Genomic DNA, 57,671 nt, shown 5'->3' on the forward strand with positions numbered 1-57,671 from the left:
CGGCGTGCCTGCCCAATTCGTGGCCGCCTGCCCCGCCGCCATCGCAGGCAAGCCAGCTCCCACACTGATTTTTCAGGGCCGAAAAATCCGCGTCCGAGCTCAAACCCGCTTCACTCACTCACACCCGCCACCACCCATCAAAAATTTGTATCAAAACTTGACGACATTGGATCCATCCACCATATTGATAGTTAGCAAACTAACTGTATGCGAACTATTCAGTGTCTCAAAACCTCGAACAACTCCAGATGAACCTCAGCAGCAGCATGGTGGTGGGTGCGCGTAACTGGCGCAAAATCTGCCAGACCACGCTGGTGAGCTACGGTATTTCCGAAGCCTGCGCCGTGCCGTTGTTGATGATCGGCCGCTTGGGCGATGGTGTGCATCAGGTAAAAGTGGCTCAGGCGTCGGGGATGGAAAGCCCGTCGCTGGTGCGCCTGCTCGACCAACTGTGCGCGGGCGGTTACGTGTGCCGCACCGAAGACGTCCACGATCGCCGCGCCAAGGCCTTGAGCCTTACCGAGCGCGGCCGCGAGCTGGTGCAAGCGGTGGAATCGCAACTGGTGCGTCTGCGCCAGGAAGTGCTGGCCGACATCGCCCGCAGCGACCTTGAAGCCGCGCTGCGCGTACTGCGTGCCTTTGAAGCGGCCGAGGTGATGCCCTCTTGAACGGCTTTTTTACCGGCATGCCCCCTGCGAAAGACTGGTTCTACGGCGTGCGCACCTTCGCAGCGTCGATGATCGCCTTGTACATCGCCATGCTCATGCAAATGCCGCGTCCGTATTGGGCGATGGCCACGGTGTATATCGTCTCCAGCCCGTTTGTCGGCCCCACCAGTTCCAAAGCGCTGTACCGCGCCGTCGGCACCTTCATGGGCGCGGCGGCGGCGGTGATTTTTGTGCCGATGTTTGTGCAGGCGCCGTATGTGCTGGTGGTGGTGATTGCGTTGTGGACGGGCATTTTGCTGTTCCTCTCGATGCACCTGCGCACGGCGAATAACTACGCACTGATGCTGGCGGGTTACACCTTGCCGCTGATTGCGCTGCCGGTTGTGGATAACCCGCTGGCCGTGTGGGATGTGGCAGAGGCGCGCACCGAAGAAATCTTCCTCGGCATCGCGGTAGCCGCTGTGGTCGGCGCAATGTTCTGGCCGCGTCGGCTGATGCCCGTGTTCGACGGCTCGGTGGCCAAGTGGTTTGCCGACGCGCAGGTCTACAGTCAGCGTTTTCTGACCCGCAACGTCGACACTGGAGAAATCAGCACCTTGCGCGGCGGCATGGTTGCCACCTTCAACACCCTCGAATTGATGATCGGCCAGTTGCCCCACGAAGGCGCGCGGCCGCAGACGGTGCGTAATACCAAGGAACTGCGCGGGCGCATGATTCACCTGCTGCCGGTGGTGGATGCGCTCGACGATGCGCTGTACGCCATCGAACACCGCGCGCCGGAGTTTCTTGAACGAATAGAGCCGGTGTTGGAGGCCGCCGCGCAGTGGCTGGAAAACACCAAAGACAGCGCGCCGCTGCAAAGCTGGCGCGTCCTGCGCGATCAAGTCGATGCCCTGCAACCCCAGGGCGAAGCGCTGGATGACCGCCACACGCTGCTGTTCTCCAACGCGCTGTATCGCCTCGGCGAGTGGATCGATTTGTGGCAGGACTGTCGCAGCCTGCAAGCCGCCATCCAGGGCGAAAGCCAGGACACCTGGCGCGCCGTGTACCGCCACTGGCGCCTGGGCCGACTCACGCCGTTTCTCGACCGTGGCCTGATGTTCTACTCGGCGTTTTCCACGGTCAGCGCGATCATCGTCGCGTCGGTGCTGTGGATACTGCTGGGCTGGACCGACGGCGGCAGCGCAGTGATTCTGGCCGCAGTGGCCTGCAGTTTTTTCGCCACGATGGACGACCCGGCGCCGCAGATTTTCCGGTTCTTTTTCTGGACCGCCATGTCGGTGCTGTTCGCCAGCCTGTATTTGTTTTTGGTGCTGCCCAACCTGCACGATTTTCCGATGCTGGTGCTGGCGTTCGCCGTGCCGTTTATCTGCATTGGCACGCTCACCGTGCAGCCGCGTTTTTACCTGGGCATGCTGCTGACGCTGGTGAACACCTCGTCGTTTATCAGCATCCAGGGCGCCTACGACGCCGACTTCCTCAACTTCGCCAACGTCAACCTGGCCGGGCCTGTGGGCTTGCTGTTTGCCTTCGTGTGGACGCTGATCGCGCGGCCCTTCGGCGCTGAATTGGCGGCCAAGCGCCTGACCCGTTTCAGCTGGCGCGACATTGTCAGCCTCACCGAGCCCGCAACCTTGGCCGAGCACCGGCACATGGCCGCGCAAATGCTCGACCGCTTGATGCAGCATTTGCCGCGCCTGGCGCTGATCAACCAGGACACCGGCACCGCCCTGCGCGATTTGCGCGTGGCGCTGAACCTGCTCGACCTGCTGGCTTATTCGCCACGTATCTACGGCGTGCCGCGCGTGTTGCTCAACCAAGTGGTGGAAGGCGTCGGCGGTTACTTCAAGGCGTGCCTGAAAGCGGGTGAACGCTTGCCCGCGCCGAGCGGTCTGCTGATGACCCTGGACCGCACGCGCCGCGCCCTCAACGGGCAGGGCCTGCAGAACGAAGATGACACCCGCCTGCATCTGCTGCACGCGCTGGCCGGTTTGCGCCTGTCATTGCTGCCCGGCGTGGAATTTATTGGCGGCACCGAGATGGACGCGCCGCTGCCTGATGGAGCGCCTTTATGATCGGTGATCTGGACATCAGCGGGGTGTTCCTGCCCACGTTGCTGGTGCTGATGGGCATTACGTATGTGTTGTTTCTGGTGGTGCACGGGCTGTTGACGCGCATTCACTTCTATCGCCTGGTCTGGCACCGGGCATTGTTCAATGTGGGGCTCTACGCGCTGTTGCTGGGCGCGGTGGACTCACTCAGTCGATACCTGATGACATGAAAAAACCTTTTTTGACCATCGGCCGTGTCGTCCTCACGTTGTTGATCGTGACGTTTGCGGTCGTCGTTGTGTGGCGCATGGTCATGTACTACATGTTTGCGCCCTGGACCCGTGACGGGCACATCCGTGCCGACATCGTGCAGATCGCTCCGGACGTGTCCGGGCTGATCCAGCAAGTCGACGTGCGCGACAACCAATTGGTAGCCAAGGGCCAAGTGCTGTTTGCGGTTGACCAGGACCGCTTCAAGCTGGCCCTGCGCCAAGCCCAGGCTGCGCTGGCTGACCGCCAGGAAACCCTGGCGCAAGCCAGCCGCGAGTACAAGCGTAACCGTGGCCTGGGCAACCTGGTGCCGAGTGAGCAACTGGAAGAAAGCCAGTCCCGCGTGGCCCGCGCTCAATCGGCCCTCGCCGAAGCGCAAGTGGCGGTGGACGCTGCGCAGCTCAACCTCGACCGCTCGGTGATCCGCAGCCCGGTGGACGGCTACGTCAACGACCGAGCGCCGCGTGCTCAGGAATTCGTCACCGCCGGCCGGCCAGTGTTGTCGGTGGTGGACAGCAATTCCTTCCACATCGACGGCTATTTCGAAGAAACCAAGCTGGACGGCATTCACGTGGGCATGGCCGTGGATATCCGCGTGATCGGCGACAACGCGCGCCTGCGTGGCCATGTGCAGAGCATCGTCGCCGGTATCGAAGACCGCGACCGCAGCAGCGGCTCCAACCTGCTGCCCAACGTCAACCCGGCGTTCAGCTGGGTGCGCTTGGCCCAGCGGATTCCGGTGCGGATTGCCTTTGATGATGTGCCGGCGGACTTCCGCATGATCGCCGGGCGTACGGCGACGGTGTCGATCATCGGCGATAAGGTCAAAGACGGAGACACACAATGAAGCAGCTGCTGGCAACCGCTGCGCTGGGGTTGTTGCTGTCGGCCTGCCAAGTGGTGGGCCCCGATTACAAGCTGCCGGAAAAGTCCGCCGTGAACCGTGGCGACCTGCAAGGCCCAATCGCGGGCGAGGGCAGCAACGTGGTGTCGGCGCCGGTGCCGGCGGACTGGTGGAAGCTCTACAAAGACCCGCGCCTGGATGAGCTGGTGCGCCAGGCTATGGCCTCCAACACCGACCTGCGCGTGGCCGCCGCCAACTTGCAACGTGCGCGTTACCAGACCGAACAAGCTGAATCCGCAGGCGGCTGGAGCCTTGGCGCCAAGGCCGAAGCCCAACGCTTGCAGGAGTCGGGCGAAGCGTTTTTGCTGACGGAAAAAGTCCCGGTGGGCAATATCGGCAGTGTCGGTATCACCACCTCGTATCAATTCGATCTGTTCGGCACCTTGCAGCGCGGCATTGAAAGCGCCCAGGCAAGTGCGGACGCGGCCCAGGCAGCGGCCGATATTGCGCGCATCACACTGGTCGCGGATGTCGTGCGTTCTTATACCCAAGTGTGCGCGGCCAACGAAGAGCTGGCGATTGCCAACGAGTCGCTTAGCCTGCAAGCCCAGAGCACCAAACTGACCCAGCGCTTGCGTGACGCCGGGCGCGGCGATGAAACCCAGGTGACCCGCTCGCAAACCCAATACAAATCCTTGCGCGCCGACATGCCGCGCTACGAAGCGGCACGCCAGTCAGGGTTGTTCCGCTTGTCGATGCTGCTGGCCAAGCCGCTGGACCAATTGCCGGCGGGCACCGCCAGTTGCGCCGAGTTGCCGCACATCGCTCAGTTGCTGCCGGTCGGCGATGGCGCGACGCTGCTCAAGCGCCGCCCTGACGTGCGCCAGGCTGAACGCCAACTGGCCGCCGCGACCGCGCGGATCGGCGTCGCCACCGGTGCCTTGTACCCGGACATCAGCATCGGCGCCACGGTTGGGACCGTGGGTCTGCTGGATGACCTGGGCACGGCGCCGACCAACCGCTGGGGTTTTGGCCCGCTGATCAGCTGGACCGTGCCGACCAACGGCGCCCGCGCGCGTATCCATGAAGCCGAAGCCGCCACCCAGGGCGCTCTCGCGCACTTCGACGGCGTGGTGCTAAACGCCATCCGCGAAACCCAGACCGGCCTCGCGCAGTACACCGCGCAACTGCAACGCCGGGACGCGCTGGCCGATGCTGGTGAGTCGGCCAAGGAAGCGTCGGAGCAAACGCACCGCTTCTTCCTGGCTGGCCGCGCGTCGTTCCTGGCCGACCTGCAAGCCACCCGCACCTACACGGATGTGCGCGCGCAACTGGCGGCGGCGAACACCCAGGTCGCCATGAGCCAGATCAATCTGTTCCTCGCCTTGGGCGGCGGCTGGGAAAGCGGACGAACGCAAGCGTCACAGCCCGGCAAACCCTGAGCGAAACGCTATGCTTTGTCAGGCGGGCCCCGTGATGGCTCGCCTGACACTGCTCGCGTTTGCTCATGGGGATTCGAATAATGAAAAACCCTTATGCTCCCGCTTTCTGGTGCGTGTTCTTCGCACTGGTGTTGTTATCGGCTGCCTATTTTTACGGCGTCATGCTCGCTCACCAAATCGACACCGCCATGGTGTTTCTCGACAGCGCCTGCCTGGTAATCGGCACCCTGTCCATTGGCGTGGTCGCCTGGGCGTCCTATCAAAATCAACAGGTGAAGCGGCGCTTGCTCGAACAAGGCAAGACCCGCGTGGTGATCTGGGACACCAAGGTCGCGCTGCGCCGTGTTGAAACCGTGTTCGACCGCTACTTCTGGGGCAGCTATTGGCAACCTGGGCGAACGTTTCAGGAAGTGATGGGCGAACTCACCGGCACGCCGCTTGAAAAAAGCCTCGAAGCCCTGAAAAAACAATGTGTGCTGCTCGACAAACAGGTAGCCGACGGCAGGCATTGGCTGAATAACGCGCGGGAATTGTCTGACGTAGCCAACCAAATGGCCCGCGAACGCTACCAACTGGACTTCTGTGACCCCAAGGTCGATACCCCAGGCAATGCGGTGATACACCGCGAGTTTGAGGTGTTGGTGTACACCTGGACGGCACGCCTGAAGAGTTTTGATCACCAGCTTGATGAGATCGAAACCGAGTATTCCTGAGCCGCTGGGTGAACCAACCGCAGGCCAGACCCTCTGAAAAACTGCGCCGTACGCGGCCGCGAGTGCTAATCTTCCCCCGTTTTCGGCGTGCTTGAGCCAACCCCCTCGGGGTTCAAGGAAGACAGCCCACTTCTCACAGGATTTGATCAGGTCACTTCATGAATAAGCCAGCAGTTGTTTTTTTGGGTTTCGTTGTCGCCGTCGGCGCCATCAGTGCAGGCGGCGCCTGGTACACCGGTAAGCAGCTGGAGCCGGTGCTGCAAACCGCGATCCAGAACGCCAACAAAGAACTGCAGACCTCCATGGCCGGCGTCGATGGCTCCGCGAGCCTGGAGTTGGTGTCCCTGGACCGTGGCCTTTTCAGCAGCACCGCTCACTACCGTCTGAAAGGGCATGGCAGTGTGTTCGGTGAAGACAACCCGAACCCGGAGTTGCTGTTCGTCGACCACATCGAACACGGCCCGCTGCCGTTCTCGCGCCTGGTATCGCTGAAATGGTTGCCGGTCATGGCCACCAGTCACTATGAGCTGGAAAAAAACGCCACCACCGAAAAATGGTTCGCTGCCAGCAAAGACGTGTCGCCACTCAAAGGCGTGGCCAACATCGGCTACAACCGTTCGGTCAACGGCAACGTCGAACTGCTGCCTTTGGAGCTCAAGGACGACAAGTCCTCGGTCAGCTTCAGCGGCGCCAACATGGACTTCGACAGCACCGCCGAAGGCCAGAAGGTCAAGGCTGAAGGCTTCATGAACAGCCTCAAAGTCTCGGTCATCGATGCCAACGGTGCACCGTTCGACGCCGAACTGTCCGGCCTGACCGTGGCCAGCAACCTGGAAAAATCCAGCTTTGGTTTCTACACCGGGCAAAACACCGTCGAGCTGACCGATTCCAAGGTCACCTACGGCCCGCAGAAAACCGTGCTGACCTTCAAGGGCTTTGAGCAGAAAGACACCAGCGAAACCAAAGACAACAACCTGGCCGGCCGCGTCGACTACAAGATCGACGAGATTGGTTTCCAGGGTAAGCCCGTCGGCTCGGCCGCCATGGCCCTGAGCATGAAGAACGTCGACATTCCGGCGATGCTGCTGCTGACCAAGCTCTACCAGGACAAAATGCAGCCGGTGCAAGCCGCCGCCGCTGCCGGTCAACCGGTGCCTGAGTTGCAACTGACCGAAGCCGAACAGACCCTGGTCGAAGCCAACGTCAACCAAGTGCTGGCTGCCAAGCCGCAAGTGGCCGTGGAAAACCTGTCGCTGAAAACCACCCACGGCGAGAGCAAGTTCAACCTGATCGTGGACCTGACCAAGCCAGCGTCCATGCAGCTGCCACCGGTTGAACTGGGCAAACAAATGGTTGCCTTGCTGGATGCCAACCTGACCCTGTCCAAGCCGATGATCGGCGACGTGGCCGGCCTGCAAGCGCAGGCGGGTGGCGTGACTGATCCTAAAGCCATCGAGCAGCAATCGCAGATGGCGGCTGAGATGGTCAGCGGCATGGCAGTGGGGACTCAACTGGCGACCCTGGTGGGTACTGATGTGGTGTCCAAGCTGCATTACGCCAACAATGAAGTGACCTTCAATGGGCAGAAGATGACCGTTGAGCAGTTTATTGGGTTTGTGATGGCTAAAGCGGGTGCGGTCAGCGGCGCTCAGTAAGTAGCCAGACGCACTGCATAACCCTGTGGGAGCGGGCTTGCTCGCGATGGCGGTTTGTCTTGGTACATATCCGTTGTTTGGGTAACGGCTGAAATCGGTTCCGCTCTTACAGCGGGTCACTTTTGGAAAAGAGCCCCAAAAGTAACCAAAAGGGCTCTTGCCCCACCACTTGGCACCTCGCTAAGGCTCGGTGTGCCCTCACTCCGGCTTGAATCCGTGGGCCGCCGTGATGGGCCATCCTTGGCCCAGCACGGCTAACCCGGCGTCCTGCCGGGTTACCCACGGCTTCAAGCCTGCGTTCGGCCATCGTGGTTAACGGGGCGTCTCAGATCAAAAGCACGGCGGCCTAGTAGCCGACCTGAGTGGTTGAATCAAAAGCGCTTTTCTTTTAAGAGCAGATTGCGGTCTCCCAGACAAAATGGAGATCCAATTGTGGGAGCGGGCTTGCTCGCGAATGCGGTGTATCAGCTACCAAATCAATCAACTGACCCGCCGCCTTCGCGAGCAAGCCCGCTCCCACAGTTTCGACCGAGTAAGAATTCAATACCTGCACAAATCTGCTCTTCTGTGGGAGCTGGCTCGCCTGCGATGCAGGCACCTCGGTACATCAAGCACACCCACCCACCCACCAATTCTGAACAATTGTTCCGAATTGCCCTTTCTCCCACTTTCCTGAGGGATAGTTCCCACAGGAAAGCTAGGCCGGGTCACTAGACGCCGGCACCCTGATGCGAATTGCTCAGGGCTACCCATCGTTACAGCTTTCCGCGTGTAAGGAAGCTCACGATATGCTGCGAAACCTACCTCTCAGTGCTTCGGGCCGGTTGCGACTGCTCATCGGGGCAGCCTTGTGCAGCCAGTTGCTGATGCCCGCTGTCGCCATGGCCGACCCGGCTTACGATGCCCTGATCATTCAGGCGCGCAACGGCAATTTCACGCCCGCCCTGAGCCAATTGCGCCAGCTTTCCGCCGAACGCCAGACGCCAGGCCAGATCAGCGATCACCTGGTGATTGCCGGGTGGGCCGGGCAAGACGCCGAAGTGCTCAAGGTCTACGAGGCCCAGGGCAAGAATCGCAACCTCACCACTCAGGCGCTCGCCACAGTGGCGCGCACCTATCGCAATCAAAAGCAGTGGCCGCAAGCCCTGGCGGTTTACCAGCAGGCGCTGCTGCGCGAGCCGAACAATATTGACCTGCAACTGGGCCAGGCCCTGACCCAGGCCGACGGCGGCCAAACCGCTGAAGCGGTGCGCCGCACGCGTGCATTGGTCGCCGCCAACCCCAATGACCCGAATCGCCGCATGGCCCTGGGTTATGCGCTCACCCGCGCCGGCCTGAATTACGACGCCCTGTTCGAGTTTGACCAAGCCTTCATCCGCGCCGGCGATAAGCCCGAAGTGGTGCGCGAGTACATCGTCGCCCTGCAAAAAGCCCGCTTGCCGGAACCGGCGCTGCGCCTGTCGGCCAAACACCCTGGGGTGCTCGACGCCGTGACCCAGCGCCGGCTGGAAGGTGACCTCGCCGCCGAGCGCGTGCGCATGGCCGAGTACGCCACGCGCACCGAGAAAGAGCGGTATGTGGTTGCCGACCGCGCCCTCAATGACTACGACAAATTGCTCACGCGCTGGACGCCGGACGCCAGTGCCCATGACGACGTGGTGCGCTGGCGCATCGACCGCCTTGGCGCGCTAAAGGCACGGGCGCGCACCGCTGAGGTGATCCGCGAGTACCAGGCCCTCAAGGGTGAAGGCGTGCAGCTGCCGACGTATGCGCTGCGCTGGGTTGCCGCGTCTTACCTCGACCAGCGTCAGCCGGAACAGGCCGAACCGCTGTATCGCCAGGTGTTGACCGCCCCGGACGCCGACGCCAGTTACCGTGTCGATGACAGCACTGCGCTGTTTTACGCGCTGCTCGAAAGCGACAAAGTCGACGAAGCGCGTACCGTCGCCAACGACCTCGCCACCAGCCAGAAGCCGCGTGTGGAACTCAAGGGCCTGGCGATCGGCAACCCGAATGACAATTGGATGGACGCCCAGCAACTGTCGGCCCAGGCCGGCACTTACGGCGGCGACCTGCAAGGCAGCGAAACCGGCCTTGAAGCCCTGGTGGCCAGGGCTCCGGGCAACGTCGGCCTGCGCCTGGCTCAAGCCGACATGTACCGTGCCCGCGACCTGCCCCGGCGCGCCGAAGGCACCCTCAAGGAAATCGAAGCTCAGGCGCCGCGTGACATTGGCCTGGAAGTGTCCCAGGCCTACACCGCCATGGACCTGCAGGAGTGGCGCCAGATGGACGCGTTGACGGACGATGTACTCGCACGCAACCCGGACAACCGCCAGGTGCAGCGCCTCAGCCGTCTGCGCGATGTACACGACATGGCCGAATTGCGCGTCGAGGCCTACACCGGCAAGAGCTTTGGCGGCGGCAACAATGGCGACGCCGGCGCAGTGGCGGGCAGTCGTGACTGGGGCATCGAAAGTGTGCTCTACAGCCCGCCGATCAACGAAGACTGGCGCGTGTTCGCCGGTGCCGGTTACGCCACCGCCGACTTCACCGAAGGCACCGGCCAGCACCGTTGGCAGCGTGTCGGCGTGGAACAGCGCACCCGCGACATGACCCTGGAGGCCGAAGTCTCCAACCATTCCTACGGTTATGGCGCCAAGCAGGGCGCAGCGGTGTCGATTACCCGTGACATCAATGACAACTGGCAGTACGGCGGCAGCCTCGGCTACCTCCTCACCACTACGCCGCTGCGTGCGCTGAATGACGACGTGACGGCCAATGGCGGCAGCGGCTTTATCCGCTGGCGCCAGAACGAAAGCCGCGAGTGGAAACTGTCGTTGAGCCCCTCGCACTTCAGTGACGGCAACAACCGCCTTGAAGCCTTGCTCACCGGGCGCCAGGGCGTCTACAGCTCGCCCAACGTGCAAGTCGACCTGGGCCTGGAAGTCGGCGCCAGCCGCAACACCAAGGACGACGCGGTCTACTTCAACCCCAAGTCTGACCTCAGTGTGTTGCCCACCGTCACGGTCAACCATGTGCTCTATCACCGCTACGAGACCCAGTGGAGCCAGCAGTTCCAGGTCGGTGCAGGTACGTATAGCCAACGGGATTACTCCACCGGTGGCGTCGGTTTGATCGGCTACGGCCAACGCGTTCGCTGGAACGACGTACTGGAAGCCGGCGCCAACCTGAGCCTGATCAGCCGCCCTTATGACGGCGATCGCGAGCGCGACCTGCGCCTGCTCATCGACCTCACTTACCGTTTCTAGAAGAGCCTGACCATGACTGTTCTCAGCCGTTGCTTATTGGTCCTGGGTGTAATGCTCGCCGGCGCTTGCGCCCAGCAGCCCGCGCCCTACACGCCCCCCGCCGAACGCCCGGTTCCCGCGCGTGAAGCGCCGTGGCCGAAAAACCACTTTCTGGGCATTGCCTACCACGACATCGAAGACCGCGACCCCGATCAGGCGGTGGTGGCGGTGCGCACCGAGCGCTTGATTGACCAGTTGGCCTGGCTGCGCGAGAACGGCTACCAGCCGGTCAGCGTCGACCAGATCCTGGCCGCGCGCAGCGGCGGGCGTGAGTTGCCGCCCAAAGCCGTGATGCTCAGCTTCGACGATGGTTATTCGAGCTTCTATACCCGTGTGCTGCCGATTCTGCGCGCCTATAACTGGCCCGCCGTTTTGGCGCCAGTGGGCTATTGGATCGACACGCCGCTGAACAAACCCGTGGACTTTGCCGGCACACCCCGCGCCCGTTCCGACTTCCTGACCTGGGAGCAGGTGCGCGAAATTTCGAAGTCGAACCTGGTGGAAATCGCCGCCCACACCGACGCCAGCCACACCGGCATCCTGGCCAACCCCCAAGGCAACCTGGAGCCCGCCGCCGCAACCCGTCGTTATGACGCCGCCACCGGCCGATATGAAACCGAAGCCCAGTTCCAGGCGCGCATGCGGGCCGACGTGACGGCAATTACCAATAAACTGCGCGCAGTCACCGGCAAGACGCCGCGCGTGTGGGTGTGGCCTTACGGCGCCGCCGATGGCACCTCACTCGCGGTGGTGGGCGAGCAGGGCTATCAGATGTCGCTGACCCTGGACGACGGCCTCGACGACCTTGCCAACCTCCAAAGCAGCCCGCGGTTCCTGGTGGCTTCCGACCCGGACGGCGAGCATTACGCCAACGCCATCGTCGGCACCCAGTCGCGGACTTCCATGCGCGTGCTGCACGTGGACCTGGACAACGTCTACGATGCCGACCCGGCCCAAGAGGCGCGCAACCTCGATCAGTTGATCCAGCGCGTGGTCGACATGGGCGCCAGCACCGTGTTCCTGCAAGCCTTCGCCGACCCCAAGGGCGACGGCCTGGTGCACTCGCTGTACTTCCCCAACCGCCACCTGCCGGTGCGCCAGGACTTGTTCAACCGCGTGACCTGGCAACTGCGCACCCGTGGCCATGTGGCGATTTACGCGTGGATGCCGGTGCTCAGTTTTGCCCTCGACCCGGCCTTGCCGCGCGTGACGCGGTGGGACCCGAAAACCGGCCAGGTCGGCATCGACCCGGACCAATACAAACGCCTGTCGCCGTTTGATCCGAAGGTGCGTCAGCAAATCGGCGAGATCTACGAAGACCTGGCTCGCAACACCTCGATTGATGGCGTGCTGTACCACGACGACGCGTTGTTCTCCGACTTTGAAGACGCCAGCCCCGCCGCGCTCAAGGCCTACGCCGCCAATGGCCTGCCCAACAGCATCGCCGCACTGCGCGCCGACCCGGCCGTGATGCAACGCTGGACCCGCTTCAAGAGCCGCTACCTGATCGACTTCACCGAGGAGCTGACCGCCAAGGTTCGCGCTGTCCGTGGGCCGCAGGTACAGACCGCGCGCAACATCTTCGCCGAGCCGATGCTCAACCCGGCCAGCGAAACCTGGTTCGCGCAGAACCTCGACGACTTCCTCCAGACCTACGACTGGACCGCGCCGATGGCCATGCCGTTGATGGAAGGCGAGACGCTGAAGAACTCCAACGCCTGGCTGGAAAAACTCGTGGCCACCGTCAAGGCAAGGCCCGGTGCATTGCAGCGCACCGTGTTTGAACTGCAAGCCAAAGACTGGCGCACGAAAGACGCGCCAAACATCGACGGGGCGCAGATGGCCGAATGGATGGGTGTACTCAAACGCCAGGGGGTCAGGAGCTTTGGCTACTACCCGGATAACTTCCTGGAAAACTCCCCGGACCTGAAGACGGTACGTCCGGCCCTTTCCAATCAATGGAACCCTTGACCATGTTCGACAGAATCCTGGCTTTATTCGTGTTGGCGCTGGTATTGGGTGTGCCCCTGGGCCTGATATTTCTGGTCACCGGGCAGTTCCTGATGGACTTCGTGTTCTTTTACCCGCTGTTCATGTCAGCGCTGTGGATCGCCGGCGGCCTGTACTTCTGGCTGCATTGGGAGCGCCACTGGCCGTGGAAGGAAGACACGCCGGCGCCGACCCTGGCCGGCGAACCGCTGATCTCGATCATCGTCCCTTGCTACAACGAGGGCGACAACGTAGCCGACACCATTCACGCGGCGCTGGGCCAGTTGTACCCCAACATCGAAGTGATCGCGGTCAACGACGGCTCCAAAGACAACACTGCCGAAGTGCTCGATGCCCTGGCCTTGCAGCACCCGCGCCTGCGCGTGTTGCACCTGGCGCAAAACCAGGGCAAAGCCGTGGCGTTGCGCATGGGTGCCGTGGCCGCGCGCAGTGAATACCTGGTGTGCATTGACGGCGATGCCTTGCTCGATAAAAACGCAGCGGCGTATATGGTCGCGCCAATGCTCGATAACCCGCGTCTGGGCGCCGTGACCGGCAACCCGCGTATCCGCACGCGTTCGACCTTGATTGGCCGCGTGCAGGTGGGCGAGTTCTCCTCGATCATCGGCCTGATCAAACGCACCCAGCGCGTGTTCGGCCGGATCTTCACGGTGTCGGGTGTGGTGGTCGCGTTTCGCAAGAAGGCGTTGGACCGCATCGACTACTGGTCCACCGACATGATCACCGAAGACATCGACGTCAGCTGGAAACTGCAACTGGACCACTGGAGCATCTTCTACGAGCCGCGCGCGCTGTGCTGGATCCTGATGCCCGAAACCGTCGGTGGCTTGTGGAAACAACGCCTGCGCTGGGCCCAGGGCGGCGCCGAAGTGCTGTTCAAAAACATCCGGGGTATCTGGCAGTGGCGCCATCGCTACCTGTGGCCGCTGCTGTTCGAGTACTGCCTGTCCACCGGCTGGGCCTTCACCTTTTTGCTGTCGGTGATCTTCTGGGGCATGGGCAAATTCATGGTGCTGCCGCAAGCGATTGCCGTGGACTCCCTGATGCCGCCGGCGTTTACCGGCCTGGTGCTGGCGATGGTTTGCCTGCTGCAATTTGCGGTGAGCATTCTGATCGATCGGCGCTACGAAAAAGACCTGTGGAAAACCCTGTTCTGGACCGTGTGGTACCCGATGGTGTTCTGGCTGGTCAGCTTGTTCACCACGCTGGTCAGCTTTCCCAAAGTGCTGTTCAACCAGCACCAGAAACGCGCGCGCTGGGTCAGCCCGGACCGCGGTATTAAACCCAGCCAAGAGGAGGCGTGATCATGAAACTGGTTAGGACTCGCCAAAACCCGGTGATGTGGATCGTTGATGTGCTGTTGACGGTACTCGCGTGGGCCGGGTTGATCTGGCTGCTGGCCCGCGGGATGAGCGCCATGCTCGAAACCCACGGCGGCCCGCGCCTGGACGCGCCGATTTTTGCCGCGCTCAATACCTTGCAGACCTACCTGTGGATTGCCGTGTTCAACGCGCTGATCCTCATCAGTTGGGCACGCTACCAGCAGCGCCGAGGGCGCAAGTTCGCCCAGCGCCGCGCCGAGGCCAATGCGCTCAGCGACAAGAGCCTTAGCAAAAGCTTCAACCTGGGCGACGGCCACCTGGAACAATTTCGCAAGCCCGGTGTGTTGGTGATCCACAACGACGATGAAGGCGGTGTGGAAGATGTTAAATCCCAGGTGTCCCGCGACGTGGAACGCCCTGGCCTGACCCTGGTGCCGGGCGCCGAAAAAGACCAGAGCGCCGGCTGAGACTGGTTTTCCCTTGTAGACAGCGCCGTTGTGGCGAGCGGGCTTGCCCCGCGTTGGGCTGCGCAGCAGCCCCAGTAAAGAAGCATGCGATGTATCTGACACACCGTGGAGGCTGGTTTTGGGGCTGCTTCGCAGCCCAGCGCGGGACAAGCCCGCTCGCCACAGGGAGTTTCGACAGCCTTTGAAGATTGTGTAGATACCCAAGGCCATCGCAGGCAAGCCAGCTCCCACACTCTGCTTGCCTTGCCTGGTATTGCGATAAATGGGATCCAATTCACAAAACGCCCGAGAACTTTTCTGCATTCCTCGGCACTAACCTATCTCGACGCGTACTTGATGGCTAAATAATGGCTCTCAATGGGCAGTTCGTCGAATCGCTATCAAAACAGTTGCCGCCTGTCGGAATAAAACTTCCAGTAACAGGTTGTAACTCTTTTTTGATAATTGGTTTTGTTTACTTATCAACGGCTTGCGCAATTTTTTAGCGCGAATGACCGCCTGGTCCAGCGTCTTGGACCCACGGAAGTTCGATGTTAGTTTGCCGCCCCTTGATTATCGATGGATCGAACATGTCTTCGTTATTACCACGGACTCGGTACTTGCTGTGCACTTTCCTGCTCGCTTACCTGAGCCTGAACAGCGCCATGGCCGCCCCCACGCCTGGGGATCAAGACTTGATCCGCGACCGGCAAAACCGCCTGCTCGAAGAGCAGCAGCGCCGTCTTGAAGAACTCAAGGACCTGCCCGGCAAAGAGGCCAAGCCTCAAGCCCCGGCTGCGCCCGTGGACGCCCGTTGCTTCCCCATCAAAGACATCGAACTCAAGGGCGCCGACAGCCTGCCCGCGTCCGACCGCGAGCGCCTGCTCAAGCCTTACGTTGGCCAGTGCCTGGGCGTGTCGCAGCTCAATGAACTGCTCAAGCAGATCACCGATTACTACATCGCCAAAGGTCGCGTTACCAGCCGCGCCTACCTGCCGCAGCAGGACCTCTCCAGCGGCCACCTGCAGGTGTTGGTGGTCGAGGGCAAACTCGAAGCCTTGAAAGGTGCCGAAGGCAGCAACGTGACCGACCGCGAACTGGCCATGGCCTTTCCCGGCAAGGTTGGCGAAGCGCTCAACCTGCGTGAAGTCGAGCAACTGGTGGACCAGTTGAACCGCCTGCCATCAAAACAGGCACAAATGGAACTCACCCCCGGCAGCCAGATTGGCGGCAGCGACGTGGTGGTCAAGAACACCCCGCAAAAGCCTTGGCGTGCCAGCCTCTCGCGCAATAACGACGGCCAGAAAAGCACCGGCGAACAGCAATGGGGCGCTGGCCTTGAGTGGGACAGCCCGCTTGGCCTGGCCGACCAACTGGTGCTGCGCGGCGGCCACGACGGTGTCAGCGACCATCAGAAAACCTCGAAAAACAGCATGCTCTACTACAACCTGCCGTGGGGCTGGTGGAACTTCAGTTACACCTACAGCGAGAGTGATTACCGCGCCGTGGGCGAAACGGACACCTTCAAGTTCAAGCAGTCGGGCGACAACGAAAACCACCAGTTTCGCGCCGAGCGGGTGATCCACCGCGACGACGTCAGCAAAACCTCGCTCAACGCCGGGGTCGCGCATTTGCGCACCAACAACTACATCAACGATGAGCGCCTCGGTACCAGCAGCAACCGCCTGAGCGAACTGCAACTGGGCATCAACCACGGCCGCCGCATCGGCACGGCCTTCGTCAACGTCGACCTCGGCATGCAAAACGGTATCGGTGCCTTCGATGCGCAGAACAGCCATCAAGGCCGTAACCAGTTTGACGATCTGAACCCCAACCCGCGCTACCGCAAATACACCGCCACCGTCAGCTACCTGCAGCCTTTTTCGTTGTGGGGCGAGTCGTTCAGCTTTTCCAGCCTGGCCACCGGCCAACGCAGCGAAGACGTGCTGTTCAGCCCGCAGCGCATGAGCCTCGGCGGCTCATCCTCGGTACGCGGTTTCAAAGACCAGCAACTCACCGGCGACAGCGGCGGCTACTGGCGCAACGACGTGCGCTGGGCCCGCCCAGTGACCTGGGACTGGATGCGCCCAGCCTTTGCCGAATACGGCGCCAGCGTCGGCTACGACCAGGGCGTGATCAGCAACGGCCGCTACAACGGCGAAGTGCACGGCCGGGTCTCGAGCAACTCCTTGGAGCTGTTCGCCCGTGGCAAATACGTCAGCACCAGCGTGACCTTTGCGCATTCTTTGGAACGCCCGGCAGTGATGAGCGAGCGCGAAGCGCCGATCTACTTCCGCATGGATTTCTTCCTGTAATTCAACGCCCCGCGGCACCGAGAATCTGAATATGGATATTCGCCACTTTGCCTTTCTGGCACGCCAACCTTCTGCTGCGCTGAAGCCGCGGGACTCGTTCTTCGGTCTGCCCAAGCGCGGCCTGGTGCTGATTCTCGCCAATGCGTTGTTCTGGCAGCCGCTGCTGGCGCAAGCCGACGGCATCGTGGTGAGTGCGCCGGGCACCACCGTCGGCCAGGCCGGCAATGGCGTGCCCGTGGTGAACATCGCCACGCCCAATGGCAGTGGCTTGTCCCACAACCAATTCAAGGACTACAACGTCGGCCCCAACGGCGTGATTCTCAACAACGCCACCGGTGCGGTGCAGAACACTCAGTTGGGCGGCTACATCGTCGGCAACCCCAACCTCAAGGGCGGCGCGGCCAGCGTCATCCTCAACGAAGTTAACGGCGGTAGCCCGAGCCAGTTGCGCGGTTATACCGAAGTGGCGGGCCAGTCGGCCAAGGTCATCGTCGCCAACCCGTACGGCGTCACGTGCAGCGGTTGCGGGTTTATCAACACCCCCAACGTGACCCTCACCACCGGCAAACCGGTGCTCGATGCCAGCGGCCAACTGCAGCGCTACCAGGTTGACGGCGGCGCGGTGACCATCGACGGCGAAGGCTTGAATGCGAGCAACGTCGACCGTTTCGAAATCATCACCCGCTCGGCCAAGATCAACGCGCAGATCAACGCCCGCGAACTGGCGGTGATCGCCGGTCGCAACGACGTCGATGCCAAAACCCTGACCGCCACCCCGCGCGCCGACGACGGCAGCGCCAAACCGGAGCTGGCGATCGACTCGTCGGCCCTGGGCGGCATGTATGCAGGTGCGATCAAACTGGTGGGCACCGAAGCCGGTGTGGGCGTGAAGCTCGACGGCACGCTGGCGGCCAGTGGTGGGGATATTCAGCTCGATGCGAATGGGCATTTGAGCATGGCGCAAGCGGCGGCCACCGGTAACGTCCGGGTGACTGCGCAGAGCGTCGACCTCACCGACAAGGTGTACGCCGGTACAACGCTGGACGTGCAAACCCAAGGTGACCTGACCAACCGCAAGAGCCTCGCCGCACGTGACCGCATTGCACTGTCCAGCGGCGGCACGCTCACCAACAGCGACATCATCGAAGCCGGCGTTAACCCCGATAACACCCGCAACGCAGCCGGTGATGTGAGCCTGCGCGCCAAGACCCTCAACAACACTGGCACCAGCGTCACCGCCAGCCGTGCATTGACCGTTGATGCCCAAACGCTCAACAACCAGGGCGGCACCCTGAGTGCCAGGCAGCACACACAGGTCACCGCCACCACGCTCAACAACCAGAACAACGGCCGCGTTCTCAGCAACGACAGCCTGAACATCACGGCTGGCAGCCTGCAGAACACGCAAGGCGGGTTGGTTACCAGCAATGGCGCGCTGACTGCGTCCTTAGGTGATGTGCAAAACCATGGCGGTGAAGTCTCCAGCCTGGACACGGCAACGCTGACCGTCGCGACCCTTGATAACGTCGCCGGCCTGGTCACAGCCGGCAAGGCGCTGAGCCTGAATACAGGCGCGCTGAACAATCAGAACGGGCTGATTACCAGCCAGGGCACCGTCGCCCTTGCCGGGAACAGCCTGGATAACCGCCAGAAAGGTCTGGTTGCCGGTATCGGTGGTGTGCAGCTGAATGTGGCCAACATCGACAACCGCAACGGCGAGCTGTCGAGCCGGGCGGGCGTGCTGGTCACCGGCACGCAACTGGATAACAGCGACGGCGGGCTGGTGATTGCCGGCAGCGGCTTGAAACTCACGGTTGACCAACTGCTCAACCGCAATCAGGGCCTGATCAGCAGCGAAGGGCTGTTGACTGTCACGACGGGTACTCTGGTCAATAGCGCCGGTACGCTGTCGAGCGCCGGACCGCTGACCATCACCAACACGGGGGCCCTGGACAATAAAGGCGGGCGCCTGGTGACTGACGGCACCTTGAACGTTTACAGCGCAAACCTGGACAACAGCCAGAACGGCACCCTGAGCGCGCGCCAAGGCGCCAACATCAGCACGTCAAACCTGAACAACACCCAAGGTGGCCAGATCACAGGCGCCAGCAGCCTGACCCTGGACCTCAACCGTGGCGAGTTCAACAACGGCGGCGGCCTGATCAACGGCCCGCTGCTGATGCTCAATAACCTCAAGGACGTGCACAACCAGGGCGGCGAAATTTCCAGTGCCCAGGCGTTCACACTCACTGCCGACAACCTCGACAACAGTGACGGCAAATTACTGAGCAATACCGCGCTGACCCTGCGCATCGGCCAGGCTTTGGCCAACGTTAAAGGCATGATTGCCGCCGCTTCGGTGGATGCCCAGGCTGCCAGTCTGGACAACCGCGGCGGTACCGTTACCAGCCGTGGCGATACCCTGCTCAACGTTGCTGGCCAACTGGTCAATCGCGATAAAGGCCTGATTAACGCCGCTGGCACCTTAACGCTCAACAGCGCGGCCCTGGACAACAGTGGCGGCTCGCTGCTGGGCAGTGCGATTGCGTTGGACTTCGGCGCGGCAACCGGCGACCTGAACAACACCGGTGGCCTGATCACCACCGCAGGCAACCTGAGCATCAATCACCTGCGCGACCTGACCAACAGCGGCGGTGAACTCTCCAGTGCGCAGACCCTGAACCTCAACGGTCGCACCCTGAACAACAGCAACGGCCAATTGATCAGCAATAACCTGCTGGTGCTCAAGGCCGACACGCTGATCAACCAGAACGGCCTGATGTCCGGCTGGCAGGGCTTGACCGTCAGCGGCGCGAACCTGGACAACCGCAACAACGGCACACTGTCGAGCCGTTACGGCGACCTCAATGCCACGCTGACCGGCAGCCTGCTCAATAGCGGCGCGGGCGCGCTGGTCAGCCAGAAAGCGCTCACTGTTAACGCTGGCGAGCTGGATAACAGCGCCAACGGCGTGCTGTCCAGCGCCGCCGGCCAGACGCTCACCGTGGGCGGTTTGCTCAACAACGCCCAAGGCGGCGTGATCGACAGCGCTGCGGCGCTCAGCCTGAACGCACAGAACCTGGATAACACCGCCGGCAGCATCAGCGGCGGCACCGCCACCACCCTCGACCTGCTCGCCACGCTGACCAACACCAACGGCAAATTGGCCAGCGGTGGCCCGCTGCTGATCAGCCGCGCGGCGCAGATCAACAACCAGGGCGGTCAACTCGCCAGCCAGGGGCTGCTGACCCTGTTGACCGGTGGCCTGGACAACCGCAACCGTGGCACGTTGGCCGCCAACGACCGCCTGAGCATCACTGCCAGCGGCCTGGTACAGAACGGCAGCGATGGTTTGATCTACAGCCAGAACGCCGACCTCACGCTCACCGCCAACCGCCTGGACAATGGCAAAGGCGCCGTGCAAAGCCAGAACGGCCTGACCCTCGACGTGGCTGACGCCATCGACAACCAGAGCGGCAAAGTGATCGCCCAGGCCGGTGACCTGAATGTCAAAGCCGTCAGCCTCGATAACCGGGGCGGCACCCTCGCCAGCCTCAAGGCCTTGCTCCAGACCCGTGTCGTCGGCGTGCTGCGCAACGGCTACGACCTCAACAACAATCGCCAGGGCGGCGTGATGCAGGGGCAAACCCTCGACCTGCAAGCCGGTGCCGTAGACAACTATGGCGGGCGCATTTCTGCGCAAGGCGGCAACGGCCTGGTCACCACCGGCAATTTCGACAACCGCAACGGCGGGCTGTACGCCAAAGGCCTGATGCGCGTGGTCGGCCACGACTTCGATAACAGCGGCGACAACGATGGCCAAATCGCCGCCCGGCAGATCGACCTCGACCTGAGCGGCGCACTGAACAACCGCCTGGGCATCATCGAAAGCGAATCCACGCTCAAGGTGAGCGCGGCCAGCCTCGACAATCAGACCGGACGCCTGCGTGCCCTGGGCGCCGATGGCGCCACGGAATTCGCCATCGGTGGCGTGTTCGACAACCGCAACGGCGTGCTGGAAACCGCCAACACCAACCTGACGCTGAACGCCGGCAGCCTGCAAAACCTCGGCGGTAACGTACTGCACGTGGGCACTGGCACCTTTGGTATTGCGCCCGTCAACCTCAACGACGTCGGCGGCAGCCTGGTGACGCGCGGTGACCTGACCATCACCCTGGGCAACTGGACCAACAGCAGCGTGATCCAGGCCGGGCAACTGACGGTCAACGTCAATACGCTCGACCAGACCAGCACCGGCCAATTGCTCGGTGCCCGGCGCTTTATCGGCAGCGGCGGCAACTGGTCCACCAACGGCCTTATCGCCAGCGACGGCGACCTTGACTTGACGTTGAGCGGCGACTTGAACAGCAGCGGGCGCATCAGCAGCTTGGGCAAATTGAACCTCACGGCGGCTCAGGCGAACTTGACTGACACCGCCAGCATCGCCGGCGGTGGCGTGACCCGCGCGACCATCAGCGGCATCCTGAACAACCATGGTCGCCTGACCTCCGCCACCGACCTGGTGGTTAACGCGGGCACGCTCAACAACTACGCCACCTTGGGCAGCGGGCAAACACTCACCGCTACCACTGGCGCGCTGCTCAACGACCACGGCCTGATCTTCAGCGGCGCCGACATGAGCCTGCGCGTTGCGTCGTTGAACAACAGCTACGGCGATATTTACAGCATGGGCAACCTGAGCGTCGATCGCGACGGCCAGGGCGGCTGGGCCGACAGCATCATCAATAGCTCGTCGAGTATGCAAAGCGACGGCAACCTGAGCCTCAGCGCCGGCACGATCAAAAATGAGCGTGCGGTGCTGACCGTCAATGACGCAGGCGTCTACACCGCTTCCGCCACTGAAGGCGCGTGCATCAAGCACGTTAACGCCGGTGACTGCCATGCCGGCGGTACGGGCCGTAACTATGTGTGGGAAGTGGTGACCCGCGACAAGCTGGAAGTAACTGCCGCGAGTGCCGGCTCGAGCATTACCTCGGGCGGCAACATGACCCTGGCCGGCGGCGACCTGCTCAACAGCAGCAGTTCAATTGCAACTGGCGGCAACTTCACCGCGCGCCTGAACAACCTGGTGAACACCGGGATCGAAACCGGCGAGACCGAAACCTACCGCAACTTTACCTCAGAGCGTACCGAGCATCCGCGCGGCTGGTTCAATGCCGCCAGCGCGCTGACCAATAAGTATTGGTATCTAAGCCCTGGCTACAACCCCAATGACCTCGGCGGCCTGGAAGCGAGCGTCGCCAACTTCATCGGCATGATGGAGAGCGAGAACACCCAGTTCGGCAAAGTCACCAAAATCGCCAGCGATGATCAACGCTACGCCGCCGTGATTCAGGCTGCTGGCGCGGTGGACGTCAAGGCGCAAGCCGGTATCGACAACAGCGTGGTGCGCCTGGGTTACAACTACATTGGCGCAGGTGCCAAAACCACGACTGGCGCCACCGGTGCCAGTGGCGCCGCCGGGTACTCCACCCGCGTCACCCTCAACCAGCAACTGCCGCCTGACTTGGCACAGCAGCAGATCAACCCGCTGAGCCTGCCCGGCTTTACCCTGCCAAGCGGGCAGGGCGGCCTGTTCCGCCTCAGTGGCCAAAGCGCCAGCGCGCCCGGCAGCACCGCGCCTCAAAGCTGGACCCTGAGTGGCGGCACCGTTGACCGTGCGCCGGCCAGTGGCCCGAGCGTACCCGTTAGCAGCACCTCCGCCGATGGCGTCGTGGTCAACCGTGTGCAAGGCCTGCCCGACAGCCAGTTTGTCTCCAACCCGCAGAAATACCTGATCGAAACCAACCCGCAGCTGACCAACCTCAGCCAGTTCCTGAGTTCCGATTACCTGCTGGCCAAACTGGGCTTTAACCCGGACCAGGCACAAAAACGCTTGGGTGACGGCCTCTACGAACAACGCCTGATCCAGCAAGCCGTGATCGCCCGCACTGGCCAGCGCTTCATCGATGGCCAGACCAGCGATATGGCGATGTTCAAGTACCTGATGGACAACGCCTACGGCAGCCAGCAGGCGCTTAACCTGTCGGTGGGCGTAAGCCTCACCGCCGAACAAGTCGCGGCCCTGACCCACGACATCGTGTGGATGGAAAACGCCACCGTCGCCGGCCAACAAGTGCTGGTGCCCGTGCTCTACCTGGCCCAGGCCAACAACCGCCTGGCGCCCAATGGTGCATTGATCACCGGCAGCGACTTGAGCCTGGTGTCCGGCACCGACCTCAACAACGTCGGCACCCTGCGCGCCACCAACAACCTCGCCGCCAGCGCCGGGCGCAACATGGTCAACAGCGGCCTCACCGAAGCCGGCAACCGCCTCGACCTGCTCGCTGGCAACAGCCTGACCAACCGCGCCGGCGGCATCATCGCCGGGCGCGACGTCAGCGTAGGCGCCATCAACGGCGACGTGCTCAACGAACGCACCGTCACCAGCCACCAGAGCAGCAGCGGCTACCGCACCGAACGCACCGACTTCGTCGACAACGCCGCGCGCATCGAAGCCGCCAACAGCCTCACCCTGCAAGCCGGGCGTGACGTCAACAGCACCGGCGGCGAGCTGAAAAGCGGCGCCGACACCCGGATCCAGGCCGGGCGCGACGTAAACCTGGCCACCGCCGAACAGCGCAACGCCAATATCGTCAGCACCTACTCACGCAGCAGCAGCGCGGCCCAGTACGGCAGCGTTGTGGAGGCCGGGCGAGACTTCCAGATTGTGGCTGCGCGGGATATCAGTGCGATTGGCAGTCAGGTTAATGCCACACGTGATCTTGCGCTGGTGGCGAAGGGGAATTTGAACCTGACGTCGGCGGCGAATGAACAGCATTCGGCGTCTAATTCCAAGAAGGTCACCAGCCAGGAAGATCACGTTCAGCAAGTGGGTACATCGCTTGTGGCCGGTGAGAACCTTTCCCTGAGTGCTGGCAACGACATCGTGGTCAGCGCCAGTCGCGCGAGTGCCGGCAAGGAAGCCTACTTGTACGCAGGCAATGACCTGGCGCTGAACGCCGCGCAAGACACCGACTACAGCTATTACCGCAAAACCAAAACCAGCAAAGGGTTGCTGTCCAGCAGCCAGAAAACGCGCATCGACAGCAGTAACCAGATCAGCCAGCAGGGCTCTTCCATCAGCGCTGACACCGTGGTCGTGCGTGCCGGTCGGGACATCGGCACTACCGCCAGCGACGTGGTTTCCACCAATGCCACCAGCCTGATTGCCGGGCGCAATGTGGTGATTGATGGGGCGACGGAAACCTTTGAACAAAGCCATTCGTCCTCGACCAAAAAATCGGGCTTGATGAGCAGCGGCGGCATCGGCGTGACGTTGGGCTCAAGCAGCAACAAGACCACCTCCACCAGCAGCACTGAAACTACCAGGGCCAGCAATATCGGCAGTGTGCTGGGCAGTGTGGACGTCCAGGCCGGTAAAGACCTGACCATCAGAGGTTCTGACGTAGTTGCCGGTAAGGACATCAGCCTGATCGGGCAAAATGTCAGCATCCTGGCTTCCGAGAACAACAACCGCAGCGAGCAGACCTCCAAGAGCAAGACCAGTGGGTTGACTCTGGCGTTGTCCGGCACCGTGGGTAGCGCGGTGGACTCCGCTTACCGAACTGCCAAGCAAGCCAAAAGCGAGGACGACGGCCGCCTCTCGGCTTTGCAAGGTGTGAAGGCGGGGTTGACCGGCGTGCAAGCGTGGCAAGCGGCTCAGCAGAATGGCGGCATGAACAGCGCAAATGCTTCGCAGTTTGTGGGGATCAGCCTCTCCCTGGGTTCTCAAAAATCCGATTCCAAACAGACCCAGGAGCAGACCCTCAGCCAGGGCAGCAGCCTGACGGCCGGCAACGACCTCACCATCGTGGCGGACGGTAACGGTACGCCTGGAGCAGCAGGCGATATCCATGTTCAAGGCAGCAAGTTGCAAGCCGGTAACGAAATGCGGCTTGCGGCGGAGCGCGATATTCTCCTGGACGCTGCGGCGAATAATCAAAAACTCGATGGCAAAAACAACAGCAGCGGCGGTGCGATTGGCATCAGCCTGGGCGTGGGTTCCGAAGAAAGTGGCCTGAGTATCTTCGCCAATGCAAACAAGGGCACTGGTAAAGAAAAGGGCACCGGCACCACTTGGACGGAAACGACCCTCGACGCGGGCAAACAGGTCAGCCTGATCAGCGGGCGAGACACCGCCCTGAAGGGCGCGCAGGTCAGCGCAGATAAAATTACCGCCGATGTGGGTCGTGACCTTACGCTGCAAAGTCTGCAAGACACGGATGACTACAAGTCCAAGCAGACGGATGTCAGCGGGGGCATCAGCTTTGCCATCATTGGCAGCGGTGGCAGTGCAAACCTGAGCATCAGCAGAAGCAAGATCGACTCCAACTATACGAGTGTGCAGGAGCAAACCGGCCTGTTCGGCGGTAAGGGCGGCTACCAGATTGATGTAGGCAACCACACCCAACTCGATGGCAGCGTGATCGCCAGCACTGCCACGCCGGACAAAAACCGCCTGAACACCGGCACACTCGGCTGGAGCGTTTTAAAGAACAAGGCTGAGTACTCAAGTCAGTTGCAGAGTGCCAGCGTCAGCAGTGGCAGCGATGGCGCCAACGGGTTCATCAGCAACATGCCCACCGGCACCTTGATCGCGTTCAATCATGGCGACAGTGACAGCGGCACCACCTCATCGGCGATTTCCAACGGCACTCTTGACATCCGCGACCCTGCCAAACAGCAGCAGGACGTGGCAACGCTGAGCCACGATGTTGAACACGCCAACGGCAGTATCAGCCCCATCTTCGATAAGGAGAAAGAGCAGAAGCGCCTGCGGCAGGTGCAGTTGATTGCGGATATTGGTGCTCAAACCGTCGACATTGTGCACACACAAGGCGAGCTCAACGCCAAAGAGGCGGGTCGCAAAGAACTGGAGAGGAAAGGCAATGATCAGCCGACGGACAAACAAATCGCTGCCAGCGATGCGTACAAAAAAGTCATGGCTGACTACGGTGTGGGCGGTGACTACCCGCGTGTAGCCCAGGCCGTAACGGCGGCATTGCAAGGGCTGGTTGGGGGCGATATCGGTTCAGCCATTGCGGGCGCATCAGCGCCGTATCTGGCGCAAGTCATCAAGAAAACGACTGGGGATAACACTGCGCTCAATACCATGGCCCATGCCGTGTTGGGAGCGGTAGTGGCTCAGGCGCAAGGCAACTCTGCACTGGCAGGCGGTGCCGGGGCTGCGACGGGCGAATTCATTGCTCACCAGCTTTATCCAGGGACGGCCACGGATGATCTGACGCAGAAGCAAAAAGAGACGGTTTCAGCGTTGTCGAGCTTGGCGGCGGGGCTGGCCGGAGGCATTGCTGGCGGTGATCTGAGCGGTGCAGTGACGGGGGCGCAGGCTGGGACTAATGCGGTTCAGAACAACTATCTGAGCGAACAACAAGAAGCTCAGAAAAATCAGGAAAAAGCGGCGTGCGCGACCGGTAAATGTAGAGCTGGCGTCGATACGAAGTGGTTTCTTGTCGACCAGGGTCAGGACATCAGTTTTAGAGCAGGAGCGCTGGTTGGGGTCCCTGAAGGGTTGGTCGATACCGTTAACGGCATCATAGATCTTGCTGGCAGCCCGATAGAAACCTATAAATCGTTGAGCTCACTGTTTAACAGTGGGGATGTACTGGGAAATGTGTCGGACGCCGTTAAACAGTCATATATTGACCGCATTAATAAGTTGAACGAGGAGTATGAAAGAGCTGGGCCAGCCGGGTCGTTTAACGCCGGACGGGAAACTGGAAAGCTGATAGTGGACGTGGCGTCGCTTGTGACGGGTGCCGGCGGCGCCGTGAAGGGCGGTGCTTTGATCGTTGAAAAAGTGACGGCGAAGTTTGTCAGGGCGGAGTTAGGTGGGGCGGCAAGAGCTACAACGGGCGCGCCTGTATGGGTTAGTTCCGAGGGGGCCTATAGCGGGAAGCTGTCAGGAGATTATGCTCCGGGAACTACTACAGTTAATGGCAACGTTGTAGATAACGCTGGAGATTTTAGCGGGGGGTTAGGTGCAAAAGGACTTGGGAAGGATTACGTTGACATTCTTTCTCCTGAAGCAAAGCAACATATTCTGTACGGTGATAATCCAGGCAGTGGTGGACATATGTGGCCGGGACAGGAAGGGAAGACAGTTTTTCCTGAAAGTTGGTCAGGTGATAAGATTGTTGACGCGGTCGGCGATATCACGACATCTCCGAGCACTAAGTGGTACGCGCAAACTGGAACCGGTGGCGCTTATACAGCTAAAGGAGATGCTGCTAAATGGGTCGCTTATGAAACTCGTGATGGCGTACGAATGCGAGTTGTATATCAGCCGGCTACAGGAAAGGTTGTTACTGCATTTCCTGATGATGCTCCAATTCCACCTTACAAACCAATCAAGTAGGATTTATGTTTGCGGATCGTATCATTAGGTTTGGGAAAAAATTTGAAGGTCGATTAAATTCCGATCTTCTCCAAGGCGCCTTGGATTATGTCGCGTATAGCGAAGAGAACCTAGCCTTTGAGATATTGTGCGATCATATTTGCGAATATGATATTTCTATAACGGACGAAGAATATAGAGAGGCTGTTCTGCTGATTCTAGATATGGGGCTTGATTTAGATGAAGGGCCATTTAAGCACCTGCTGGGGTTGAAGCAGTAAAGAGCTAGAAGTTAGTTGGTACAAAAGCGACAGGCGAAGCTGCTACTCAGATCCCAGGCCGAGTAAACTCGCGTGTAAACATTGCCAATGGCCGCACGGAAACGACCCCTCTTCGTGATAACGGCAATCCCGTATCTGCGGGTTTCGATCATGTTATAGATGGGCATTTCGATAGAGAAATCTCCAACTCGCGCTCCGTATTTACCATTGCTCCAGATGAGCTGAAAGGCATCCTACAGAGCAGTTCTGTTGTAAAGTCCCCGGTTGTAGCGCTGCCAGATGGCCAATTCGTAAGAACAGTTGATGTGGGTCGGGCTATTGGTACTGCTACATTGAAGGATGGCGGCATTCCTACGTCTGTGATAAAGGTATTCACCTATAAAGCAGGGAGTTTAATTACAAACTTCCCGGTTAAGGTGGGCAACTGATGCATACTCTACCCTTAAAAATATGGCATGAATTCCAGTCGGTAGTGGAAACTCTAAGTGACGAAACACCTTCGAGGCAAGTTCTTGAAGTAATACTATTTTGGATGAGAAGTAACCGTAAGCATCTTACCGGTGGGCCGTTTTTGGGCTATAGGTTCATATCCTTGCAAAAATAGATGAGAGGGATATTCCAGTTGAATACTGTTCCTTTAAGGTAAGTGATTTAATTAATTTCAAGAGTATTGTTTTGAAACGTCAGACTCGAGATGAAGATTCTATTGCGAGATTCTTACGCGATACGATTGAGGAGCTGGCAACTGTCGAAGTTGATGAGCAATGCCCCAGATGTGAGTCTGAGGGAATGCGCGCGTTTATAGGTAAGTACAATGGATTGCTGGCTTATCAGTGTAATGTCTGTGGGTACTCCCATTATTCAGAAGGATCTAGGGTTGAGAACGGTGGATTAGAGTTTGCGAGTGAGAGGCAGTTGCGAGAGCTTGGCCTGATTTAATGGCGCAAAAGCGACGGGCGAAGTCGTGCCTCCTGTGCCTGTTGTTACTTCTGGTACTACTCGGACAGGTGTTGTTCGTACAAATGCCGCAGACTGGAGAGCACTGCGTGATAACTGGGATGACCTTGGATATGGTCAAATCTTAAGTACTGAAAATCAGGCCGCGATAGCTAAAGGAAAACACTGAAAGTTGACGATGCATGGGTTGAGGTTTTTCCTGAAGATGCAGGGCTAAAGGGCGAGAGAATTCCTATGCACCATGTCCAGGGTTCGCCACTTACTGTGCCACTGCCTGATACACGGCATTTGGACGCGCATATGCCAGGAGGCTTTAGATATAATCCGGGCGGTCCAGGGTCAGCTCTCCCGGCATACCCTCTCAAGAAAGGAGCTGAGTAATGCATTCCATACCGCTAGAGCTTGCGAAGCAAAAGTTAATTTTTTACGTGGCTCAGGATTTGGACAAGTCGATTAGATCTAATGTGCAGCAGTTTGTGAATGAGGTTGCCGCGTCAAGAATATGGAGCGTTACTCCGCCGAAATTTATTGACGAGATAGGCGAGAGTGGCGCGGAAGTTGTAGGTGGGTTTTTAGAAATTTATTCGGCTTTGCCGCCAAACATACTTCCTATTGAGATGGACTCAAAAAACCTAGATGACGTAGAGGCGCTGGTAGGTGCCGAAAAAAAACTATCTGAAAATCAAAATCTTTCCTTTGAGTTTCAGTTAGATACTACCTTTGTTGGCGCTATTGAGGACGGTGTTATTGATCGAGTCCTGCTGGACGGTTTGCTTGTACCGTGGCGAAATCACCTCAAGGGGAAAAGTTGAGTTGGTGATGCTGTTATCTTGAAGGTTTCTCCACAGAATGGAGTAATTCCAAAGGCCATCTTACAATCTGCTAACAAGGCGGGGTTTTAATTAGAGTTACTAATGGTCTTGGTTTCGGATGAAGAAGTTTGCGATAGCGCCAATGGATGAATCTCTGGCACACTCTAGGCATCTCTCGGGTGAGTCATATACGGCTCTTATTGGGTCGGACTCTGCGCCATCTTGCTTTGTTGAATTCTCCATAGATAAAGGAATGGTGGGTGTCGGATTTTTAGATAAGAAATGTCGTGAATATCTGACCTACCAATTTCAAGTAACAGATGCGGATAATTTATTTTTGACTATGGCGGCTCATCGTGAGTTTGAAGGGGATGGAGACGAGGTCATAGGTGGGGAGTCTTACTTTTTCAATAAGGAGGGCGGCCTTGTTATTAGGCGAGAAAAGTTTAATCCTCATGAGCTTGAAGAGGCCAGATCAAGTTTTGAACCATCTCGAAATTATGAAAAAATTCCAAGATTTGGTTGTTGCTCTGATGTGACAAAAGTTGATAGATGAAACAGGGTAGGAAAAATAGGTGCCAGACGGCGCTTATATGTATTTTAGAGTTCAGCAGAGTTGCTCTTTTAAAAGTGTGATTTATTTTTTGTAATTGTACTATTTTGCTGGCCTGTTATCATGTGGCTAAGCTGTAAATTCTTATCCAGCTATGGGGTTTATATAGCTCGCTGTCCTAGAGTTTTACTGCCCGATATTGCATTGCATATTATACGGCGTGGAAATAATCGGTCTGCGTATTTTTATTCGGATGAAAACTGTGTTTTTATATAAATACGTTAGTTTTATTAATCGTGTTCTGACCCTATTTTCCTATGAGATTTAGCTGTTCAATAAATCACTCATAACCGCTTGATATGTGAGCCTAGGAGTCGTCTTGAAGATCTTTTTGCTTACCCTCTTTTCTGCGCTGTTGCTGAGTGGCTGTAGTGTCACTGGCTATGAGAAGCCCATACCTTACGATCAGGCAACCACCGCACGCATTCGTCTTTTTGGGAATAACGGTTTGCCTGTTGCCGGCAACCCCGGACAAGACTGTGCTTCGAGTAAAGAACCTCTTTTTGCCTACGGTTACACCGTTGCGGACAAGGTCAACTCCACCTTGGGGCAACACACCAAACGAAGTATCGGAATGCCCGCTTCCTGGAGGAGCGATCACCTGAGCTATGGCGAGTCTTATGCCGAGTTTGTGATCCCTGCGGGTGTGCCGTCTGTCGTAGTGATGAAGATGGTTACCGGTGAAGCGTTTTGTGTTCCAGATGCACGTGTATTTGTTCCTGAAGCGGGTAAAGATTACGAGGCGTACTTACAGAGGCAAGACGGGTATTGCGGTGGCGTGATTCGACTGCTCTCCGGGCTGGAGACGCCTGGTGCTATCGCACAGGTTCCGTCGAACCGTTGTGGGAGAAAATAAGGATAATTGGCGGTCTGGGCCAGCAGCTGTTTACGCTTTTCGTGCCGCGCAGCGCCAAGCAAAAATGGGGTCAGACCACAATTTAATACAAAGACATAGATTAGTGGTCTGACCCCTATTTTCCCGGGCTCTCCCTGGTGGCGTGTGTTGCATCCCGATACGGGGGCTGCGGGTGGATATTCCGAATGGGCAATTCCAAGAGGCGCCCCCAAAAATTAGGTGAAAGAATGAATATTGCTGAGTTGAACATCAATGTCGGGGGACGCCCCAGCGTGGGTTTCAGCGGTGATGAGTCCAGCGTTCACGCCCTTGAGGCTCGGCTGGGCCGTAGGCTTCCAGAGAGCTATCTTCAATTCATCCGATGTGCCAACGGCGGGCATCCTGAAGCCGGAAGTTTTTTCCTGGACGCCTCGTCAGATGCCAGCGTTGGTGTTGATTGGTTTTATTCATTAGGGGGCTCGGCCGCCGACAGCCTGGAAAAGGCTCTCGATGACTGGGCTCAAGTGTTGGGGCCATTCATGTTGCCCCTCGGGCGCGACGGAGGGGGGAGCCAGTTTTATATCTCTCTGAATTCGCCATCCGGTTCTGTCTGGTATTACTCACATGAAGGTTCAGAGCGCACCCAACTTGCCGATAGTTTCGAAGAGTTTCTGCAGCAATTGCAAGTTCACCCGGATTTTATTTGAGAACCGTTATGAATCGATATGAGGGGAAGCCCTTTCTCCGGCTACTGGAGTGCTACGTGCTTTCAGCCATCGATGAGCTGACAGAGGAGCAGCGCGCGGCGTTAAGTGCGCTGGCGCCCAAGTTGCACGAGTTGTATGGGAAGCAAGGCAATTGGAGTGATATCGTCGCCTCTCAGATGGATTTCCCGGAATCCCTGGTGGAGAAAATAAAAGAAGTGTGGCGCGTGAGTTCGGAAAAATTCGCGCAGGCTGGCGTACAAATAGACGCAGAAGATTTTGCTAGAAATTTCGTGGATACAAATTTTCCTTGATGACTATAAAAATAGAAAATTAGTAAGTAATCGAAATCAAACACTGAAAAATCCCCGATTTTTCTTATATAAAATCAAGAAGTTGGAATTATCGAAGAGGCTTGCATGAGGCGGCAACCTGGTTTGCACCACACAAAACGGAGATACCGAACCCATGCAGGCTATTCGATTTTTACACAGAGCGCTCGCTCAAGCACTCCCCTCAATCCATTCTCGCCGCCTGACAATCCTGATGAGGGTTCTGGCTGACTCAAGGATACGGATTGAGTGGCGCTTATTTGGGCAGTGTAATCAAGGGCGAGGAGGCGAAGTATTCGTTGCTGGGCTCTGTGCTAGGCACTGCAATAGGCTATAAATCCGGAAGTGTGATCACGGGGCAGTTGAAACTATTAATAGGAAATACGGCGAGCGAAACCTCAGGTGTGGCGACAGGTTCTGTATTGTCTGAAATTGTCAGTGGTGGTGTATCTAATATGGGAAGTAATAAGTGAAGCCAAAAACGGTAGGTTGGTACCTATTGGGTACGCTAGTTGTGTATTTTTTTCTGGTATTTTTTGTGGTGGGTATTGTCGGCAATTTACTCGTGGCGACGATTGCATATTTCAAACTGGGTCATTGGGCGCTTGAGGCTAGCGTTATCAATGCCTCTCTGAAAATCGGTGCTTACTGCGGGGTTCCAGTAGGTGCGGGTATTTGGGTGTTGTCATGGCTGAAAAGTCGTAAAGACAGAAAAAGGCACTAGTATTTTTGTTAATGATGGGGAAAAGGGGATGAAAGGAAAAGGGGGCGGATTTATTTGATTTTCAGGAGAAATAGGGGGGCAGACCCCGGTTTTCTGCGTTTTGGGCGATCAGAAGTGTACTTTATCGCAAAGGCGAACTTCTAAAGAGGGAGAGTGGTAAGTCCGACGAATTGCGTCCTAGCTGTATTAACTTTGCCGCTGAGCACGAACAGTGAGGGACAGGGTGACAGACCGGTGAATTCTATTGCTTCGATATTGTAGCAAAGAGGTTAGTGCCAGCATCGCTCGTGCAGTCCTTAGTTGAAGATGTAGTGGCAGGCGTTTTTCTCTCGTTTGATAACGACTTTTGCCTTTCATTTTTATACTTAGGTGATGAGCTTTTTGTCTATGATGGGATTCCAGAGGAAATAGTGATCAGTGAGGGAGTAAGCCCTATCTTTATGAATTAGTGATGCAAAAGTTGCAGGAGAAATACAGCCTCTCATAACTTAGACCACCTCAGGATCAAGACCAGGTCAGCCTTGGCCAACCGGTGGATGATCGCTTCCGAGCACATAGGTGCGACCTACCTCAATACCGACAAGTGGGATCCAATTCACAAAAACGTCGCGAACTTTACTGCTTTTCCCGGTACTAACGTTTCTCGGAGAGCGCTTGATGGCTAAGTAGTGGCAAATTTAAGCGCTCCGGTGAAGCGCTCTTAAGATAGGTGCCGCTTGTCGGAATAATGCTTCCAGTGTTGAGTTGGCTGTCTATCTGATGGTTTTTTGTTTTTATAAATCAATAGGTTGGGCTGAGTTTGATTGGGCTGTGCGGCTGGTTCAGTTCGTTGGGCTAGCGCAAGTTCGATGTTAATTTGCTGGCCTTGGTTTTCGACGGATCGAACATGTTTTTGTTATTGCCACGGCCCCGGTATTTTCTACTCGCTGATTCAGACCACGATGCTATGGCGTTCGCAACGCCGGGCGCGCAGGTTAACCGCAAACACTCCGTCATCCTCAGCCACCTGAATCCGTTCACGGCGTGTGGCGCTTCGTTCAAATTATCCAGCCTGGCCATCAGCCAGCGCTGTGATGAGCGAGCGCGAAGCGCCGATCTACTTCCGCATGGATTTCTTCCTGTAATTCAACGCCCCGCAGCACCGAGAATCTGAATATGGATATTCGCCACTTTGCCTTTCTGGCACGCCAACCTTCTGCTGCGCTGAAGCCGCGGGACTCGTTCTTCGGCCTGCCCAAGCGCGGGCTGGTGCTGATCCTGGTTAACGCGCTGTTCTGGCAGCCGCTGCTGGCCCAAGCCGACGGGATTGCAGTGAGCGCGCCGGGGACTACCGTCGGCCAGGCCGGCAATGGCGTGCCGGTGGTGAACATCGCCACGCCCAATGGCAGCGGCCTCTCGCACAACCAATTCAAGGACTATAACGTCGGCCCCAACGGCGTAATCCTCAACAACGCCACCGGTGCGGTCACCAACACCCAACTGGGCGGCTACATCGTCGGCAACCCCAACCTCAAGGGCGGCGCCGCCAGTGTCATTCTCAACGAAGTCAACGGCGGCAGCCCGAGCCAGTTGCGCGGTTATACCGAAGTGGCGGGCCAGTCGGCCAAGGTCATCGTTGCCAACCCGTACGGCGTCACGTGCAGCGGTTGCGGGTTTATCAACACCCCCAACGTGACCCTCACCACCGGCAAGCCGGTGCTCGACGCCAGTGGCCAGTTGCAGCGCTACCAGGTTGACGGCGGCGCGGTGACTATCGATGGCGAAGGCTTGAACGCGAGCAACGTCGACCGTTTCGAAATCATCACCCGCTCGGCCAAGATCAACGCACAGATCAACGCCCGCGAACTCGCGGTGATCGCCGGTCGCAACGACGTCGACGCCAACACCCTCACCGCCACCCCGCGCGCCGACGACGGCAGCGCCAAGCCGGAGCTGGCGATTGACTCGTCGGCCCTGGGCGGCATGTATGCAGGCGCGATCAAACTGGTGGGCACCGAGGCTGGGGTGGGCGTAAAGCTCGACGGCACGCTGGCGGCCAGTGGTGGGGATATTCAGCTCGATGCCAATGGCCACTTGAGCATGGCGCAGGCGGCGGCCACCGGTAACGTCAGGGTGAATGCGCAAAGCGTCAACCTGACGGACAAGGTTTACGCCACCGGCAACGTAAACGTCACCAGCGCCCAAGCCCTGGTCAACCAGAAGAGCGTGGCCGCCGGCCAACGCATTGAACTCAACGCGGCCAGCGTGACCAACGCTGGCATCATCGAAGCCGGCGTGGCAGCGGACAACAGCCGCAACGCCACCGGCGACCTGGTGGTGAATGCGCAAACCGTCAACACCAGCGGCAACCTGCTGGCCAGCCGCGCGTTGGCAATCACCGCCGCGCAGGCGCTGACCAATCAGGGCAGCATCATCCAGGGCAAAACCGTCAGCATCAGCACGGCCAACCTGAGCAACCAGGGCGCCACCGCGCGAATCTTCGGCGAGCAAAACCTGGCGATCAGCGCACCGGCCATCGCCAACCTTGGCGGCTTGATTCGCTTCGGTGAAGGCCAGGCCGCGACGCTCGACACGGCCTCCCTGGATAACCGCCAGGGCCGCATTGAAATGGCCGGCGGCAGCCTGGTGCTCAGCAGCGCCGCCCTGAACAACACTGGCGGGCAAATCGTCGCCAACGATCTGACGGTCAACGCGGCCAGCCTCAACAACCAGAACGGCGTGCTGGTCGCCGGTGCGCTGACGGTGAACGCCAGCGACCTCGACAACAGCCAAAAGGGCCTGATCCAGGCCGATAACGGCGCGCTGAACCTCTCCGTCGCCAATGCGTTCAACAACAGCCAGGGTTTCGCCCAGGCCAGCACCGACCTTAACCTCAACGCCGGCAGCCTCAGCAGCAACGCCAACGGCGTGCTGAGCGCCAACACCGGCAAATTGACCCTCGTTACCGCCCAACAGCTCAACAACGCTCAGGGCCGCTTGCAGGCCGGGCAGGGCAATGTGGCGCTGCACGCCGCCAACCTGAACAACCAGAGCGGCGTGATCGTCGGCAAGCAATTGCTGCTCGACGCCAGCGGCGGTGACATCGACAACCGCGCCGGGCGCGTGCTGGGTGATCAGCTCGACGTGCGTGCATTAAACCTCGACAACCGTGACGCGGGCCTGCTGGCCGGCGGCGCGCAGGGTGTGAGCCTGCTGCTCAAGGGGCCGGGCCAATTGCTCAATGCCCAAGGCCGCATTCAAAGTGAGGGCCTCCTGCAACTGCAAGGTGAGCGCCTGGACAACAGTGCGGGCATCCTGCTCGGCAACTCGGTCGACGTGACCGCGCAAACCTTCATCAACAGCAACAAGGGCGCGCTGGTCAGCGATGGCGGCGACATCACGTTCAACGTCAGCGACCTGCTGACCAACGCGGGCGGCACCCTTGATGCCGGCGAGCGCAGCATTCTGGTCAAGGCCCTCACCACCCTCGACAACGGCGGCGGCACCCTGCGCGGCAAGCGTCTGGACATCACCGCGCAGCACCTGAACAACGACGCCGGCCAACTGCTGGCCGGTAACCAGGGCCTGAGCTTCAGCGGCCAGGACGTGGCCAACCGCAAAGGCATCATCCTCAGCGGCGGCGGGCTTACCGAGCTGACGACCGGCAGCCTGAATAACCTGGGCGGTACCGTGCAGGGCGATAGCCTGACCGTCACTGCCGGCACGGTAGACAACAGCAGTGGGGGCTTGATGGCGAGCCTGCTGGGCAACCTGCAATTGACCGTCGAAGCCCTGAGCAACCGTGGCGGCAAACTGTTCGGCAAAGAGCAGGTCACCGTCAACGGCGCTGCACTGGACAACGGCGCGGGCGGCCAGATCAGCGGCAACCAGATCAGCCTCACATCCCGCGACACGCTGGCCAACCGCGGCGGCCTGATCGAGGCCAATCAAGGCCTGACCCTCAGCGGCGGCAACCTCGACAACAGCGACGGCGGGCAACTGCGTGCGCTGGCCGGCGCCAGCAGCAGCCTCACCCTCAGCGGTGCGATCAACAACCAGAACGGCGCCCTCGAATTCGGTAGCACCGCTTTGAGCCTCGATGCCGCCAGCCTGAACAACCAGTCCGGGCAATTGCAGCACGCAGGTTCCGGCCTGTTCCGCCTCAACACCGCCAGCCTCAGCGGCAGCCAGGGCAGCATCAATGGCACGGGCAGCGCCGACTGGGCGTTCGGCAACGTCGATGGCCTGGGCCGTGTGCAACTCAACGAAGTCCTGACCTACAAAAGTGCCCAAGGCCTGACCCTCAAGGCGGGCGACCGCATGGCCAGCGCCAAGGGCCTGGTCCTCGACGTGGCCAGCCTGAACAACGGCGGCGAACTGCTCAGCGACGGCGACTTGAGCATCACCACCCCTGGCGACATCACCAACAGCGGCCGCGTGTCGGCCCTGCAAACCCTGACGGTGGCGGCGAACAACCTCAGCCAGAACGGCGGTCGCCTCGCAGGCGTCAACATCCAGATCAAGCTGGGCGGCACCCTGGATAACCTCGGTTTCCTCACCGCGCGTCAGCAGTTGGACATCGCAGCGGCGCAGATCAATAACCGGGGCACCCTCGGTGCTCAAGGTGCGGTGAACCTGACGGCCGTCAACGGCATCAACAACGCGGCCGACACGCTGTTGTTCAGCGGCGGCGACATGACGTTGCGCGGTAATGGCTTCAGCAACCTGTATGGCGACGTTTACAGCAAGGGCAACTTGAGTTTTGCAGCGGTGGATGGCGGCAAGGCGGTGCTGTTCAGCAACCGCTCCGGCACCGTGGAAAGCGAAGGCTCCATCGGCATCAATGCAGGCTTCATCGAAAACGCCAAAGACGCATTCGAACTCGGGCAGACGCTGACCACCGGCAGCCTGAGTTGGATCTGTCACCAGCACTGCGGCGAGAGAGACAACTGGGAGCGTGGTGATATCACCATCTACGAGACGTACCTGGAGGCTGCGACCAAGGATTCGGCAGCGGCGCGCCTGGTGGCTGGCAAAAACATGCTGGTGCAAGGCGACAATGTGCAGAACCGCTACAGCCTGATGGCCGCCAATGGCGACCTGAGTATCACCGCCGGTGACCTGCTGAACCAGGGCGCCGCGACGCGCACGGGGCAGCGCACGATTGTCGTCAGCACGCCAGGTCACGTTTCCGACGATTTGTTTGAAAGCATGCAATATGTCGACGTTCCAGCGTTCAATGCGGCCACGGCGGCCGGGCATTTCGATAAGGCACGCTTCGAAGAACTGAAAAACCGTTCACCCGACAGCGAACCGTTCCGGCACTTAAGCGACGTCACCACCTGGACCGACAACGGCGGCCCCGGCTATGCCGCCACCATGCAAGCGGGCGGCACCGTTAACCTCAACGTCGCGCGCACCCTGCAAAACGGCACGCTGCACAACAACACCCTGGCCCAGTTGACCGGCACCCTGGGCGACGACCAGACCGGCATCCCCGTCGGCGGCATCAACATCAACCTGAGCAAACACGCCAACGACCCGAGCGCCCAAGCCGCCGGCAGCGTGTTGCCGGTTGCCAGCGTCGCCCCCGGCGGCGGCTTCGTACCCGTGGACTACACCGGCACGCCGTTCGCGCCGGTCGACCCCACCACCGCGCCGAACTTCCAGTTGCCCAAGGGCGAGTACGGCCTGTTCGTCAAAAATCCCGACCCGACCAGCCACTACCTGATCGAGACCAACCCGGAATTTGCCACCACCACCGGCTTCTTCAGCTCCGACTACATGCTCGGCAAACTCGGGTTCACCGATGACAGCGCCTGGCGCCGCCTGGGCGATGGCCAATACGAGAGCCGCCTGATCCGCGACGCCGTGCTCGCGCAAACCGGCCAACGCTTCCTGGCCGGCGGCCTGTACAGCGACGCCGACCAATTCCGCTACCTGATGGACAACGCCCTCGCCAGCAAAGACGCCCTGCGCCTGAGCCTCGGCGTAACGCTCACCAGCCAGCAAGTCGGCGCCCTGACCCACGACATCGTGTGGATGGAAAACCGCGTGGTCGACGGCCAGACCGTCCTCGTGCCCGTGCTCTACCTGGCCCAGGCCGAATCACGCAACGTACGCGGCAACAGCCTGATCCAGGGCCGCGACCTCAACTTGGTCACCGGCGGCGATCTGATCAACGTCGGCACCCTGCGCGCCAGCAACAACCTCTCCGCCGTCAGCAGCGGCAGCATTTACACCGGCGGCCTGATGGAAGCTGGCAACAACCTGAGCCTGCTGGCCCAGGACAGCATCCGCAACGCCATGGCCGGCGAAATTCGCGGCAACCAAGTCAGCCTGGCTGCGCTCAAAGGCGACATCACCAACGACAACACCGCGATCCAGGTACGTGACGGCGCCGGCATGCGCACCCTCACCGACACCAGCGCCAGCACCATCGTCGCCCGCGAAAACCTCGCCATCGACGCCGGCCGCGACCTCACCAACCGAGGCGCACTCACCGCTGGCAAAGACGCCAACCTGACCGCCGGCCGCGACCTCAACCTCATCGCCGCCAGCGACACCCGCATCAAGCACGAGACCCGCGACGGCGGCGAAAAATCCAGCATCACCACCGACGTCAAAAACCTCGCCGCCAGCGTCACGGCGGGCGGCAACCTCAACATGAAGGCCGGGCAGGATGTAAACATCATCGGCAGCACGGCCACGGCCGGCAAAGACCTGACCGTTGAGGCTGGGCGCGACTTCAACGTGGCGTCGGTCAGCGACATGCACAACGTCGAGGGCAAGGAAAAACACGGCAAGAAACGCATCAAGACCTCGGACGACCAGACTACCCAAGTGGCGAGCGTGTTGACGGCGGGTGGGGATTTTGTGAGCCAGGCTGGGCGTGATACGACGATTGTGGCGAGCAAGATCAGTGCGGGGAATGAGGCTTATCTGTATAGCGGGGATAAGTTGAACCTGCTGGCTGCGCAGGACAGCACCTACACCCTCTACGACATGAAAAAGAAGGGCGGCTGGGGCGCGAAGGAGACCAAGCGCGATGAGGTTACTCGCGTTACCAACGTTGGCACTGAGATCAAGACGGGGGGTGACTTATCGCTTGTCAGTGGCGGCGACCAGTTGTATCAGCGCGCCAAGCTCGACAGCGGTAATGACCTGACGATTGCCAGCGGCGGCGCGGTGACGTTTGAAGCGGTTAAAGACCTGCATCAGGAGAGTCACGAGAAGAGTAAGAGCGACCTGGCTTGGACGAGCGCCAAGGGTAAAGGTAATACCGACGAGACGTTGCGCCAGAGTGAGCTGAAGGCGCAGGGCGAATTGGCGATCAAGGCCGTTGATGGGCTGAAGATCGATATCAAGCATATCGATCAGAACACGGTTAGCCAGACGATTGATGTGATGGTCAAGGCAGATCCTCAGTTGGCTTGGTTGAAAGAAGCTGAGAAGCGTGGGGATGTGGATTGGCGGCATGTGAAAGAGTTGCATGACTCCTTTAAATACAGCCACTCCAGTCTTGGTCAAGGTGCAATGCTGGCAATTATTATTGTTGTCACTGTGCTTACGGCGGGAGCGGCCAGTGCGCTTGCGGCCTCGGCAGGCAGCGCTGTGGGTGCCGGCTCCACCATGGCAGCCGCTACCACCGCTACCGCTGCGACATCGACCACCGCAGCAGTGGCAGGAACTGCGGCTGGGTTGGGCAACGTCATTGCGACGGCCTCATTGACGTCGCTTGCCAGTACCGGCGTCGTTAGCACCATAAACAATAAAGGCAACCTGGGGGCAGCATTCAAGGAAACGTTCAGCAGCGACAGCATGAAACAATCGCTGATCGCGGGTGCTTCCGCAGGCTTTGTGAATTACGCCAGTGGCAATTGGTTCGGCGCGCAGAGCGACCCCGTAACTAACAAAGTAACCGGCCCAAGCGTTGTGCCCCATTGGAACGACCCGGCAGCAATTGGTCGTTTTGGAACGATCCAATTAGCCGGCGGTGCCGTGCGCGGAACGCTTTCTGAAGCCCTTGGACAAGGCAGCTTCAAGGACGCCATGAAGGGCAGTCTTTTTGATGTACTGCAGGCGACCGCTTTCACAGGCGTTGGTGATTTTGGCAATGCCTACAAACTCCAGGACAGTGGTCTGAGCAAAACGGCACTGCACGCCGTAGTAGGCGGGTTGCTTTCTGAAGCTATGGGCGGCGACTTTAAGACGGGGGCGATTGCTGCGGGCGCCAATGAGGCGCTCATCGTGACGTTGGATAAGTCATCTCTGCTCAGTAGTAGTGATCCAGCAGAGCATGATCGACTGGTCAATGCGGCATCCAAGCTGGTGGGGTTACTCGCTGCGGCGAGTGTTGATGGCGATGTCGCCATGGGTTCGGAAATCGCCGGGAATGCACAGTCTTACAACCGGAAGTTGCACGTCCAGGAAGAGAAGAGACTGGCCGAAGAGGCCAAGAGTCTAGATGCCACGAGGAAAAGCCGATCTGGCTTTGAGTGGGATGCTCTCCTGACATTTGTAGCGGGGGGCGAAGTCGATCAGAAAACCAACAATGAGCTACAAGGCATTCTCGCCGGTTACAGCCCCACAAACCCTGAGGGGCAAGCTCTGGGTGACGACCTGAGTGTTGCGCGGGGAGTGATCACTAAGCTGCAAAACGAGAAAGTTCTTCTGACCTGGGCAGATGGTAGCCCGATTGTCGCGAACGGGGATCAGGTCGTTGCGTTCAAGTCTACAGACAAGCAGTACACAGACTCGCGGCTGTTCAATCCTTCGAGTAACACCACCTACAACAATGAACCCGGTGGTATGGGGGTTGTGCCTGATGCGTGGGCCGAGCAATACGGAGAGGGTACGGCTATCAGGAAGCTCCCTGAGATCGCCGCGCTCAGTTCTGACGCTGCGTCCCAGGCAGAGCAAATAGACCGGCTTCGGGTTTTGGTGGGCGGTGGCATCAATTCAAATATTGATCTCAAGCTACTTGCTGAGCTCATGCCTATCGGTGGAGTGGGTAAGGGAACACTTTTAAACGCGATTAAAGAGTTGGCTGCACGGGATGTATTGGCGGTCAAGGGTACGGAGGTTATTGCAGGGAAGGCGGCGGAAACGGTTGCTGGTAAAGGTCTCGAGTCTGTTGCAGGTAAAGGCATAGATGCCGCGGCCGGAAAGGGGACTGAGCAGTTTGCCAACCAAGCTCAGGCGAAATTAGCTGGCTATAGCCCATGCTGTTTTGCTGCAGGGACGATGGTCGCCACCCCCGATGGTGAGCGAGCCATTGATGCGCTCAAGGTGGGCGATATCGTCTGGACCAAGTCTGAAATGGGAGGTGAGCCATTCGCCTCCAAGGTTTCCGCTACCCACATTCGAACAGACCAGCCGATTTATCAGCTGACGCTGGTGAAAAACGGCGCCGCAGGCGAAGGTACAACAGAGACCTTGCAAGTCACTCCGGGCCATCCATTCTACGTCCCTGCGCGCAAAGGCTTTGTACCACTGATAGAGCTCAAACCGGGCGATCAGCTGCAATCGTTGGGGGATGGTGCGACGCAAGATGCTTCGATCTCCGTGGTGTCGATAAAGCTGCTGCAGCCGCAGGGAAGGACATACAACCTGACGGTGGATATAGGACATACGTTTTATGTCGGTAAGCTAAGCACTTGGGTGCATAACACGGGGCCTTGTTATACCTGTAATGCAGGGAGTTGTTCGATCCAAGGTAATCTCGGCGATGTGCCTTATGACTCCCGAAATATACGGGAGGAATTGGGTGATAAATATGGTGCCGATAATGTGTTATCTACGACTGTTCCGCCGTCGGGGATGCCTAATGTGAAACTGGCGGGAATGCATAAGGATATTGTGCTGCCAGATGGTTCAAATGCACGCGTAGTCTTTGATAACAAAGGCTTCCCTATATTTGATGATATTACGAAATTCGACACACATATAAATATCAGCGAATTTCGGGCTGCGAGTTACGAGGGGCAGTTAAGGATGGCCACCCGTGACTTGCGAACGCAGATAGATAGTGGCGCCGTTCCAAGTTCCGCATTCACGGACGTACAGCTAAAAGCAATTCGCGGTGGTCAGGATAAGATCCCTGGGTATACTTGGCATCACCATCAGGATACCGGTAGGATGCAACTGGTTCCCGAGGTTTTCCATAATGGTGCGCGCCACGTCGGGTGGGAATCGATGAGCAAGGGGCAATAAAATGATCGCAGGCGTTAGTTTTGATTCGTATTATGGTCAAGGTAATGCTGCTGAAATAGCAGCTTTTGAAGCATTGGCAGGTGTGGTTTTTCCTGAAAAATACAAAGAGGTTTCAATAGGGTTTAATGGCGCGTTTATTTTGAACAAGCCCGTTTTTAAGTTTTATAATCGTCTCCTCGGAGAAGATGTCACGAGCAGCGCCGGTATGTTTTTGCCTTTCGGTGAAATCGAGGGCTCATTTGAAACAATGGAGATGAAATATCAACATCCGCCCGAGGATTTTGTTCAAGGTTTAATTATTTTTTCGGTGTTAGGAAATGGAGATGCGCTCTGTTTTGATTATCGTGAGAATCGTCAGTCTGAAGATCCAGGCGTAGTGATGTGGCATCATGAAGCATCTCCCGGTAGCGATGCCGAATTATCTTTTGTTGCATCTTCTTTTTCAGCATTTTTAGATATGCTTTTTGAGCGCCCTCCCGAATAATCAAAAAAATTGTAAGTGGCTGATCGTTAAAGGAGATAGGGGTCAGATCACGTTTTTGCGTTTTTGGGAGCTCAGCAGAGTTGCTCTTTAAATTAAGTAGGGGTAGACGACGATTTTAATTAAATTACTAATAATAGTCTGCCCCCCAATGTTTTTAACCACTATTTGTTCGTGCCTGGCCGCCACAATGAAAGGGCCAATAGGGTAAGGCGACGGCTTTCTAATCAGAGTGAAACGAAAAGGGCGGATTTATTTAATCTTCCGAAACGTTGTGTCGATTAAATAAACCTTTCCCCTTTTTTAAAGTTTATTCGACCCATGTTTGGCCATTCAGCAGCGGTACAAAAATCATGGCAGCAGAAAGGGAAGTTCAGCAATGAAGTATTGTAGCGTATATCGGAAATATTTTTACCTGGTCATCCTGTACACTCTCGCGCTACTAACAGGCTGCGCAGGAATTCCCTACGAAAGGCCCGAGGACCAGATTTCCATCCAGAGGGATCTTTCCGTAAAGCCTGAGGATATCGTCACGATGAGTCAGGTGGCGTGGTGCACCTATCCTTTTAGTGACATGAAACCGTGTCGTCCACAGAACGCACTTGCGGTACAGACACGCACAAAGCTGATACTTGCCAGTTATAGCAGTCAGCATTACAAACCCGACTTAACGGTAGCGGCCAGTGACGTCATGTGCGCTCACCTCTACGAGTCCAGAGATACATCACCGAATTTCTATTTATTCACCAAAGATTATGCTCTACAGATTTGGACATACGATGTGCGCAATAATCCGGACATGAAGAAAAAGAAGCTCATGCTTGACGTTATGGTACCGCAAGGAAAAAAAGCTTATGTCGGCCCAGAGGGCAACTTTGTGGAAGCTACCGGGCGAACCAGTGAGGCAATTTATGTTACGAAGTTTCCTGCTCTTGTGGTTACTACAAATACAGAAATCATGCAGATGATCAATCCATGTGGTCGGGAGCTTAAAAAATGAGAGGGAAAGTGGACGAATTTATTTAATTTAAGTGTTTTTTGATTTAAATAAATATGTCCCTTTTTTGTCGTTATCTGTGATCTGCCACCTTTTTTGATACTACGGACTCATCATATGAATAAGGCAATTTTTGTACTGGCACTCACAGGCCTCCTCGCGGGTTGTCAAACCGTCAAGCCGCAAAGCTCCTTTGAACAGAGCCTGGCCAATGTTCGATGCATGCTGTCTGAAGGCGAGAAAAGCCTCACAGCAAACGATGTTCAATTCATTCGTAACGCCAGCGACGACGGCAACGTGCGCTGTAAGGCCGCGCTCGGTGCTTTGTATGAATTCGGTCGCGGCGGCTTACCACAGGATTTTGCCAAGGCCCAAGCGCTCTATGAGTCCGTTGCGGTCGTGGATGGCCTCGGTTACGAGAGATTGGCACGCATGGCCGAAGAGGGCCGTGGGCAAGCGCGCAATGATGTGGAGGCGCGGCGGCTTTACCAGTCGGCGCTGACCAAGAGTGACAGTGATAAAAGCAAACTCGCGTTGGCCAAATTGATGGAGGAGGGCCGTGGTGGCCCACCGGATTTGTTTGGGGCAATGATGTATTACGTGGAGGCCAGCCAGCATGCCGGCGATGTCGCGTGGAAGGGCATCCAGCGGATTCGCGCTCAAGGGTTGGTGCTGACGCCTGAACAGACACAGCGCTACAACGACGTTTGGAGTGACACCAGCCGCAAGAGTCTCAATCGTACGGCGATGGACATCGAGATTGCCTTGAACAAGCAAATCAAACGCGGCAGCGTCAGCAAACCGGTGACGCTGCAAGTGCAAGGTAAGCCGGGTTCGAATGTACCGCTAATCGCTTTGGTCGAAAGCTCGGGCAACGCTGAGGTAGACCAGGCTGTAGTCACCGCATTCGGTAAATACCGCATTCCTGCCGAACCCATATTGCAGGCAGGCCAGGATTCCTGGTCGTCCGAGCGGTCCGTCAAAGTCGGTTTGAATTGAAGCGCTGGAGCCTCAGGCCATAGGCCGTTCGGGCGGAAAAATAGGGGGCACAAATCGGGCGGCACAGAGGCCGCCCGTTTTCACTCAGGATGGATCGGCATTGAGCCTGCGACTGATGACATCCAGCAAATCACACCCATCGCGCAGCGGAATGGCCAGCAAATGGGCGAAGTCTTGAAGCGCTACAACAGTCTATGTTCCGTGACGGTGGTAAGTATGAAGCTCGAAGCCGAAAATAGTCCTGTAAAAGTTGGTGTTAATCAGGCGCAGATTATAAAGGCGCTAAAGAAATTAAAAAGCTACGGTCCTAGCTCACTGGCATGCATTACTGACGATGATGGTAACTATGTGCAAGTTGCTGGAGGCAGATTTACTTGTTTTATTGAAAAATATGACGCGAAAAGTAAAAGGCTGTTTAGAGGCTATCATTCAAATTCCAGCACGAACTTTGAAGATGGAACCCTGCTGTCGTTTAGCGCGGGCCGTGTTCCATTAAAAAAAGATGAGTGGTTTAATATTGATGATGTGATTGAGGTTTTTTCACTGTTTAATCAGAATCAGGCATTACCAGAAAGTATTTATTGGCGCGAGATAAAGGTTTTGGATCAGAGCGGCAGTTGAGCACGTGGGGCAAAAGGAGTTTCAGGTTCGAATCTGACGAGAGACGAATTGATCTCGGGTTTGCCTGGAAAAACTAAGATGACGCCAGGAAATGTGGTTGATATCCGTAAGTTGCCAGATGGCCGAACCGTCTGGTTGGAAAAGGGTACTGATGCCGCCGGTTTGGAAGGAGGCGGGGTCAGACCACAAACTAATACGACGACAGAGATTAGTGATCTAACCCATATTGTCCTCTATTTTCGCTCACCTGTTTTCTCAGGGCTGCAAAAAGCGTATGGTGATATTGGGCGCCCTGAGTTTTTCAATTTGATATGGCGTTTAATTAAATAATAAGTGTGCTTACTATGTCGGACAAGCAAATATATGAGTTGACTGTGAATGACCTCGCTCGTTCCGGTGTATGGTTTTTTCCGATGGACGATTCCGTCGAAGACGAGCTGACTGTACGCCCGCTCGCCGGAAAAGAAAACTCATCAGATTTTCAGATTATTGTGAGTACTGATTTTTTTGGAGCGAGTGGTACTGTTTATGCTGGCTATTTATACTGGAATTCTAATGCCGCAGTTGAGTATGTACAGCCAGTGGTTTTGTCGGAGAAGGGAGAGGCCGTGAGCTTTTGGAACGGTATGATAAAACCCTCTTGGGAGTGTTCAAAATTTTCAAAAGTGGTTAGAGCTGACTTACCTATTTCATATGTTTCTAAGGCCCTGTTCGGGCTTCCTTTAATACGCGGAAGACTTGAGGGCATTTATTATCTGGTCGAAGGTCAGGTTTGCTGCTGTAGTTGAAATTTAAGTATTGCGACGTCAATTCTTGCCGAGGGGGAATATTTTTGAGGTGATATTGTTTTCCCTGCGCCGTTGCACTTGTTAAAATAATAAATACGAGAAAATGGAGTTGGGTCACGATTAATGTAACGCGACAGTAGTGTTTTGATCCCCGTGCTGCGGCGTGTTCACTCTCAAGAACAAGGCTGAAAATTGTTAAGCAATGTGGAGGCAGCTGAATGAGCTACGAATTGCCGACAGAGATAAAAAGAAAAATGATAATGGGCTAGTTGAGTACCATCTGAATGTTGCTCCTGGCTGGGATGGTTTTGACTTACTTATTAATTATTTGAAGAAGTGTTGGGGGCGACACCTGTTCAAATTGATGATGGTATTTACTCGCGAAGATGGGTGCTAAAAAGCGGTGAGGTTATGATCAGTGTCTATCATGATAGTCAAGTTGGAAATTACTTGATGGTTGAAAGCGGCGAGAATGAAGATAATATTCTCGAGAAAATTGCGTCTGACTTGCTTGAAAGGTTTTGTTAGAGTAATGAGAAATGGGCGGCAGATCACGGTTTTGCCCTATTTTCATTTTTATTTAAGTATGACTAGTCAGGGTTATGGATGAGTATGAAAAAATTTATCGCTCTTTTTTGCTCTGTATTTCTGCTGTACGGCTGTGTCACCAAAGACCTGAGCAGTGAAAGCCGCCAACAAATTAAAACCATCACCATCGAGCCTGCCTTGTTCTCGGAGCAGCAGTTCAAGTACACGAGCATGGACCAAGCCTGGGGCGCCGGGTTAGGCGCAGGCGCCGGTGCTGCAGCGGGTATGGCGTCGGGCGCATCCAAAGGAGCGACCAGCGCGATGATTGGAGCTGGTTCGGTGGCGGGTGCCAAGGTTGCCGACGGTGGGCCGTTGAGTCCTCGTCAGGCCATTCTGCTGAATTTGAAGCGTCATCAAATAGAGCCGGCGCAATTGTTCAAGCAGCAAATGGAGACTCGGATCACCGCTGAGCGGTTGTTCAAGATTGCACCAGAAGGCACGGCGGCGGATGCACATATGGAGTTTGTCGTTTCGGAGTGGGGATTTGCATTGAAAAACTTCAGTACGGAGCTTTTTCCCACGTTGGGCATTGTCGCGACCCTGAAGCGGGGTGACGTGACTGTGTGGAGAAATTTCGAAACCATCTCGGCCTTCAGTGACGGCAATACCCAGGCATACACCCCAGAACAATATGCGTCAGACCCTGAAGCGTTGCGTGGTGCGCTGCAGCATGTTTTCCAGTTGATGACAGAAAAGCTGATGACGGATTTGAAGCAGTAGAAAAGCTGAAACGAGGCGGCAATTTTATTAGGTCGAACCCCGTGACTGAATGAGTTTGCTCTTTAACTGTTCATTCACAAATCGGGCGGCACTCAGGCCGCCCGGCTTTTACTCAGGATGGATCGGCATTGAGCCTGCGACTGATGACGTCCAGCAAATCACACCCATCGCGCAGCGGAATAGCCAGCAAATGGGCGAAGTCTTGAAGCACTACGGCATCGCTGCTGAGCTGTTCGCGGAAGGCCAGATTTTCCAGCAGTTGTGTGACGGCGCGAATGCGGAACACGGCGGCGTCGTGGAGGACGTCGAGGGGCGCCTGGGTGTCGATGAGGAGAGCGGGGACGGTGCAGTCGTGGCCCGTGAGGGGCATGTATTGATTCATTTTCAGTACTCTGTTGGTGGATTAAGCCACCACTCATTCGTCGCCAAACGAATGGGTGGCAGCTGTACGCAGGTTGGCGAACCGGCAACAGAGTAAACCGGCAGACCCGAAGGTCTCCCGCGCACAGCCGCCATAACATGCACAGCTTTGCGGGTGCAAAAACACCTGCATGGAAGCGGATTGCTTTTGCACTCTGTTGTCAGGTCGCCAAACCTGAATCGCCATTTGGGCGACGGGCCGGACTATAAGCCCCCACCCAAAGCCACGCAAGACATCACCTTGCTGGCGCGCAACGGCCCATGTCTTCGTCGCCCTCGCCGACACAGAAATAGCCCGTAAACAGTGGGTTTTGTTTTTCATGCGGCTAAAGGACTGGCCTATGAGTGGCACGCGTTATCCCGCAGTAAAGGTATTCTTCGCATTCCTGCTATGCCCGTTGTTTGCCGGGTTGGCAGCTGTCCCTTTTATGCTGCTCAAAATGCTGATCGAGGTTTTTACTAACCCGAGGCTGATTGGAGAAGTGAGGGGGCTGGAGGTCTTTTCGCTGTTTTTCAGTATTCCGATCCTGGCGCAAATCATCTTTTTCATACCAGCCCTGGTACTGGCGCTCGTTATTACCTTTCTGAAAGTCCGTGGCTCCAGGTCGGCATACCTGAAGATTTCACTGGCAAGCGCTGTGGTCGCGGGGTTGTGGACGGTATGGGTTTTTTTCGCCGTGATCAGTAACCTGGATACTTATCGGATGGTTGAAACCCTAATGCCCGGCCTGCTGGGCTTTCTGTTTGGCGGCGTTTCGATGGGGCTTGCCGCGTTTTGGTTTTTGCCTAAAGCACCGGTTGAATGTGTTGAGCCTGCCAATACATAAAGACGAGCGAATGCCCAGAGTGCGCAACCTTGCCGATGGCTATGGCGACGATAAGTCCGGTAAGGTTGAGCGCAAAACAAGGCGGCATGTGATTTCATACCCCCAGATTTTTGGAGCGTATAAAAAAGTAGATAGCGCTCGAAAAGGGGGCAGATTTATTCAATTGAACTTGCTTTGTCCTTTCCTCTTTTTCACTACGCGTTCAACGAGCGCCCCCTCAACTATCAAAACAAGGAAGTTCAATGGGCATCCCGCTCCCCCTTTGGCTCATTCTCACAGCAGTCACCGCTTACGTTGCTAGCACTCGCGGGCGCTCAGGGCCCAGGTGGTTTGCAATTGCGCTCTTCCTTCCCGGTGTCGCCCTGGTTGCCGTGTTGTTAATGCCCCGGCTTGCAAAGACCGGTATTGACGCCTTGGTGCATCCGGACCTGCGACCTTGTCCCGCCTGCAATCAACCCATCCAGGCGGCGGCCTCTCGCTGTAAGCACTGCGGTGATGAAGTGGAGCCGATTGCCCTGAGAGATCGCAGCGGTTGGGTCGCACGCATGACTGCCGATACGGATGAGGAATTTGAACGGATGGCGGTACAGATGGCGCTCATCGATATACCCACAGTGCTTGATGAGCCACCACACCTTTACGCGGGGCCGTTTGAGGAAAAAGCCGAGGCGCAAAACGTTCTCAAGTTCCTGAAGTCCGAACACGACTTGGATGGGCTGGTGACGTGGCGGTCAGTGACCCGAGAACCGGATGGAAAACGGCGTCAGACCACCATTTAATACAAATACAGATATCAGTAGTCTGACCCCGATTTACCGTTTGACTGACACGCGACGCATGCTGGAGTTACACCGTATGGACACGAATCCCCCCGCGACACGGCCGACGATACTGGCCAGTGTCAGCCGCCGCCTGATGGCCCGAGTCATCGATTCTGCAATCACAGTCCTGATATTTTTCGTCGTCAAGTTCAGCGCCGATGGCCTTTCTGCATTCTTCCCGGCCGTCACTGCCATGGGCGGCTTCCTTTGCGCTTTTCTCGCGGGCTTTGCCTATCTCTTGCTCGCCGACGTACTGCCCAACGGCCAAAGCCTGGGCAAACGCCTGTTGAGTATCGCCACCGTGGACCGCAAGACCCGCACAGGTTGCAGCGTGTCCCAGTCGTTTACCCGTAATGCCGGGGTGCTGGTGGTCATCGATTGGGTGTGGATCTTCATGGAGTCCAGAACCCGACTGGGGGATATGTTCGCCAAGACCATCGTCATTCAGACCGGCAACCTGACAGAGGTGCGCAGCCTTGCCGATATTTACGACGACGGAACGTCCAGCGCTGCTCGGAGCGATAAGGGGCGTGTGGACGACAGGATTAATGACTTGCTGCATTTCGTTCCCACGCATGCTGATTATGCGGTGGATGCTACCGACCTGGACCGGGTGGATATTCCCGACAGTCGAATAGCCGGCGTTACGGAGTTGCTCAGGTCTCATCCCGATGACGACATCAGGCTGTTGGCCGCACGTTTGCTCACCAGCTGGGGCATGCCGGAAGGGCTGAGTTATACGGTCTATATCGTTGACCATTTCCAGGCCTTCGAAGGGTTTAACTCGCATCGGCTGCACGGGCACGATGAGACGTTCAAGTTTGTGCTGAGGTCGTTGGTTAGTTACTTTTGCAAGCTGGCAGATCAGGGTGAGGGCGAAAAAGCGCGGGCTGAACTCTATGAGCCGATTGTAAAAATCATCCAGCTGTCGAATGAGCGGCCTTTTGAAATCGTCGATATGTTTAGTCTGGTCAGCCGCAACCAATTCAAGGAATTCATTCCTGCGTTGCGAGAGCACCTGTTGGCGATTGCTGCAAATCCGGAGCTTCATCGCTGGAAAATTTATGATGTTCTGGAGCTTTTATTAACTGTGGATGCTGAGTTCGCTTCTGGATTTTTGAAGAGCGCGGGCAAATCCCATAACGATTTCAACTTGAATAAAACATTAAAGGACTGATGTGAAAAATCTCCTCCTGATCCTCCTCTCCACGCTCATCCTCGGCGGCTGCGTCAGCCAGCCTCTCACCCCCGAGCACCGCGCCCAGGTCAAGACCGTAAAAGTGCTGCCCGTGAAGTGGGAATCACAAAAAATGGTCTACATGGGCCGCGAACAGGCCTGGGGCGCGGCGGTCGGCGCCGGGCTCGGCGCGGGTGTCGGCATGGCGGCCGGGGCGTCCAAGGTCGGCACGGCGGCATTGTCGGGCGCAGGTTTTGCGGCGGGCATGACGGCCGGCCAATTGGCCGAGTTGCCGACGCCCACGGCGATTTTGGCGTTGATAAATGCCGAGCAGATTGATGTGGGCGTGTTGCTCAAACAGAATTTTATCGACGCCTTGGGCAAGACCTCGTCACTCAAGGTGGTGGGCGACGATGAGCCCGCCGATGCGCAGATTCAGCTGACGGTCGCGGAGTGGGGCTTTCGCCTGACCCAGGGCTTCAGCAGTGTGGTGTACCCCACGCTCACCGTGGTGGCGCGGATGGACCGTGGCAGCGAGATGCTCTGGCAAACGGTCGAGACGATCACGGCGTTCAATGGTCAGAACGTCTACGGTTACACGCCTGAGACGTATCGCACCGACCCGCAGGCATTGCGCCGTGCGCTCACGGGGATTACGCAGATTTCCAGCGGGTATCTGGTGAAGGAGCTCAAGTAGTGAGGCCTTTTCGACTTTCCCTTGAGGCGGGAGGCCCAGATGTTGCGTTTTAAGGAAGTCGGATGTCGGGCGGCACAGGGCTTATGCCTGCTGCTGATGTTTGCCAGTGCACTGGTTTCGATGATGTTGTGGGGCAATCTCACGACCGTCACGGCCTCTGTTTTTGGGTGGGCGGCGGGTGTATTTCTGTGGAGTGCCATCGCGCTGCTGTTTGCGTTTGTCTTCGAGCGTTCGCGTACCCCGCGCGTAACGGTGCGTCACATGGCGACTCGGCTCGGCGTGGTGTTGGTGCTGGCTGCGGGCGTGGCATACCTGGCAGATTGGGTGTGGTTCGCGCCGGAGCGCGATGCCATCGATGCGCAGTTGAGGGGCCCGTCGTGTGGCCAATACACCGGCACTGTCGAAAAAGGCTGGGAGCTGATTTGCGCCGAGCGGCGTCGGCGTGAGCCTAACTGAAGCCGTCAGCGGAGCCTGGCAACGCTCGCTGACTCAGAACTGACAATGTGTTGTTGAGGTACGCATGGAAACAGTCGACGAGACACCCCAAGCCTTGCTGGCGCGCCGGATGGCCGAATTTGAACGGTTCAGATTCGAGCGCCTGCCGGTATTGCATGAGTTCTGTGAGGCCCTTGGTTTCGAGCAACCTCATGAGGTGTTGAATACGCCCGAAAAGTTCTTGGCCCGGCTGGACAGCGGTTTCCAGAACACCGTGATCAGCGATGAAGACAGGGTCTGGTTCATTACACGGATTGGCTACTATATCGGTGAGTATCTGGCGGTGGTTTACCGCGGCTATTGGTTAGTCGACGAGGACCCGGCGTCACCCGCATTTGCCAGGTATGTCGTGGGTGGCTTTTCGTTTGAAGGCGTTGTGGCGCCAACGGTAGACCCTTTCAACGTGGCCCAGCGCTACGCAGACACTCCCGCACCACGGTTTCTTGCCGAGGAGATGAAGAAAATTGCCGCCCTATAACGTTACCAAAGGCCGCTTGAATACCCCGGCCGACGCCGCATTTGTCGACAGCCTTACTGCCAATCTGGGGGTCGCGCTGCCGCAGAGCTACCTCGATTTCCTGAAGCATCACAATGGCGGCGAAGGTTTTATTGGCGAAGAATATTTCATCTTCTGGCAGGCGCAGGAGCTGTTGGATTTCAATCGCGATTATCAGGTTGAAACCTATGCGCCTGGCATTTTTCTGTTTGGCGCAGATGGCGCAGGCGAGGGGTATGGCTTCGACATTGAGGAGGCGGCAATGCCAATTGTGCGCGTCCCGTTTATCGGGATGGAGCGTCAATATGCCGAGCCGGTGGCGCAGAGTCTGACCGAGCTATTCGCGCGGTCAGCCTCTTGAGCATGCCCGCCGCACTCGCCGCACTCGCCGCGTGCGCCGACGGGAGCATCCCTGTGCCCATCTGCACCCTGGAAGCTCCCGCTTACTGGTACGTCTACCCACCGGCACTGATCCCGGTGTGGAGCGACGGCGGCGGCCCTACCTACATCGGTTATTGGAAGCACTGGTTCGTGGAACGCGAGCCTTGTTTTGTCGAGATGTATGTCGAGGGAGGGTGCGCAGTCCGGGAGATCGCCAGAACCCCCGCGCAGTTGTTTGCCGTGATCGCCATGCGTGCAATGAGCCTTGACGATGGCGTAACGCCGGAGCTTGAGCAGTTCGCCAGCGCAGTGGGCCTTGATTGCCTGGCGGAGCTGGACGCAGTGTCGCTGGAGGTGGGCGATGACTTGGCAGCGTTTGCCGCTGCTGAAGTGTTCAAAACGCAGACGCCGCTTGAAAGCATGCCGAGCAGTGCCTTGCCGTATACAGGGGGGTTCCCCGACGCCTCGAACCCCGTGCCGGGGTGGTGGCAACGCAGTTGTTCCTTTGAGATCGCTTTGCAGGCTATGCCCGCGCCGCCGGGTGTTGAGCTGCCGGCCTGGTTTGATTCGCAGCAAGACAAGAAACCGCTGTTTGAACGGTTCCTGGCGCAGGGGCGGCTTGATTGTGCCTGGCTGACGTTGAACTCCACGGGCTGGTCGATTGCGCACGCCCGCCGAGCGATTGTCCAGCTGCAAGACCGGGCCTGTGACGAGGCGTTTAATCGCATGGCGGCGGCGTGGCTCGCAGTGGCTGATATCCGCGCGGGCGGGTATTGATTCAAACCGCAACGCACCTTGAACATTTTGTGTATCCCAGTGTCTTTAACCCGCCTACCCGCAAGCGGTAGCCCTGCATGGACTGCAGCGTTTTCTAATGACATTAAGGATTAATGTGAACCTCGCCTCCCGTTTCCCCTCTCTGCCACCGCCCGCTGCGGTGCACTTGCACGCGCCTGCGTTTCAGAAAGGCGCGCCGGGGGGACGCATTCGGATCAATTGATCCTTCGCTTAGAAAATCTACGGCCGCCGGGCCTATTGGCGGCTTTGACTGTAGTTCATGGAGTTTGAAATGAAGCGCAAGCAGTTCCAGAAAACCTTGTTGGCCCTGATGGTCAGTGCGGGTGCCGCGCATGTTGGTGCAGTGGAGTTCGACGTCAGCACCGGGCAAAACAAGTGGAAGGGTCAGGTGTTCAACGAGCCTGTTACCCTGGTCGGTTCACGTAACTTGGTGGCCACCCAGCGTTATATCGATGGGGCCAGTGTTGCCGAGACCGATATTCAGGGTTCGCTGATCAATCGCGCCGATTACACCATTGATGGCAGCGGCCTCAACACTCGCGGGTTTGTGGTGGATGGCGCGATAGAGTCAGACCTCCTTGCCCGAGGCGGCATTATTACTGGCGATGTGATCCAGACCGGTACGATCCGGCTGACTAACCAGTCGTGGGCTGAGGGGTTTGAGGTAGGTGCCGCGAACGTGGGCGGCAGTGTGATCAACACCGGGACTATCGTTACCGTTGACGTACCGGGTTCCGGCCCGGACAGCGACGGCGAGGGTATTTACCTCAACGGCACCACGGTAGGCGGCGATGTGGTCAACTCCGGCCTGGTGGACGTCACGTCCTATTACGGCTTCGGCTTGATCCTGGACACCCACAACGATTTGCCGGTGACCGTCGGCGGCAAGATTCTCAATTCCGGGACCATTCGCGTTACCGGTGAAGAGGCGCTGGGCATTGAGGTTGAAACCGACACCAGTGACCTGCGCATTGAGAACAGCGGGTTGGTGACGGTCAACGGCGGCCTGGCCAGGGCGGTCCGGTTCAACTCCGGTACGTACGATTACCTGCTCAACACCGGCACCATCGAAGCCAACGGCACCAACGCTGTCGCCATCGATGTGACCGGCGCTACCTTTACCCAGAACCCGCAGACGGGCGCGCGCGGCATCGTCAACCGGGGTCTGATCAAGGCCGATAGCACGGCGATCCTGGTCGACCCTGACTACCAAACCTCGCCCTTTGAAATCAACCAGCAAGCCGGCGAAATCCGCAGCAACTCCGGCACCGCCATCGACGCTGCCAACCTGGCCACGTTGAACTGGACCGGCGGCAAAATCACTGGCGATCTGCTCAACCTGAGCGCGGTCAACGTCGCAGGCGTTGCCGATTTCACCGGCAGCCGCATCATTGCGCCGGTCTCGGTCAACTCGGGCTCGCTGAACCTCTCGGCGCCCGGCACCACGATCACTGGCGACCTCAACGTCGCGAGCGGCGCGGGCATTGATATGCACCTGTCCGACAGCGTTGTGCCGACCACGCCGTACCTGACCGTCAACGGTAATGCCACGTTCGCGCAGGCTTCGAAGGTCACTGTCAGCGCGCAACCCGGCGACTTCGCCCGCACCAACAACGGCACGCAATACACCCTGCTGCAAGCCACCAGCCTGCAGAACAACGGCCTCTCGGTGGCGAGTTCTTCATCGCTGCTCGACGTGCTCAGCTACTCGACTGACGCGCAGACGGTCAAGGCCGTGGTTGCGGTTAAAGACAATCAGCAAGTGCAGCAGGAACTGGCCGGTGTCGGCGCCAGCGCTGCCGCCGCCACGGCGGTCAACACCTTCAAAAACGATGTGCTGAGCGAGCTCGGCACGAACGACCAAGTGTTCCAGGCCCTGGCCAACGCCGGTACTGCGCAGCAACTGGCGCAAGTCAGCGAACAGCTCAAGCCGGACGTCAACCGTGGCGCGCTGGACGTGGCGTTTTCGGGCCAAACCGTGGTTAACGGCGCGATCTTCAACCGCCTCACCGACCAGCGCGAAAGCCACCAGGTCGGCGGCGTGTGGTTGCAGGGCTTGAGCAGCAACATGGACCAGGACGGGCGTGGCGGTAACAACGGCTACTCGGCCAACAGCAGCGGCATGGCCGTGGGTGTGGACGGGCGCGTGAACGACACCACCACCCTGGGCGTGGCCTACAGCTACCTCAATTCCAACATCCATTCGGATTTGGGCAACAAGACCGACGTCGAAGGCCACGCGCTGTCGCTGTATGGCAACTGGTCGCTGCAAAACTGGTTTGCCGATGGCAGCCTCAGCTACGGCCATAACGACAACGACAGCAAACGTCATGTGGCGGGCACCACGGCCAAGGGCAGTTACGACAGCAATGTGCTGTCGGCCAGTGTGATCGGTGGTTACAGCTTCAAGCCGTCGCAGGCGGTCGTGATCGAGCCACGCGTGGCGGCACGTTATTCCAACGTGCGCATGGATGGCTTCACGGAGAAGGGCTCGTCGGCCGCGCTGAGCACCGGTTCGCAACGTTATGAAGTGGGCGAACTGGGCGCCGGTATTCGTCTGGCGGGCAACCTGCCTTTGGGCGCTGGCAGCCTGCAACCGGAAGCGACGTTGATGGCGTATCACGACCTGATGGGCGACCGCGTGGCACAAACCTCAAGCTTCGTGGCCGGCGGCTCGGCGTTTACCGTCACCGGCGCTTCGGTGGCGCGTGACAGCTACGAAGCCAGTGTGGGTGTGAATTACAAGGTGTCGGACTTCACCGTCGGCGCCAGCTACACCCGCCAGGCCCGCAGCGGCTTCGACGCAGACGGCGTAATGCTCAAAGCACGCTACGCCTTCTAAACCTCACCACCTCAACCCTGTCGGAGCGGGCTTGCCCGCGATAGCGGTGGTTCAGTCGACAGATGTGCTGACTGACCCACCGCCTTCGCGGGCAAGCCCGCTCCCACATGTGGCTTTCGGCCACATCAACTTCATGAACCGCGCGCCTGTTCCATCGCAACAGGTCGTCGCAGGGAGTATTCAATGCGTTTTGCTACATGGATTTTGCTGGCCGTCGCAACGTTGCTTGCCGGCTGCAACACCACACCGTACGACAGGGCGACGGTTTATTACGATCGCGCGCAGTACCTGTCTGACCTGGTCAAAAACTTCCCGGGTATCACCGAGCCGATTGTTCAGCATGGCCGTTGTGCAGTCACCATCACTACACCGAACTCCAATACCGGCACTTACTACTTTTGTACTTTTGCGCTGACGACCAATGACCTGTACGTGATGGGTTGGAATGGCAAAACCATGAAGTATGAAGAACTGGCAAACGTGAATCTGTCAGCCATCAAGAAGATCTCGATCTGGTCTTTCTTCCGCGCCAGGCAACTACAGCTGACGGAGGGCCAGCGGCTATTGGGGTTGAGCGTAACGATTGATGACGGCGGGTATGACGACG

Annotated in this window: 39 protein-coding genes (1 of these 39 running past the window's edge); 38 read left to right on the forward strand and 1 reads right to left on the reverse strand. The window is 58.0% G+C overall.

What is annotated here, in order from left to right:
- The first annotated feature begins 248 nt into the window (after positions 1-248).
- The 28 genes from ACP7A2_RS05705 to ACP7A2_RS05840 all read left to right on the forward strand — a co-directional run bounded on the left by ACP7A2_RS05705 (position 249) and on the right by ACP7A2_RS05840 (position 48,110).
- Complete coding sequence (locus ACP7A2_RS05705) at positions 249-668, forward strand: MarR family winged helix-turn-helix transcriptional regulator (protein ID WP_426133438.1); 420 nt, start codon at positions 249-251, stop codon at positions 666-668.
- Positions 665-2,743, forward strand: coding sequence for an FUSC family protein (locus tag ACP7A2_RS05710; protein ID WP_426133439.1), 2,079 nt, complete (start codon positions 665-667; stop codon positions 2,741-2,743). The genes ACP7A2_RS05705 and ACP7A2_RS05710 overlap by 4 nt, the downstream gene beginning before the upstream one ends.
- Positions 2,740-2,949, forward strand: coding sequence for a DUF1656 domain-containing protein (locus ACP7A2_RS05715; protein ID WP_016969155.1), 210 nt, complete (start codon positions 2,740-2,742; stop codon positions 2,947-2,949). The genes ACP7A2_RS05710 and ACP7A2_RS05715 overlap by 4 nt, the downstream gene beginning before the upstream one ends.
- Complete coding sequence (locus ACP7A2_RS05720) at positions 2,946-3,836, forward strand: efflux RND transporter periplasmic adaptor subunit (RefSeq protein WP_426133440.1); 891 nt, start codon at positions 2,946-2,948, stop codon at positions 3,834-3,836. The genes ACP7A2_RS05715 and ACP7A2_RS05720 overlap by 4 nt, the downstream gene beginning before the upstream one ends.
- Positions 3,833-5,275 (forward strand): efflux transporter outer membrane subunit, encoded by a 1,443-nt coding sequence (locus ACP7A2_RS05725; RefSeq protein WP_426133441.1) that lies wholly within the window; start codon positions 3,833-3,835, stop codon positions 5,273-5,275. Before ACP7A2_RS05720 ends, ACP7A2_RS05725 begins: the two co-directional genes overlap by 4 nt.
- 80 nt (positions 5,276-5,355) lie before the next feature.
- Complete coding sequence (locus ACP7A2_RS05730) at positions 5,356-5,988, forward strand: NADH:ubiquinone oxidoreductase subunit N (protein ID WP_348062332.1); 633 nt, start codon at positions 5,356-5,358, stop codon at positions 5,986-5,988.
- Between the two features lie 158 nt (positions 5,989-6,146).
- Positions 6,147-7,643, forward strand: a complete 1,497-nt coding sequence (locus ACP7A2_RS05735) for a YdgA family protein (protein ID WP_426133442.1) — start codon at positions 6,147-6,149, stop codon at positions 7,641-7,643.
- Between the two features lie 788 nt (positions 7,644-8,431).
- Positions 8,432-10,912 carry a poly-beta-1,6 N-acetyl-D-glucosamine export porin PgaA gene (pgaA, locus tag ACP7A2_RS05740; protein ID WP_426133443.1) on the forward strand — a complete coding sequence of 827 codons (2,481 nt, stop codon included), beginning with the start codon at positions 8,432-8,434 and terminating at the stop codon, positions 10,910-10,912.
- Positions 10,913-10,924: 12 nt separating this feature from the next.
- A complete protein-coding gene (pgaB, locus tag ACP7A2_RS05745) occupies positions 10,925-12,922 on the forward strand; it encodes a poly-beta-1,6-N-acetyl-D-glucosamine N-deacetylase PgaB (protein ID WP_426133444.1) in 1,998 nt (665 codons plus the stop codon).
- Between the two features lie 2 nt (positions 12,923-12,924).
- The gene (gene pgaC, locus ACP7A2_RS05750; protein ID WP_426133445.1) at positions 12,925-14,265 is read left to right on the forward strand and encodes a poly-beta-1,6-N-acetyl-D-glucosamine synthase; all 1,341 of its coding nucleotides are present in this window, start codon (positions 12,925-12,927) and stop codon (positions 14,263-14,265) included.
- A 2-nt stretch (positions 14,266-14,267) separates the two neighbouring features.
- Complete coding sequence (gene pgaD, locus ACP7A2_RS05755; RefSeq protein ID WP_426133446.1) at positions 14,268-14,750, forward strand: poly-beta-1,6-N-acetyl-D-glucosamine biosynthesis protein PgaD; 483 nt, start codon at positions 14,268-14,270, stop codon at positions 14,748-14,750.
- A gap of 569 nt (positions 14,751-15,319) precedes the next feature.
- Positions 15,320-17,044 carry a ShlB/FhaC/HecB family hemolysin secretion/activation protein gene (locus tag ACP7A2_RS05760; protein ID WP_426133447.1) on the forward strand — a complete coding sequence of 575 codons (1,725 nt, stop codon included), beginning with the start codon at positions 15,320-15,322 and terminating at the stop codon, positions 17,042-17,044.
- A 31-nt stretch (positions 17,045-17,075) separates the two neighbouring features.
- Positions 17,076-27,485 carry a hemagglutinin repeat-containing protein gene (locus ACP7A2_RS05765; protein WP_426133448.1) on the forward strand — a complete coding sequence of 3,470 codons (10,410 nt, stop codon included), beginning with the start codon at positions 17,076-17,078 and terminating at the stop codon, positions 27,483-27,485.
- 5 nt (positions 27,486-27,490) lie between these two features.
- Complete coding sequence (locus tag ACP7A2_RS05770) at positions 27,491-27,745, forward strand: MafI family immunity protein (protein ID WP_057009905.1); 255 nt, start codon at positions 27,491-27,493, stop codon at positions 27,743-27,745.
- A gap of 1,337 nt (positions 27,746-29,082) precedes the next feature.
- Positions 29,083-29,514: a hypothetical protein gene (locus tag ACP7A2_RS05775; protein ID WP_426133449.1), complete on the forward strand. Its 432-nt coding sequence runs from the start codon at positions 29,083-29,085 to the stop codon at positions 29,512-29,514.
- A gap of 118 nt (positions 29,515-29,632) precedes the next feature.
- Positions 29,633-30,070 carry a lytic transglycosylase gene (locus ACP7A2_RS05780; protein WP_426133450.1) on the forward strand — a complete coding sequence of 146 codons (438 nt, stop codon included), beginning with the start codon at positions 29,633-29,635 and terminating at the stop codon, positions 30,068-30,070.
- Between the two features lie 376 nt (positions 30,071-30,446).
- Positions 30,447-30,983 (forward strand): hypothetical protein, encoded by a 537-nt coding sequence (locus ACP7A2_RS05785; RefSeq protein ID WP_426133451.1) that lies wholly within the window; start codon positions 30,447-30,449, stop codon positions 30,981-30,983.
- Between the two features lie 227 nt (positions 30,984-31,210).
- The gene (locus ACP7A2_RS05790) at positions 31,211-31,669 is read left to right on the forward strand and encodes an SMI1/KNR4 family protein (RefSeq protein WP_426133452.1); all 459 of its coding nucleotides are present in this window, start codon (positions 31,211-31,213) and stop codon (positions 31,667-31,669) included.
- Between the two features lie 56 nt (positions 31,670-31,725).
- Complete coding sequence (locus tag ACP7A2_RS05795) at positions 31,726-31,980, forward strand: hypothetical protein (RefSeq protein WP_426133453.1); 255 nt, start codon at positions 31,726-31,728, stop codon at positions 31,978-31,980.
- A gap of 263 nt (positions 31,981-32,243) precedes the next feature.
- On the forward strand, positions 32,244-32,471 hold the full coding sequence (locus ACP7A2_RS05800) for a hypothetical protein (RefSeq protein WP_426133454.1): 228 nt from the start codon (positions 32,244-32,246) through the stop codon (positions 32,469-32,471).
- Between the two features lie 1,406 nt (positions 32,472-33,877).
- The gene (locus tag ACP7A2_RS05805) at positions 33,878-42,916 is read left to right on the forward strand and encodes a filamentous hemagglutinin N-terminal domain-containing protein (protein WP_426133455.1); all 9,039 of its coding nucleotides are present in this window, start codon (positions 33,878-33,880) and stop codon (positions 42,914-42,916) included.
- Between the two features lies 1 nt (position 42,917).
- Positions 42,918-43,400, forward strand: coding sequence for an SMI1/KNR4 family protein (locus ACP7A2_RS05810; RefSeq protein WP_426133456.1), 483 nt, complete (start codon positions 42,918-42,920; stop codon positions 43,398-43,400).
- A gap of 532 nt (positions 43,401-43,932) precedes the next feature.
- On the forward strand, positions 43,933-44,397 hold the full coding sequence (locus tag ACP7A2_RS05815) for a hypothetical protein (protein WP_426133457.1): 465 nt from the start codon (positions 43,933-43,935) through the stop codon (positions 44,395-44,397).
- Positions 44,398-44,511: 114 nt separating this feature from the next.
- Positions 44,512-45,393 (forward strand): tetratricopeptide repeat protein, encoded by an 882-nt coding sequence (locus ACP7A2_RS05820; protein ID WP_426133458.1) that lies wholly within the window; start codon positions 44,512-44,514, stop codon positions 45,391-45,393.
- Between the two features lie 216 nt (positions 45,394-45,609).
- On the forward strand, positions 45,610-46,014 hold the full coding sequence (locus ACP7A2_RS05825) for a hypothetical protein (protein ID WP_375068566.1): 405 nt from the start codon (positions 45,610-45,612) through the stop codon (positions 46,012-46,014).
- Positions 46,015-46,092: 78 nt separating this feature from the next.
- A complete protein-coding gene (locus tag ACP7A2_RS05830) occupies positions 46,093-46,344 on the forward strand; it encodes a hypothetical protein (RefSeq protein ID WP_426133459.1) in 252 nt (83 codons plus the stop codon).
- Between the two features lie 83 nt (positions 46,345-46,427).
- Positions 46,428-46,802 carry a hypothetical protein gene (locus ACP7A2_RS05835; protein WP_426133460.1) on the forward strand — a complete coding sequence of 125 codons (375 nt, stop codon included), beginning with the start codon at positions 46,428-46,430 and terminating at the stop codon, positions 46,800-46,802.
- A gap of 612 nt (positions 46,803-47,414) precedes the next feature.
- Entirely contained in the window at positions 47,415-48,110 is a 696-nt protein-coding gene (locus tag ACP7A2_RS05840; protein WP_426133461.1) for a hypothetical protein, read from the forward strand.
- Between the two features lie 112 nt (positions 48,111-48,222).
- Here the strand turns inward: ACP7A2_RS05840 and ACP7A2_RS05845 are convergent, their stop codons facing one another.
- Positions 48,223-48,480, reverse strand: a complete 258-nt coding sequence (locus ACP7A2_RS05845; protein WP_177006290.1) for a hypothetical protein — start codon at positions 48,478-48,480, stop codon at positions 48,223-48,225.
- A gap of 391 nt (positions 48,481-48,871) precedes the next feature.
- Between ACP7A2_RS05845 and ACP7A2_RS05850 the strand changes: the two genes are divergently transcribed.
- The 10 genes from ACP7A2_RS05850 to ACP7A2_RS05895 form a co-directional block, all read left to right on the forward strand.
- Positions 48,872-49,357 carry a hypothetical protein gene (locus tag ACP7A2_RS05850; RefSeq protein ID WP_426133462.1) on the forward strand — a complete coding sequence of 162 codons (486 nt, stop codon included), beginning with the start codon at positions 48,872-48,874 and terminating at the stop codon, positions 49,355-49,357.
- Positions 49,358-49,599: 242 nt separating this feature from the next.
- Complete coding sequence (locus ACP7A2_RS05855) at positions 49,600-50,136, forward strand: zinc ribbon domain-containing protein (RefSeq protein WP_426133463.1); 537 nt, start codon at positions 49,600-49,602, stop codon at positions 50,134-50,136.
- A gap of 76 nt (positions 50,137-50,212) precedes the next feature.
- Positions 50,213-51,355 carry an RDD family protein gene (locus ACP7A2_RS05860; protein WP_426133464.1) on the forward strand — a complete coding sequence of 381 codons (1,143 nt, stop codon included), beginning with the start codon at positions 50,213-50,215 and terminating at the stop codon, positions 51,353-51,355.
- A 1-nt stretch (position 51,356) separates the two neighbouring features.
- Positions 51,357-52,052 carry a hypothetical protein gene (locus ACP7A2_RS05865; RefSeq protein WP_375068559.1) on the forward strand — a complete coding sequence of 232 codons (696 nt, stop codon included), beginning with the start codon at positions 51,357-51,359 and terminating at the stop codon, positions 52,050-52,052.
- A gap of 39 nt (positions 52,053-52,091) precedes the next feature.
- Positions 52,092-52,508, forward strand: a complete 417-nt coding sequence (locus ACP7A2_RS05870; protein ID WP_426133465.1) for a hypothetical protein — start codon at positions 52,092-52,094, stop codon at positions 52,506-52,508.
- 64 nt (positions 52,509-52,572) lie between these two features.
- Entirely contained in the window at positions 52,573-53,025 is a 453-nt protein-coding gene (locus tag ACP7A2_RS05875) for a hypothetical protein (RefSeq protein ID WP_426133466.1), read from the forward strand.
- A complete protein-coding gene (locus tag ACP7A2_RS05880) occupies positions 53,012-53,404 on the forward strand; it encodes an SMI1/KNR4 family protein (RefSeq protein WP_426133467.1) in 393 nt (130 codons plus the stop codon). The genes ACP7A2_RS05875 and ACP7A2_RS05880 overlap by 14 nt, the downstream gene beginning before the upstream one ends.
- A 53-nt stretch (positions 53,405-53,457) precedes the next feature.
- Positions 53,458-54,201 carry a hypothetical protein gene (locus ACP7A2_RS05885; protein ID WP_426133468.1) on the forward strand — a complete coding sequence of 248 codons (744 nt, stop codon included), beginning with the start codon at positions 53,458-53,460 and terminating at the stop codon, positions 54,199-54,201.
- A gap of 292 nt (positions 54,202-54,493) precedes the next feature.
- Entirely contained in the window at positions 54,494-57,064 is a 2,571-nt protein-coding gene (locus ACP7A2_RS05890) for an autotransporter outer membrane beta-barrel domain-containing protein (protein WP_426133469.1), read from the forward strand.
- A gap of 183 nt (positions 57,065-57,247) precedes the next feature.
- A protein-coding gene (locus ACP7A2_RS05895) for a hypothetical protein (protein ID WP_426133470.1) crosses the window boundary here: on the forward strand, positions 57,248-57,671 show its 5' portion. The gene runs 128 nt beyond the window's last position; 424 of the gene's 552 nt are visible here — the first part of the coding sequence; the start codon lies at positions 57,248-57,250; the stop codon falls past the right edge of the window.

Origin of the sequence: Pseudomonas sp. PWP3-1b2 (genome assembly GCF_049896045.1) — a bacterium.
Classification (GTDB): domain Bacteria; phylum Pseudomonadota; class Gammaproteobacteria; order Pseudomonadales; family Pseudomonadaceae; genus Aquipseudomonas; species Aquipseudomonas antarctica_B.

Coding starts and splice junctions, on each gene's coding strand:
- ACP7A2_RS05705 (WP_426133438.1), top strand. CDS start 249: ATGAACCTCAGCAGCAGCATGGTGGTGGGTGCGCGTAACTGGCGCAAA.
- ACP7A2_RS05715 (WP_016969155.1), top strand. CDS start 2,740: ATGATCGGTGATCTGGACATCAGCGGGGTGTTCCTGCCCACGTTGCTG.
- ACP7A2_RS05720 (WP_426133440.1), top strand. CDS start 2,946: ATGAAAAAACCTTTTTTGACCATCGGCCGTGTCGTCCTCACGTTGTTG.
- ACP7A2_RS05725 (WP_426133441.1), top strand. CDS start 3,833: ATGAAGCAGCTGCTGGCAACCGCTGCGCTGGGGTTGTTGCTGTCGGCC.
- ACP7A2_RS05730 (WP_348062332.1), top strand. CDS start 5,356: ATGAAAAACCCTTATGCTCCCGCTTTCTGGTGCGTGTTCTTCGCACTG.
- ACP7A2_RS05735 (WP_426133442.1), top strand. CDS start 6,147: ATGAATAAGCCAGCAGTTGTTTTTTTGGGTTTCGTTGTCGCCGTCGGC.
- pgaA (WP_426133443.1), top strand. CDS start 8,432: ATGCTGCGAAACCTACCTCTCAGTGCTTCGGGCCGGTTGCGACTGCTC.
- pgaB (WP_426133444.1), top strand. CDS start 10,925: ATGACTGTTCTCAGCCGTTGCTTATTGGTCCTGGGTGTAATGCTCGCC.
- pgaC (WP_426133445.1), top strand. CDS start 12,925: ATGTTCGACAGAATCCTGGCTTTATTCGTGTTGGCGCTGGTATTGGGT.
- pgaD (WP_426133446.1), top strand. CDS start 14,268: ATGAAACTGGTTAGGACTCGCCAAAACCCGGTGATGTGGATCGTTGAT.
- ACP7A2_RS05760 (WP_426133447.1), top strand. CDS start 15,320: ATGTCTTCGTTATTACCACGGACTCGGTACTTGCTGTGCACTTTCCTG.
- ACP7A2_RS05765 (WP_426133448.1), top strand. CDS start 17,076: ATGGATATTCGCCACTTTGCCTTTCTGGCACGCCAACCTTCTGCTGCG.
- ACP7A2_RS05770 (WP_057009905.1), top strand. CDS start 27,491: ATGTTTGCGGATCGTATCATTAGGTTTGGGAAAAAATTTGAAGGTCGA.
- ACP7A2_RS05775 (WP_426133449.1), top strand. CDS start 29,083: ATGCATTCCATACCGCTAGAGCTTGCGAAGCAAAAGTTAATTTTTTAC.
- ACP7A2_RS05780 (WP_426133450.1), top strand. CDS start 29,633: ATGAAGAAGTTTGCGATAGCGCCAATGGATGAATCTCTGGCACACTCT.
- ACP7A2_RS05790 (WP_426133452.1), top strand. CDS start 31,211: ATGAATATTGCTGAGTTGAACATCAATGTCGGGGGACGCCCCAGCGTG.
- ACP7A2_RS05805 (WP_426133455.1), top strand. CDS start 33,878: ATGGATATTCGCCACTTTGCCTTTCTGGCACGCCAACCTTCTGCTGCG.
- ACP7A2_RS05810 (WP_426133456.1), top strand. CDS start 42,918: ATGATCGCAGGCGTTAGTTTTGATTCGTATTATGGTCAAGGTAATGCT.
- ACP7A2_RS05815 (WP_426133457.1), top strand. CDS start 43,933: ATGAGTCAGGTGGCGTGGTGCACCTATCCTTTTAGTGACATGAAACCG.
- ACP7A2_RS05820 (WP_426133458.1), top strand. CDS start 44,512: ATGAATAAGGCAATTTTTGTACTGGCACTCACAGGCCTCCTCGCGGGT.
- ACP7A2_RS05825 (WP_375068566.1), top strand. CDS start 45,610: ATGAAGCTCGAAGCCGAAAATAGTCCTGTAAAAGTTGGTGTTAATCAG.
- ACP7A2_RS05830 (WP_426133459.1), top strand. CDS start 46,093: ATGACGCCAGGAAATGTGGTTGATATCCGTAAGTTGCCAGATGGCCGA.
- ACP7A2_RS05835 (WP_426133460.1), top strand. CDS start 46,428: ATGGACGATTCCGTCGAAGACGAGCTGACTGTACGCCCGCTCGCCGGA.
- ACP7A2_RS05840 (WP_426133461.1), top strand. CDS start 47,415: ATGAAAAAATTTATCGCTCTTTTTTGCTCTGTATTTCTGCTGTACGGC.
- ACP7A2_RS05845 (WP_177006290.1), bottom strand. CDS start 48,480: ATGCCCCTCACGGGCCACGACTGCACCGTCCCCGCTCTCCTCATCGAC.
- ACP7A2_RS05850 (WP_426133462.1), top strand. CDS start 48,872: ATGAGTGGCACGCGTTATCCCGCAGTAAAGGTATTCTTCGCATTCCTG.
- ACP7A2_RS05855 (WP_426133463.1), top strand. CDS start 49,600: ATGGGCATCCCGCTCCCCCTTTGGCTCATTCTCACAGCAGTCACCGCT.
- ACP7A2_RS05860 (WP_426133464.1), top strand. CDS start 50,213: ATGGACACGAATCCCCCCGCGACACGGCCGACGATACTGGCCAGTGTC.
- ACP7A2_RS05870 (WP_426133465.1), top strand. CDS start 52,092: ATGTTGCGTTTTAAGGAAGTCGGATGTCGGGCGGCACAGGGCTTATGC.
- ACP7A2_RS05875 (WP_426133466.1), top strand. CDS start 52,573: ATGGAAACAGTCGACGAGACACCCCAAGCCTTGCTGGCGCGCCGGATG.
- ACP7A2_RS05890 (WP_426133469.1), top strand. CDS start 54,494: ATGAAGCGCAAGCAGTTCCAGAAAACCTTGTTGGCCCTGATGGTCAGT.